The sequence below is a fragment of the Luteimonas rhizosphaerae genome (assembly GCF_002849595.1).
In the GTDB taxonomy this organism is placed as follows: domain Bacteria; phylum Pseudomonadota; class Gammaproteobacteria; order Xanthomonadales; family Xanthomonadaceae; genus Luteimonas; species Luteimonas cellulosilyticus.
Window position 1 is genome coordinate 1 of the sequence record NZ_NRQR01000025.1, and the last position, 54175, is coordinate 54175.

60 protein-coding genes, 2 tRNA genes and 1 pseudogene (1 of these 63 cut by a window edge) are annotated in these 54175 nt (G+C 69.8%); 41 read left to right on the forward strand and 22 right to left on the reverse strand.

Annotation, left to right across the window (positions count from 1 at the left end; translation table 11 throughout):
- The first annotated feature begins 133 nt into the window (after nt 1–133).
- Nucleotides 134–5230, forward strand: coding sequence for an NAD-glutamate dehydrogenase (locus CJ022_RS12300; protein WP_101926943.1), 5097 nt, complete (start codon nt 134–136; stop codon nt 5228–5230).
- Between the two features lie 411 nt (nt 5231–5641).
- Nucleotides 5642–6360 (forward strand): annotated as a pseudogene (locus CJ022_RS12305) (NAD kinase).
- A 6-nt stretch (nt 6361–6366) separates the two neighbouring features.
- Here CJ022_RS12305 and CJ022_RS12310 read toward each other — a convergent pair.
- On the reverse strand, nt 6367–7482 hold the full coding sequence (locus tag CJ022_RS12310) for an alpha/beta fold hydrolase (protein ID WP_101926944.1): 1116 nt from the start codon (nt 7480–7482) through the stop codon (nt 6367–6369).
- Nucleotides 7483–7670: 188 nt separating this feature from the next.
- On the opposite strand from CJ022_RS12310, the gene CJ022_RS12315 reads away from it, so the two are divergent.
- The 12 genes from CJ022_RS12315 (at nt 7671) to CJ022_RS17095 (ending at nt 18790) form a co-directional block, all read left to right on the forward strand.
- Nucleotides 7671–8576, forward strand: coding sequence for a 5'-nucleotidase (locus CJ022_RS12315; RefSeq protein ID WP_101926945.1), 906 nt, complete (start codon nt 7671–7673; stop codon nt 8574–8576).
- 10 nt (nt 8577–8586) lie between these two features.
- Entirely contained in the window at nt 8587–9399 is an 813-nt protein-coding gene (locus CJ022_RS12320) for a spermine/spermidine synthase domain-containing protein (RefSeq protein ID WP_158238411.1), read from the forward strand.
- A 97-nt stretch (nt 9400–9496) separates the two neighbouring features.
- On the forward strand, nt 9497–11545 hold the full coding sequence (locus CJ022_RS12325; RefSeq protein ID WP_158238412.1) for a S9 family peptidase: 2049 nt from the start codon (nt 9497–9499) through the stop codon (nt 11543–11545).
- 328 nt (nt 11546–11873) lie between these two features.
- The gene (locus CJ022_RS12330) at nt 11874–12326 is read left to right on the forward strand and encodes a PA2169 family four-helix-bundle protein (RefSeq protein ID WP_101926948.1); all 453 of its coding nucleotides are present in this window, start codon (nt 11874–11876) and stop codon (nt 12324–12326) included.
- Nucleotides 12327–12622: 296 nt separating this feature from the next.
- Complete coding sequence (locus CJ022_RS12335) at nt 12623–13903, forward strand: MFS transporter (RefSeq protein ID WP_101926949.1); 1281 nt, start codon at nt 12623–12625, stop codon at nt 13901–13903.
- A gap of 55 nt (nt 13904–13958) precedes the next feature.
- On the forward strand, nt 13959–14420 hold the full coding sequence (locus CJ022_RS12340) for a DMT family transporter (RefSeq protein ID WP_101926950.1): 462 nt from the start codon (nt 13959–13961) through the stop codon (nt 14418–14420).
- A 3-nt stretch (nt 14421–14423) separates the two neighbouring features.
- Nucleotides 14424–15050 carry an HD domain-containing protein gene (locus CJ022_RS12345; RefSeq protein WP_101926951.1) on the forward strand — a complete coding sequence of 209 codons (627 nt, stop codon included), beginning with the start codon at nt 14424–14426 and terminating at the stop codon, nt 15048–15050.
- A gap of 33 nt (nt 15051–15083) precedes the next feature.
- The gene (locus tag CJ022_RS12350) at nt 15084–15449 is read left to right on the forward strand and encodes a DUF6164 family protein (protein ID WP_101926952.1); all 366 of its coding nucleotides are present in this window, start codon (nt 15084–15086) and stop codon (nt 15447–15449) included.
- A gap of 183 nt (nt 15450–15632) precedes the next feature.
- Nucleotides 15633–15866, forward strand: a complete 234-nt coding sequence (locus CJ022_RS12355; RefSeq protein ID WP_101926953.1) for a hypothetical protein — start codon at nt 15633–15635, stop codon at nt 15864–15866.
- 216 nt (nt 15867–16082) lie between these two features.
- Nucleotides 16083–17639: a leucyl aminopeptidase gene (locus tag CJ022_RS12360; protein WP_101926954.1), complete on the forward strand. Its 1557-nt coding sequence runs from the start codon at nt 16083–16085 to the stop codon at nt 17637–17639.
- A gap of 168 nt (nt 17640–17807) precedes the next feature.
- A complete protein-coding gene (locus CJ022_RS12365) occupies nt 17808–18566 on the forward strand; it encodes a sulfurtransferase (RefSeq protein WP_101926955.1) in 759 nt (252 codons plus the stop codon).
- A complete protein-coding gene (locus CJ022_RS17095) occupies nt 18563–18790 on the forward strand; it encodes a hypothetical protein (protein ID WP_158238413.1) in 228 nt (75 codons plus the stop codon). The genes CJ022_RS12365 and CJ022_RS17095 overlap by 4 nt, the downstream gene beginning before the upstream one ends.
- A 13-nt stretch (nt 18791–18803) precedes the next feature.
- On the opposite strand, the gene CJ022_RS12375 is transcribed toward CJ022_RS17095, so the two are convergent.
- The gene (locus CJ022_RS12375; protein ID WP_101926956.1) at nt 18804–19559 is read right to left on the reverse strand and encodes a glutamine amidotransferase-related protein; all 756 of its coding nucleotides are present in this window, start codon (nt 19557–19559) and stop codon (nt 18804–18806) included.
- 258 nt (nt 19560–19817) lie between these two features.
- Between CJ022_RS12375 and CJ022_RS12380 the strand changes: the two genes are divergently transcribed.
- Nucleotides 19818–20669 (forward strand): pirin family protein, encoded by an 852-nt coding sequence (locus CJ022_RS12380; protein WP_101927134.1) that lies wholly within the window; start codon nt 19818–19820, stop codon nt 20667–20669.
- Between the two features lie 46 nt (nt 20670–20715).
- On the opposite strand, the gene CJ022_RS12385 is transcribed toward CJ022_RS12380, so the two are convergent.
- From CJ022_RS12385 to CJ022_RS12395, 3 genes are all read right to left on the reverse strand, one after another.
- A complete protein-coding gene (locus CJ022_RS12385; protein WP_101926957.1) occupies nt 20716–21174 on the reverse strand; it encodes a hypothetical protein in 459 nt (152 codons plus the stop codon).
- A gap of 77 nt (nt 21175–21251) precedes the next feature.
- Complete coding sequence (locus tag CJ022_RS12390) at nt 21252–22112, reverse strand: pirin family protein (RefSeq protein WP_101926958.1); 861 nt, start codon at nt 22110–22112, stop codon at nt 21252–21254.
- A gap of 135 nt (nt 22113–22247) precedes the next feature.
- Nucleotides 22248–22757 (reverse strand): DNA-deoxyinosine glycosylase, encoded by a 510-nt coding sequence (locus tag CJ022_RS12395; protein WP_101926959.1) that lies wholly within the window; start codon nt 22755–22757, stop codon nt 22248–22250.
- A 271-nt stretch (nt 22758–23028) separates the two neighbouring features.
- On the opposite strand from CJ022_RS12395, the gene CJ022_RS12400 reads away from it, so the two are divergent.
- The 14 genes from CJ022_RS12400 to CJ022_RS12465 all read left to right on the forward strand — a co-directional run bounded on the left by CJ022_RS12400 (nt 23029) and on the right by CJ022_RS12465 (nt 36799).
- Nucleotides 23029–25428 (forward strand): DNA internalization-related competence protein ComEC/Rec2, encoded by a 2400-nt coding sequence (locus CJ022_RS12400; protein ID WP_233198751.1) that lies wholly within the window; start codon nt 23029–23031, stop codon nt 25426–25428.
- Nucleotides 25429–25454: 26 nt separating this feature from the next.
- Nucleotides 25455–26090 carry a MotA/TolQ/ExbB proton channel family protein gene (locus tag CJ022_RS12405; protein ID WP_101926961.1) on the forward strand — a complete coding sequence of 212 codons (636 nt, stop codon included), beginning with the start codon at nt 25455–25457 and terminating at the stop codon, nt 26088–26090.
- Nucleotides 26091–26092: 2 nt separating this feature from the next.
- On the forward strand, nt 26093–26545 hold the full coding sequence (locus CJ022_RS12410) for an ExbD/TolR family protein (protein WP_101926962.1): 453 nt from the start codon (nt 26093–26095) through the stop codon (nt 26543–26545).
- A complete protein-coding gene (gene msbA, locus CJ022_RS12415) occupies nt 26542–28335 on the forward strand; it encodes a lipid A export permease/ATP-binding protein MsbA (protein ID WP_233198752.1) in 1794 nt (597 codons plus the stop codon). Before CJ022_RS12410 ends, msbA begins: the two co-directional genes overlap by 4 nt.
- Complete coding sequence (gene lpxK / locus CJ022_RS12420; RefSeq protein ID WP_101926963.1) at nt 28332–29294, forward strand: tetraacyldisaccharide 4'-kinase; 963 nt, start codon at nt 28332–28334, stop codon at nt 29292–29294. The genes msbA and lpxK overlap by 4 nt, the downstream gene beginning before the upstream one ends.
- Nucleotides 29295–29360: 66 nt before the next feature.
- Entirely contained in the window at nt 29361–30137 is a 777-nt protein-coding gene (kdsB, locus tag CJ022_RS12425) for a 3-deoxy-manno-octulosonate cytidylyltransferase (protein ID WP_101926964.1), read from the forward strand.
- Nucleotides 30137–30616: a low molecular weight protein-tyrosine-phosphatase gene (locus CJ022_RS12430; RefSeq protein WP_101926965.1), complete on the forward strand. Its 480-nt coding sequence runs from the start codon at nt 30137–30139 to the stop codon at nt 30614–30616. The genes kdsB and CJ022_RS12430 overlap by 1 nt, the downstream gene beginning before the upstream one ends.
- A gap of 7 nt (nt 30617–30623) precedes the next feature.
- Entirely contained in the window at nt 30624–32051 is a 1428-nt protein-coding gene (locus CJ022_RS12435) for a thioredoxin-like domain-containing protein (protein ID WP_101926966.1), read from the forward strand.
- Nucleotides 32048–33916, forward strand: a complete 1869-nt coding sequence (gene uvrC, locus CJ022_RS12440) for an excinuclease ABC subunit UvrC (protein WP_101926967.1) — start codon at nt 32048–32050, stop codon at nt 33914–33916. The genes CJ022_RS12435 and uvrC overlap by 4 nt, the downstream gene beginning before the upstream one ends.
- 7 nt (nt 33917–33923) lie before the next feature.
- Nucleotides 33924–34568 carry a CDP-diacylglycerol--glycerol-3-phosphate 3-phosphatidyltransferase gene (gene pgsA, locus CJ022_RS12445; protein ID WP_101926968.1) on the forward strand — a complete coding sequence of 215 codons (645 nt, stop codon included), beginning with the start codon at nt 33924–33926 and terminating at the stop codon, nt 34566–34568.
- Nucleotides 34559–34634: transfer RNA gene (locus CJ022_RS12450), tRNA-Gly, on the forward strand. The genes pgsA and CJ022_RS12450 overlap by 10 nt, the downstream gene beginning before the upstream one ends.
- 83 nt (nt 34635–34717) lie before the next feature.
- A tRNA-Cys gene (locus tag CJ022_RS12455) sits at nt 34718–34791 on the forward strand.
- Nucleotides 34792–34935: 144 nt separating this feature from the next.
- A complete protein-coding gene (locus CJ022_RS12460) occupies nt 34936–36060 on the forward strand; it encodes a site-specific integrase (RefSeq protein WP_101926969.1) in 1125 nt (374 codons plus the stop codon).
- A gap of 49 nt (nt 36061–36109) precedes the next feature.
- The gene (locus CJ022_RS12465) at nt 36110–36799 is read left to right on the forward strand and encodes a hypothetical protein (protein ID WP_143703960.1); all 690 of its coding nucleotides are present in this window, start codon (nt 36110–36112) and stop codon (nt 36797–36799) included.
- Here CJ022_RS12465 and CJ022_RS12470 read toward each other — a convergent pair.
- From CJ022_RS12470 to CJ022_RS12480, 3 genes are read right to left on the reverse strand one after another with little or no spacing between them, the layout of a single operon-like run.
- Entirely contained in the window at nt 36796–37143 is a 348-nt protein-coding gene (locus CJ022_RS12470; RefSeq protein ID WP_101926971.1) for a helix-turn-helix domain-containing protein, read from the reverse strand. The genes CJ022_RS12465 and CJ022_RS12470 overlap by 4 nt on opposite strands.
- Nucleotides 37140–39455, reverse strand: a complete 2316-nt coding sequence (locus tag CJ022_RS12475; RefSeq protein ID WP_101926972.1) for a DNA cytosine methyltransferase — start codon at nt 39453–39455, stop codon at nt 37140–37142. The genes CJ022_RS12470 and CJ022_RS12475 overlap by 4 nt, the downstream gene beginning before the upstream one ends.
- Nucleotides 39448–40146, reverse strand: a complete 699-nt coding sequence (locus tag CJ022_RS12480) for a hypothetical protein (protein WP_101926973.1) — start codon at nt 40144–40146, stop codon at nt 39448–39450. Before CJ022_RS12480 ends, CJ022_RS12475 begins: the two co-directional genes overlap by 8 nt.
- Here CJ022_RS12480 and CJ022_RS12485 point away from each other — a divergent pair.
- Nucleotides 40145–40774: a hypothetical protein gene (locus CJ022_RS12485; protein ID WP_101926974.1), complete on the forward strand. Its 630-nt coding sequence runs from the start codon at nt 40145–40147 to the stop codon at nt 40772–40774. The two genes, CJ022_RS12480 and CJ022_RS12485, sit on opposite strands and share 2 nt — an antisense overlap.
- A 71-nt stretch (nt 40775–40845) precedes the next feature.
- Here CJ022_RS12485 and CJ022_RS12490 read toward each other — a convergent pair whose 3' ends face one another.
- Genes CJ022_RS12490 through CJ022_RS12530 form a run of 11 tightly spaced genes read right to left on the reverse strand, consistent with a single transcriptional unit; the run spans nt 40846 to nt 44970 of the window.
- A complete protein-coding gene (locus CJ022_RS12490; RefSeq protein ID WP_101926975.1) occupies nt 40846–41187 on the reverse strand; it encodes a hypothetical protein in 342 nt (113 codons plus the stop codon).
- Nucleotides 41180–41803, reverse strand: a complete 624-nt coding sequence (locus CJ022_RS12495) for a hypothetical protein (RefSeq protein ID WP_101926976.1) — start codon at nt 41801–41803, stop codon at nt 41180–41182. Before CJ022_RS12495 ends, CJ022_RS12490 begins: the two co-directional genes overlap by 8 nt.
- Nucleotides 41796–42857: a hypothetical protein gene (locus tag CJ022_RS12500; RefSeq protein WP_101926977.1), complete on the reverse strand. Its 1062-nt coding sequence runs from the start codon at nt 42855–42857 to the stop codon at nt 41796–41798. Before CJ022_RS12500 ends, CJ022_RS12495 begins: the two co-directional genes overlap by 8 nt.
- Nucleotides 42854–43051, reverse strand: a complete 198-nt coding sequence (locus CJ022_RS16830) for a hypothetical protein (protein WP_143703961.1) — start codon at nt 43049–43051, stop codon at nt 42854–42856. Before CJ022_RS16830 ends, CJ022_RS12500 begins: the two co-directional genes overlap by 4 nt.
- Nucleotides 43052–43077: 26 nt before the next feature.
- On the reverse strand, nt 43078–43296 hold the full coding sequence (locus CJ022_RS12505; protein WP_101926978.1) for a hypothetical protein: 219 nt from the start codon (nt 43294–43296) through the stop codon (nt 43078–43080).
- Complete coding sequence (locus CJ022_RS12510; RefSeq protein WP_101926979.1) at nt 43289–43783, reverse strand: hypothetical protein; 495 nt, start codon at nt 43781–43783, stop codon at nt 43289–43291. Before CJ022_RS12510 ends, CJ022_RS12505 begins: the two co-directional genes overlap by 8 nt.
- Entirely contained in the window at nt 43780–44073 is a 294-nt protein-coding gene (locus CJ022_RS12515) for a hypothetical protein (protein ID WP_101926980.1), read from the reverse strand. Before CJ022_RS12515 ends, CJ022_RS12510 begins: the two co-directional genes overlap by 4 nt.
- Before the next feature lie 43 nt (nt 44074–44116).
- A complete protein-coding gene (locus CJ022_RS17100) occupies nt 44117–44275 on the reverse strand; it encodes a hypothetical protein (protein ID WP_158238414.1) in 159 nt (52 codons plus the stop codon).
- Nucleotides 44272–44460, reverse strand: coding sequence for a hypothetical protein (locus CJ022_RS12520; protein ID WP_101926981.1), 189 nt, complete (start codon nt 44458–44460; stop codon nt 44272–44274). The genes CJ022_RS17100 and CJ022_RS12520 overlap by 4 nt, the downstream gene beginning before the upstream one ends.
- A complete protein-coding gene (locus CJ022_RS12525; protein ID WP_101926982.1) occupies nt 44453–44740 on the reverse strand; it encodes a hypothetical protein in 288 nt (95 codons plus the stop codon). Before CJ022_RS12525 ends, CJ022_RS12520 begins: the two co-directional genes overlap by 8 nt.
- Nucleotides 44737–44970, reverse strand: a complete 234-nt coding sequence (locus CJ022_RS12530) for a hypothetical protein (RefSeq protein ID WP_143703962.1) — start codon at nt 44968–44970, stop codon at nt 44737–44739. The genes CJ022_RS12525 and CJ022_RS12530 overlap by 4 nt, the downstream gene beginning before the upstream one ends.
- A gap of 211 nt (nt 44971–45181) precedes the next feature.
- On the opposite strand from CJ022_RS12530, the gene CJ022_RS12535 reads away from it, so the two are divergent.
- A complete protein-coding gene (locus CJ022_RS12535) occupies nt 45182–45733 on the forward strand; it encodes a DUF4124 domain-containing protein (protein ID WP_101926984.1) in 552 nt (183 codons plus the stop codon).
- Nucleotide 45734: 1 nt separating this feature from the next.
- On the opposite strand, the gene CJ022_RS12540 is transcribed toward CJ022_RS12535, so the two are convergent.
- From CJ022_RS12540 to CJ022_RS17105, 3 genes are all read right to left on the reverse strand, one after another.
- Nucleotides 45735–46115, reverse strand: coding sequence for a hypothetical protein (locus CJ022_RS12540; protein ID WP_101926985.1), 381 nt, complete (start codon nt 46113–46115; stop codon nt 45735–45737).
- Nucleotides 46116–46134: 19 nt separating this feature from the next.
- On the reverse strand, nt 46135–46572 hold the full coding sequence (locus CJ022_RS12545) for a helix-turn-helix domain-containing protein (RefSeq protein ID WP_143703963.1): 438 nt from the start codon (nt 46570–46572) through the stop codon (nt 46135–46137).
- Between the two features lie 103 nt (nt 46573–46675).
- Entirely contained in the window at nt 46676–46957 is a 282-nt protein-coding gene (locus CJ022_RS17105) for a hypothetical protein (RefSeq protein WP_158238415.1), read from the reverse strand.
- 71 nt (nt 46958–47028) lie between these two features.
- On the opposite strand from CJ022_RS17105, the gene CJ022_RS12555 reads away from it, so the two are divergent.
- From CJ022_RS12555 to CJ022_RS12585, 10 genes are all read left to right on the forward strand, one after another.
- Complete coding sequence (locus tag CJ022_RS12555) at nt 47029–47559, forward strand: hypothetical protein (protein WP_101926987.1); 531 nt, start codon at nt 47029–47031, stop codon at nt 47557–47559.
- On the forward strand, nt 47552–47695 hold the full coding sequence (locus tag CJ022_RS17110) for a hypothetical protein (protein ID WP_158238416.1): 144 nt from the start codon (nt 47552–47554) through the stop codon (nt 47693–47695). Before CJ022_RS12555 ends, CJ022_RS17110 begins: the two co-directional genes overlap by 8 nt.
- Nucleotides 47685–47921, forward strand: a complete 237-nt coding sequence (locus CJ022_RS12560) for a TraR/DksA C4-type zinc finger protein (protein WP_101926988.1) — start codon at nt 47685–47687, stop codon at nt 47919–47921. The genes CJ022_RS17110 and CJ022_RS12560 overlap by 11 nt, the downstream gene beginning before the upstream one ends.
- A gap of 84 nt (nt 47922–48005) precedes the next feature.
- A complete protein-coding gene (locus CJ022_RS17655) occupies nt 48006–48134 on the forward strand; it encodes a hypothetical protein (protein WP_255407571.1) in 129 nt (42 codons plus the stop codon).
- A 2-nt stretch (nt 48135–48136) separates the two neighbouring features.
- Complete coding sequence (locus tag CJ022_RS17115) at nt 48137–48292, forward strand: hypothetical protein (protein ID WP_158238417.1); 156 nt, start codon at nt 48137–48139, stop codon at nt 48290–48292.
- Nucleotides 48293–48472: 180 nt separating this feature from the next.
- Nucleotides 48473–50878 carry a DUF5906 domain-containing protein gene (locus CJ022_RS12565; protein WP_101926989.1) on the forward strand — a complete coding sequence of 802 codons (2406 nt, stop codon included), beginning with the start codon at nt 48473–48475 and terminating at the stop codon, nt 50876–50878.
- A gap of 332 nt (nt 50879–51210) precedes the next feature.
- Nucleotides 51211–51396: a hypothetical protein gene (locus CJ022_RS12570; RefSeq protein ID WP_101926990.1), complete on the forward strand. Its 186-nt coding sequence runs from the start codon at nt 51211–51213 to the stop codon at nt 51394–51396.
- Entirely contained in the window at nt 51393–51995 is a 603-nt protein-coding gene (locus CJ022_RS12575) for a hypothetical protein (protein ID WP_101926991.1), read from the forward strand. Before CJ022_RS12570 ends, CJ022_RS12575 begins: the two co-directional genes overlap by 4 nt.
- Nucleotides 51992–53932 carry a phage terminase large subunit family protein gene (locus CJ022_RS12580; protein ID WP_101926992.1) on the forward strand — a complete coding sequence of 647 codons (1941 nt, stop codon included), beginning with the start codon at nt 51992–51994 and terminating at the stop codon, nt 53930–53932. Before CJ022_RS12575 ends, CJ022_RS12580 begins: the two co-directional genes overlap by 4 nt.
- On the forward strand, nt 53913–54175 hold the 5' portion of the coding sequence (locus tag CJ022_RS12585) for a hypothetical protein (RefSeq protein WP_143703964.1). 70 nt of this gene lie beyond the right edge of the window; only the first 263 of its 333 coding nucleotides appear in the window; the start codon lies at nt 53913–53915; the stop codon falls past the right edge of the window. Before CJ022_RS12580 ends, CJ022_RS12585 begins: the two co-directional genes overlap by 20 nt.

Consider the following 54175-nt stretch of genomic DNA (forward strand, 5'->3'; position numbering starts at 1 on the left):
ACCGCGCGGCGGCCGCCGTCGTCCCCGATCCCGTCGCCCGTCGCGCCGCGCGCGCGGCGGCGATCGTCGCCCTCTCTCTTCCTGTCGGCCCGCGTGAGAACGCGGGCCTCATTGCATCGGACTTTCTGTCGCCATGAGCACATCCCGCAAATCCGGATCGACTTCCTCCAACGCCAAGGCCGCTTCGAAACCCAAGGCGTCCAAGGCGCCGGCGAAGGCCGCCAAGCGCACCTTGCCGGCCGCCGCCGCCGCGGGCCGCACGACCAGCACGCCGGTCGTCGCGTCGCCGGTCACGGTGTCGCACGGCAGCGCCGCCGCGCTGCGCAAGGCCGCATCGAGCCTGCTGGATCCGATCTTCGCCGCGGTGCGCAAGCGCGCCGGCAAGGACGCGCACCAGGACGCCAACGCCTTCGCGCAGGCGTTCTACCGGCGCATGACCGAGGAAGAGCTGCCTCTGCACAGCGCCGACGGCTGGGCCGCGCTCGCCGCCGACCTGTTCGCGTTCGCCGCGAAGCGCAAGCCCGGCACCGCCAACATCCGTCTCTTCAACCCGGTTCTCGCGACCCACGGCTGGGAGTCCCCGCACACGGTGCTGCAGATCGTCAATGACGACATGCCGTTCCTGGTCGACTCGGTGACGATGGCGCTGGCCGAGCAGGGCATCGGCGTTCACGTGCTGGGCCATCCGGTGGTGCAGATCGCGCGCGACCGCAGCGGGCGCCTGACCCGCGTCGGCGAGGGCGAGACCGAGTCGGTGATGCACCTGGAGATCGACCGGCAGACGCCCGCCGACAACAGCCGCATCGAGGCGATCGTGCGCAAGGTGCTCGACGACGTGCGCGGCATCGTCGCCGACTGGCCGGCGATGCGCGAGAAGATGCGCGAGGCCGCCGCCGACCTGCTGTCGCGGCCGATGCCGATCCCCGATGCCAGCCGCCAGGAAGCGCAGGCGTTCCTGCAGTGGGCGGCGGACGACCATTTCACGTTCTTCGGCTATCGCGAATACCGGGTGCGCGGCAAGCGCGGCGCCGGCGTGCTGGAACCGGTCGCCGACAGCGGCCTCGGCCTGCTGCGCGCGCCGGGCCCGGTCAAGTCGCGACCGCTCGAATCGCTGGCCGCGCACACGCTGCGCGCCGCGGGCGAGATCGATCCGCTGATCCTGACCAAGACCAGTGCACGCGCGACCGTGCACCGCCCCGGCTACATGGACTACATCGGCGTCATGCGCTACGACACCGACGGCAATGCGCTCAGCGAGCAGCGTTTCCTCGGCCTCTACACCTCGAGCGCCTACACACGCCGGCCGTGGGAGATCCCGCTGGTGCGCGACCGCTTCGAGCACGTGATGCGCGAATCCGGCCTGAAGCCGACCGGCCACAGCGGCAAGGCGCTCAAGCACATCCTGGAGACACTGCCGCGCGACGAGCTGTTCCAGTCGACGGCCGACGAGCTCTACCGGCTCGGCACCGGCGTGCTGGGCCTGCAGGAGCGCGTGCGCAGCCGCATGTTCCTGCGCCGCGACCGGTACGGCCGCTTCTATTCGGTGCTGGTCTACATCCCGCGCGACCGTTTCAACACCGACGTGCGTCACCGCATCGAGCAGCTGCTGCGCGACGTCATGCATGCCGACCACGTCGATGCCAGCGTGGTGCTCGGCGAGTCGCCGCTGGCCCAGCTGCACCTGCTGGTGCGCCCGCGCGCGGGCGAGCAGTTCGAAGTCGACGAGGCGATGCTGGAATCGGAGCTGTCGTCGATCGTGCGCAACTGGCTCGACGACCTGCGCGACGAACTCGTGCGCCGCCACGGCGAGAGCGAGGGCCTGGCGCTGTCGAGCCGGTTCGGCCGCCTGCTGCCGGCGCCGTACATCGAGCAGGCGTCGCCGGCCGTGGCCGCGACCGACGTCGAGAAGCTGGCGGCGGCCGAGACCTCGGACGCGCCGCAGCTGCATCTCTACACGCGCACCTTCGCCCGCAACAACGAGCCGACGCTGTGCTTCAAGCTCTACCAGCGCGGCACCCACATTCCGCTGTCCGACGTGCTGCCGGTCATGGAGAACATGGGCCTGCGTGTGATCGCCGAGCAGCCGCTGCGCATCGAGATCGACGGCACGCCGCTGTACATCCAGGACTTCGTCGTCGAAGCGGTCGCCGGCGACATCGACGTCGAGCGCCAGGCCGCGCCGTTCACCGATGCCTTCGACCGCATCTGGCGCGGCGACGCGGAGAACGACGGCTTCAACCGCCTGATCCTCGGCGCCGATCTCGACTGGCGCCAGGTCTCGATCCTGCGCGGCTACTGCAAGTACCTGCAGCAGGTCGGCGTGCCGTTCTCGCAGGCCTATGTCGAGGACACGCTCAACCGCTATCCGCTGCTCGCCCGCCTGCTGGTGGAGGTGTTCGAAGCGCGCTTCGACCCGGCGACCGGCCACGAGAGCAAGGCGCAGATCAGCGAAGGCGTCGCGACGTTCCAGCAGCAGCTGCAGACGCTGGCCGGCGACGAGGCGACGATGGCCGTGCTGGCGCCGGTGCTCGACGCGCGTCGCCAGGGCCGCAATGCCCAGTACGACCAGTCGCGCAAGGCGCTCAAGGCGCTGCTCGACCGCGTGTCGAGCCTCGACGAGGACCGCATCGTGCGCAGCTACCTCGGCGTCATCGACGCCACGCTGCGCACCAGCTACTACCAGCGCAGCGGCGACGGCGGCTATCGCGAGACGATCGCCTTCAAGTTCGATTCCGCGCGCGTGCCCGACCTGCCCAAGCCGCGTCCCTACCGCGAGATCTTCGTCTACGGGCCGCGAGTGGAAGGCATCCACCTGCGCTTCGGCCCGGTCGCGCGCGGCGGCCTGCGCTGGTCGGACCGCCGCGAGGACTTCCGCACCGAGGTGCTGGGCCTGGTCAAGGCGCAGATGGTCAAGAACACCGTCATCGTGCCGGTCGGCTCGAAGGGCGGCTTCATCGTCAAGCGGCCGCCGGCCGGCGGCGACCGCGATGCGCAGTTCGCCGAGGGCGTGGCCTGCTACAAGCTGTTCATCAACGGCCTGCTCGACATCACCGACAACATCGTCGACGGCGCGATCGTGCCGCCGCAGGACGTGGTGCGGCACGACGACAACGACCCCTATCTGGTCGTCGCCGCCGACAAGGGCACGGCGACGTTCTCCGACATCGCCAACGGCATCGCGCGCGAGCACGGGTTCTGGCTCGACGACGCCTTCGCCTCCGGCGGCTCGGTCGGTTACGACCACAAGGGCATGGGCATCACCGCGCGCGGCGCATGGGAGTCGGTCAAGCGTCATTTCCGCGCCATGGGCCGCAATTCGCAGACCGAGGACTTCACCTGCGTCGGCGTCGGCGACATGTCCGGCGACGTGTTCGGCAACGGCATGCTGCTGAGCGAGCACATCCGCCTGGTCGCGGCGTTCGACCACCGCCACATCTTCATCGATCCGGATCCCGATGCCGCGCGTTCGTTCGTCGAGCGCCAGCGCATGTTCGCGCTGCCGCGTTCGAGCTGGGAGGACTACGACACCGCGCTGATCGCCAGGGGCGGCGGCGTGTGGCCGCGCACGGCGAAGTCGATCCCGCTGTCGGCCGAGGCGCGCGCCGCCCTGGGCATCGAGGGCAACGTGACGGCGATGAGCCCGAACGAACTGATGTCGGCGATCCTGCGCGCCCCGGTGGACCTGCTGTGGAACGGCGGCATCGGCACCTACGTCAAGTCCTCCAGCGAGCAGCACAGCGATGTCGGCGACCGCGCCAACAACGCGCTGCGCGTCGATGGCCGCGACCTGCGCTGCAAGGTGGTGGGCGAGGGCGGCAATCTCGGCTTGACCCAGCTCGGCCGCATCGAGGCCGCGCTGCACGGCGTACTGCTCAACACCGACTTCATCGACAACTCGGCGGGCGTGGACACGTCCGACCACGAGGTCAACATCAAGATCCTGCTCAATGCGCTTGTGCAGGACGGCCGCATGAAGCTGCCCGCGCGCAACAAGCTGCTGGCGTCGATGACCGACGAGGTCGCCGGCCTGGTGCTGTGGGACAACTACCGCCAGAACCAGGCGCTGAGCCTGATGGAGCGGATGAGCGTGTCGCGCCTCGGCTCCAAGCAGCATTTCATCCGCACCCTGGAATCGAAGGGCCTGCTCGACCGCCAGATCGAATACCTGCCCTCCGACGACGAGATCGCCGAGCGCAAGGCCAAGGGCATCGGCCTGACGCGTCCGGAACTGTCGGTGCTGCTGTCGTATTCCAAGCTGGTCGCGTTCGACCAGATGCTCGATTCCGACATTCCGGAAGACCCGTATCTGTCGCGCGAGCTGCAGCGCTACTTCCCGGCGCCGCTGCAGAAGAAGTACGCCGAGCTGATGGAAGGCCACCGCCTGAAGCGCGAGATCATCGCGACCGCGGTCACCAATACGATGATCAACCGCATGGGCGCGACCTTCCTGCTGCGCATGCAGGAAGACAGCGGCCGGACGCCGGGCGAGGTCGCCAAGGCGTTCACGATCAGCCGCGAGACGATCGAGGCGCGGGCGCTGTGGGGCGAGATCGACGCACTCGACGGCCTGGTGCCGGAGTCGGTGCAGGTCGATGCGCTGCAGGTGATCTGGAACCTCCAGCGTGCGTTCACGCGCTGGCTGCTGGCACGTCCGGGCGCAATCCCGGACATCACCACCGCGGTCGACCGCTATCACGACGGCTTCCACGCGATCCGCAACGGCCGCCAGATCATCGCCGACAGCCAGCGTGCCGGCCACGACGCCAGCCTGCAGGCGTGGCGCGACAAGGGCGTGCCCGAAGCACTGGCCGAGCAGCTGGCGGCGCTGCCGTACCTCGAGCCGTGCTGCGACATCATCGAGGTCGCCAGCGAGCGCAAGCAGAAGCCGGTGGACGTGGCGCGCCTGCATTTCCGTCTCGGCGAGGCCTTGAACCTGCCGTGGCTGACCGAGCAGATCGACGCGTTGCAGGTCGACGGCCGCTGGCACGCCGTCGCACGCGGCGTGCTGCGCGAGGAACTCGGCGAGCAGCATCGGGCCCTGGTCGGTCAGGTGCTGGCGATGCCCGGCGCCACGCCCGGCGACAAGGTCCAGGCCTGGCTGCAGCGCGACGATTCCACGTTGCGCTTCACCCTGGCGATGCTGGGTGAACTGGCCGCGCAGAAGTCGCTGGATTACCCGACCGCGTCGGTCGCCGTGCAGCGCGTCTCGCAGCTGGTGCAGCGCAGCTGACGGCAGCGCAGGTCCACCGCGTTCGCGCGGTGGGCCTGGTGGCGGGGTTGTCCGGTCCGTCTGGACCATGCCGGCGGACACGGTCCCTGGCCTGCGTGCGAACCGGCGTTCCACGGACTGGTGACCCGGTCGGAGCGTCGGGTGCGACGCGTTCGTCGGCATCGCGCGGGCCAGCGCGGGAATGTCCGTGTCATGTCGCATCGCGCGCGCGCGGCTGGACGGGCATCCGTTTCCGCGACGGGGCCGGTACACGCATGCGTCTGCAGGAGCGCGCTCGCGCGCGATGCGGTTGGCGTGGTTGCCGGCATCGGACAGGGTGCGCGTCCTCCCATGCGGGCTGGAACCGTCGACACCCGTGCCATCGCATGCCTGCGCTAAGCTGCGCCCACGTTTTCCCGCAGTGGCCCGACGATGACCGCACCGCACCGCATCGCGTTTCTCGCCAGCCAGACCGACGAGGCCCAGGCCGCGTTGCACCGGCTGGAAGGCGCGCACGGCCATTACGAGCCCGACGCTGCGGACGCGGCCACCTCGGCAAACCCGTCTACGGCATGAAGCTCGGCAGCGTCGGCTTCCTGATGAACCAGCATCGTGGCGACGATCTGCACGCCCGCATCGCCGCGGCGGAACCCGCGATCCTGCGGCCGCTGGAGATGGTGGCGCAGACCGAATCCGGCGCGACGATCGGGTCGCTGGCCTACAACGAGGTGTCGCTGCTGCGGCAGACGCGCCAGGCCGGCCACCTGCGGATCGATCTCAACGGGGTCACCCGGCTCGAGGAACTCGTCGGCGACGGCGTGATCCTGTCGACGCCCGCCGGCAGCACCGCCTACAACTTCTCCGCGCACGGCCCGATCCTGCCGCTGGGGTCGGGCGTGCTCGCGCTGACGCCGATCGCACCCTTCCGCCCCCGGCGCTGGCGTGGGGCGATCCTCAAGGCCGGGACCGAGGTGCGGTTCCGGGTGCTCGATCCCTACAAGCGCCCGGTCAGCGTCACCGCCGATTCGCACGAGGTGCGCGATGTCGTCGAGGTGACGATCCGCGAATCCGAAGACCGCACGGTGACGCTGCTGTTCGACCCCGAGCACAACCTCGAGGAACGCATCCTCAGCGAGCAGTTCGTCGTCTGACGACGCTCAGTCGTCGAAGGCGACGCCGTCGCCCGCGGCCACCGCCAGCGGGCGCACCTGGTCGACCAGCACCGAGAGCGTGCGTCCCGGCTGCTCGAGCGGCGCGAAGTGCGCGGAATGCTCGAACCACACGGCGCGCTTGGCCGGCGCCTCGACGGTGGCGATCCAGTCGGCCACCGGCTGCGACGGCGTCGTGTAGTCGTGGCGGCCGAGCAGCATCCACACCGGCGCATCGACCCGGCGCACGCTGCGGAAATCGACCTGCGGCCATTCGCCGAGGATGCGGTCCAGCGTGAGCGCGCTGCCGGCGGCGATCGCCCGGCGGTCGTCCGGCCCGTAGTCCGGCGACAGGCGCTGTGCGCGGAAGTAGTAATCCGAGTTGTCGCGATAGGCGCTGTGGCCACCGTAATGGATGACCCACTTGCGCTGCGCGTCGATGCGGCCGCCCCGCAGGTCGGTGCCGGGATACGGTGCCAGGGCCTCGAGTTCGGCGACGGCCTCGCGGTTGTCCTCGGCGCGTGCGCGCTCGAGCGCATAGCGGTAGCCGATGGCCTCGTCGCTGGCCGGGTGGATGATCTGGCCGATGCCGACGTAGGCGTGCAGCGCGTCCGGCCGGGCCATCAGCACGCGCATGCCGATCACGCTGCCCCAGCTGTGGCCGACCAGCACGATCTTGCGCTTGCCGTAGGTCGCCCGCAGCCAGTCGACGAGTTCGATGGCGTCGGCCACGTAGCGATCGATCGTGATCGTCGGCGCGACGGCGTTGGGCGCATTCGCGCGATAGGTGCGGCCCGCGGCGCGCTGGTCCCACTGGACGACGGTGAAATAGTCCTCCCAGGGTTTCTGGAACGTCCACGCCGCCGGCATCATCGGCGCGGCCGGGCCGCCGTGCAGGTAGAGCAGGATCGGATTGTCGCGGTCCATGCCGCGCACGGTGATCCACTGGTCGATCCCGCCGATGCGGACGCGGTGTTCCTCCTGCAGGCCCGTGGGCGCGACGATGCGCTGGGCCTCGCCGACGATGGTGCGGCCCTCGGCATAAAGATCATCCCCCGGGGGCGCCGCGCCCGCGCACAGCGGCCACAGGAGCAGGGCGAGCAGGGACAGGCGGATCGGCAACATGGCGTGTACCTCGCGTCGCGGAGTGGAGTCCACGCTGCGCCCGCGGGCCACGACGGCCCAGTGCCGATGGTCAGGGGGCCCGCCTGCCCGGATCGCGCATAATCCGCGCAGGCCTGCTGCGGCCGCATCCGGTCTCCGCACCGTCGACGCGTCGCCGGCATCCTCATTCCCTCGTCCCGCGATCCGCCATGCCCGATCTGTCCGTGCCCACGCTCACCGTCGCGATCTCCTCGCGCGCCCTGTTCGACCTCGAGGACAGCCACGCGCTGTTCGAACAGCAGGGCATCGACGCCTACGCCGAGCACCAGCGTGCGCACGAGGACGACATCCTCGAACCCGGCATCGCGTTTCCGCTGGTGCGCAAGCTGCTGGCACTGAACATCGACGCGCCGCCGGATGCGCCGCATGTCGAGGTCATCCTGCTGTCGCGCAATTCCGCCGACACGGGGCTGCGGATCTTCAATTCGATCCAGCACCACAATCTCGGCATCAGCCGCGCGACGTTCACCTCCGGCGAGCCGACCTGGCCCTACATCAAGCCCTTCGGCACCCAGCTGTTCCTGTCGGCGAATCCCGAATCCGTGCGGCGTGCGCTGGAGAACGAGATCGCCGCGGCGACGATCATCCCCGCGCGCGCGGCCGCGCACCGCTCCGACCAGCTGCGCATCGCCTTCGATGGCGACGCGGTGATCTTCGGCGACGAGGGCGAGCGGGTGTCGCAGGAAGGCGGGATCGAAGCCTTCCACAAGCACGAGCGCGAGCGGGCGCGCGAGGAGATGGTCGGTGGTCCGTTCCGCGGGTTCCTGTCCGCGCTGCACGATCTGCAGGCGGCGTATCCGCCGGGCAAGGACGCGCCGATCCGCACCGCGCTGGTCACCGCCCGTTCCGCGCCGGCGCACGAGCGGGTGATCCGCACGCTGCGCGCCTGGGGCGTGCGCCTCGACGAAGCGCTGTTCCTCGGCGGCCGGCCGAAGGGCCCGTTCCTCGATGCGTTCGGCGCCGATATCTTCTTCGACGATTCCCAGCACAACATCGACTCGGCCAGTCCGCACGTGGCGGCCGGCCATGTGCCGCACGGCTGGTCGAACCGCTGAGCCGCCCCGGATGACGGACGCGTCCCAGGCGCCGGTGCGCACCGGCTGGCTGCGCCGGTGGCTCGCAAGGCTGCGCGGCGAAGCGGCCCCGCGTCTGCGCAAGCCCTATGTGCGCCACCACGACGGATTCACCTCGCTGCAGTTCGTGCGCCGGCAGACCCAGAGCCGCATGGTGACGGGCGATCCGGACCGGCTGCTGATCGACTACACCCGCACGATGCTGGCGACGCTGCTGTTTCAGCCGGCGCCGCGCGTGCTGGGCATGGTCGGGCTCGGCGGCGGCTCGCAGACCAAGTTCTGCCATCGGCATCTGCCGACGACGCGGATCGAGGTCGTCGAGAACAATCCGCACGTCGTGGCCCTGCGCGACGCGTTCGGCATTCCCGCCGATGATGCGCGCCTGCGGGTCGTCGTCGACGATGGCGCGGCGTTCGTCGCGCGGCAGCCGGCGCACTTCGACGTGCTGCTGGTCGACGGGTACGACGAGACCGGAATTCCGCCCGTGCTGTCGACGCAGGCGTTCTACGACGCCTGTCGCGATGCGCTGACTGCGCAGGGCGTGCTGGCCTGCAATCTGTACGTGCGCAATCCCGGCGTGCACATCGAACGGCTGCAGCAGGCCTTCGGCGCACGGCAGGTGCTCGTCGTCGACGAGCCGAAGATGAGCAACCGTGTCGCGTTCGCCTGGCGGGGGCCGTTGCCCGAACGGAGCGCGGACGCGTGGATCGCGCGGGTGCCGTCCGCGGTACGCGAACCGCTCGCGGGCGAGCTGGCGCGACTGGCCGCGCGACTGGTGCGACACCGGACGCTGTCGGCGCGCTGAGCGGCCGCGCGCAGACCCGCGGGCCAGGCCCGCACATTGCGCGACCGCCGATTCCCCTGCAGAGTCCCGGGCTGTTTCCGTGGACGAGGGGATGTCGATGCAACGATGGATCTGGGGACTCGTGTGTGCGCTGGGCCTGACGACGGGCGCGCACGCGGCGGGGATGACGCTGGAGGACATCGCCAGGACCCGCGCGGTCACGCAATCGGCGGTGAGCCCGCGCGGCAGCGAGGTCGCCTACGTGCTGTCGGTGCCGCGGACACTGGGCGTCGATCCCGACGGACCGGCGCGCGCCGAGCTGCACGTCGTCGACGGCGCGGGCAACAGCCGCGGTTTCGTCACCGGCAAGGTCGACGTCGCGGCCCCGCAGTGGCTGCCCGACGGCAGCCGCATCGCCTATCTCGCCAAGCGCGAGGGCGACGAGACCCGCGGCCTCTACACCATCCCGCTCGCCGGCGGCGAATCGAGCCGGGTGGCGTCGCTGCGCAGCGATATCGGCAGCTTCAGTCTGGCGCCCGACGGGCGCCAGGTCGCGCTGACCGCGGTCCAGCGCGAGAGCGACGCGCGCAAGGCGCTGCGCGACAAGGGCTTCAGCCAGAAGGTCCACGAGGAGGACTGGCGTCCGGTCGAACTGTGGATCGCCGATCTCGGCGCCGCGTCGGGCAGCGAACCGCGCCGCGTCGACCTCGACGGCAGCGTGCAGGCGGTCAGGTGGAGCCCGGCCGGCGACCGCCTCGCCGTCGTCGTCGCACCGCGCCAGCTGACCGACGACACGATGGTCGATGCCCGCGTGCGGATCTATTCGGTCGACGGTCGCGAACTGGGCCGCGTGGACAATCCCGGCAAGCTCGGTGACCTGGCCTGGAGTCCGGACGGTGCGCATCTGGCGATCATCTCCGCAGCCGACGTCAACGACCCGCGCGAAGGCCGGCTCACCGTCGTCGGCAACACCGGTGGTGTGCAGCGCGATCTGTTGCCGGATCTCGAGGGGCACGTGTGGAACGTCGCCTGGCGCGATGCCGAGCATCTCGTTTTCATCAGCCAGGAAGGCGTGCAGAGCCGGGTCGCCGAGATCCGGGTCGACGGCAGCGGCCAGCGCACACTCGTGCCGGCGAGCGGTCCGGTCTTCACCGGATTGAGCGTCGCCGCGCAGGGCGGCGACATCGCGCTGGTCGGCAATGCGCCGACGCATCCGTCCGACGTGTTCCACCTCGCCGCCGGCACGGCCGACCCGCGACGCCTGACCGACAGCAATCCGTGGCTGGCCGATGTCGAGCTGGCGCGGCAGGAGGTCGTGCGCTACACCGCGCGCGACGGGCTCGAACTCGAGGGTGTGCTGGTGCATCCGCTGACGCGTCGCGGCGATGCGCGCGTGCCGCTGCTGCTGGTCGTCCACGGCGGCCCGGAAGCGCACAACGCGAACGGCTGGCTGACGTCGTACGCGCAGCCTGCCCAGGTCGCTGCCGCCCGCGGTTTCGCGTCGTTCTTCCCGAACTACCGCGCCAGCACCGGACGCGGCGTCGCGTTCTCCAAGCTCGACCATGGCCGCCCGGCGAAAGAGGAGTTCGACGATCTCGTCGATGGCGTCGACCATCTGATCGCCACCGGTCTGGTCGATCGCGACAAGGTCGGCATCACCGGGGGATCCTACGGCGGCTATGCCAGCGCCTGGGGTGCGACCTACTACAGCGAGCGCTTCGCCGCGTCGGTGATGTTCGTCGGCATCGCCGACCAGGCCAGCCTGGTCACCACCGGCGACATCCCGCGCGAGCAGTATCTGGTGCACATGCAGAGCTGGCCGTGGGAGAGCCCCGCGATGTATAGCGAGGCGAGCCCGATCACGCACGCGCAGAAGTCGAAGACGCCGACGCTGATCCTGCACGGCGAGGCCGACCCGCGCGTGCCGGTCATGCAGTCCTACATGATGTACCGCTATCTGCAGCTCGCCGGCGAGGCGCCGGTGCGCCTCGTGCTGTACCCGGGCGAGGGCCACGGCAACAGCCGCGGCGCATCGCGCTACGACTATTCGCTGCGCGCGATGCAGTGGATGGAGCACTACCTCACCGGCCCCGGTGGCGAGCCGCCGCCCTACGAGATCGCATACGACCTGCCCGCGTCGCAGGCCGCCGAAGCGACGACGAAGTAACCCGCTCGAGACGTGTCGATCGAACGCCGCGACCCCATGGGTCGCGGCGCTTTTCGTTGCGCGTGACCATCGCGAGAAGACCGCGCAGTCAGCTACCCGCCGCGAGGCTGAACCGGATGCCGCGCGGCGCACTGCCGGGTCGCTGCACGTCGTTCCGCTCACGCGATCTTGCCCGGCGCGTCGCTAGTCTGGCCCCCGTCGATCCGAACGTTCCACCGCGTCATGCGCAGCCGCTTCACGTGCGCGACGGACGATGCCGCGATCCAAGACCGGCTCTTTCAAGAGCGTCGTCATCCGACGGCGCCATCCCATTCCACGGAGATATCGAATGTCCGACAACAAGACCACCCACACCCTCAACGACCTCATCTCGATCGCCCGCGACGGCAAGGACTTCTACGAAGAAGCCGCGCAGAAAGTCGAAGACACCGAGCTGCGCACGCTGTTCGCCCGCATCGCGACCGTCAAGACCCGCATCGTCAGCGACCTGAGCGCCGCCGTGCAGGCCGCCGGTGGCACGCCGGAGACCTCGGGCACGATGGTCGGCAGCATGCAGCAGATGTACGGCAAGATCCGCGCGACTTTCGGCGACAAGGAATACGGTTATGTCGCCGAGCTCGAAGAGTCCGAGGACCGCCTGCTCGAGGCGTTCGACGAAGCCGCGCGCGACAGCGACACCCCGCCGGCGGCCCGCGACGTCGTCGTCCGTCTGATGCCGGAAGTGCGCGAGTGTCACGACGTGATGCGCGCCCGCAAGCTCGCCATGAAGAACGCGTCCTGACGTCGTCGCGGGCCCGGTCTCCCGGGTTCGCGCTCGACAGATGACGTGACACGCCGGTCGGGGTTTCCCCGGCCGGCTTTCTTTTTTGCGTCCCATGCAAGCGGGCCGACGGCGCGGTGCTGCGGCGGGACGGGCGATTCGCATCATGCAATGCGCGCGTCCACCGCATCGCAACGGTCAGCCTGGACATCCGATGGGGTTACGACACGCGGCCCGGCACATGCCCGGTCATCGGCGGGGACCGGGCACGCAGTGACTCTGGCAGAATCGGCGCGAGTCCCGCGGCGCACCACACCATGACCGGATCCGCGACACCGAGCCGCTCCAAGGCCCGCGTACTGTTTGCCAGCCTGATCGGCACGACGATCGAGTTCTTCGATTTCTACATCTACGCCACGGCGGCGGTGCTGGTCTTCCCGACGCTGTTCTTCCCGTCGGACGATCCGGCATCGGCGATGCTGCAGTCGCTGGCGACGTTCGCGCTGGCGTTTTTCGCGCGGCCGATCGGCTCTGCGGTCTTCGGGCACTACGGCGACCGCATCGGCCGCAAGGCGACGCTGGTCGCGGCATTGCTGACGATGGGCATCTCGACGGTCGTGATCGGTCTGCTGCCCACGCATGCACAGATCGGCGTGTGGGCGCCGGTCCTGCTCGCCTTGTGCCGGTTCGGCCAGGGGCTGGGCCTCGGCGGCGAGTGGGGCGGGGCGGTGCTGCTGGCGACGGAGAACGCGCCACCTGGCAAGCGCGCCTGGTACGGCATGTTTCCGCAGCTCGGCGCGCCGATCGGGTTCTTTCTCGCGACCGGCGTGTTCCTGCTGCTGACGACACTGATGGACGACGCGGCGTTCTTCGCCTGGGGCTGGCGCGTGCCGTTCCTCGCGAGCGCGGTGCTGGTGCTGGTGGGCTTGTGGGTGCGGCTGCGCATCACCGAGACGCCGTCCTTCCAGCGGGTGCTCGACAGCCACGCGCGCGTGCGCCTGCCGATGCGCGAGGTGCTGCTCGGCCATCCGCGCGCGCTGCTGATCGGCACGCTGCTGGCGCTGGCGACCTTCGTGCTCTTCTACCTGATGACGGTGTTCGCGCTGAGCTGGGGCACGTCGCAGCTGGGTTACACGCGCGAGCGTTTCCTCGTGCTGCAGCTGGTCGGCGTGCTGTGCTTCGCCGCGACGATTCCGCTGGCCGCGCATTACGCCGACCGGTTCGGCCGGCGCCGCGCGATGCTGGTCGCCAATGCCGGCATCCTGGTGTTCGGCCTGTGCTTCGCGCCGCTGTTCGTGGCCGGCCACGACCTCGGCGTGCTCGCCTTCCTGATGCTCGGGCTGGCGCTGATGGGCCTGACCTACGGACCGGTCGGCACCATCCTGGCCGAACAGTTCCCGACCGCGGTGCGCTACACCGGGGCGTCGCTGGCGTTCAATCTGGCCGGCATCTTCGGCGCGTCGCTCGCGCCGTACGTCGCGACGGCGCTGGCGACGCGATTCGGCCTGCACTACGTCGGGTTCTACCTGGCCGCCGCGGCCGCGCTGAGCCTGCTCGCGCTGCTGGCGTTGCGGCCGGACGACACGCACGCCGCATGACGTCCACGGGCGGCGACGCCTTAGACTGCGGGCGGATGCAACGCAGGGAGTGGACATGAATGCCTGGCTCGGTCTGAGCGTCGTCACCGCCGCGCTGGTCGGCATGCTGCTGCCGCTGCAGGCGCTGCTCAATGCGCGGCTCGGGGCGATGACCCAGGGCGCCCTGTTCGCGTCGTTCGTTTCGTTCCTGGTCGGCACCCTCGTGCTCGGCGCCGCGCTGCTGGCGTCGCGTCCGGTGTGGCCCGGTGGCCGCAGCCTGCTCGCATTGCCGCCGTGGCTGTGGCTCGGCGGGATCATTGGCGCGGTATTCGTGTTCTGCGGCACGCTGCTGGTGCCGCGGCTGGGCGCGGCGGGCCTGATCTGCCTGATCGTGTTCGGCCAGCTGACGGGCTCGCTGCTGCTCGACCATTTCGGCGTGCTGGCGCAGGCGCGGCCCGTGGATGCCACGCGCCTCGCCGGCGCGGTGCTGGTGTGCATCGGCGCGCTGCTCGTCGTGCGTCCCTGGCAGGGCGGCTGAGCGATGGTCTTGCCCGATGCACCGCCGGCGCTGCCCGCGCCGATGCGCGCCGCGCTGGAGGCCGCCTACGCCACGCCGCCGCGCGTCTACCACAACCTCGCGCACGTCGATGCGCTGCTGCAGGAATTCGCGGTCGTCGCGGCCGACACCGGCTGGACGCAACCGGTCGAGGTGACACTGGCGATCCTCTATCACGACGCGATCTACGACGCGCGCCGCCAGGACAACGAGGCGCGCTCGGCGCAGCTGGCGGCGGACGCGATCGCGCAGTGGATGCCGCAGGCCGGCGTCGACGTGGCGCGGGTCGTCGAACTGATCGCACTGACCGCGCGGCACGGCGCGCTGGCACCTGGCGATTTCGGTCGTACGCCACGCGACGACGACACCCGGCGCTTCCTCGACTGCGACATGGCGATCCTCGGTGCGCCGGCTGCGGTCTTCGACGCCTACGATCGCGGTATCGCCGCGGAGTACCGGCACGTGCCGCGTTGGCTGTTCACGCTCAACCGGCGGAAGTTCCTCAAGCAGTTGCTCGCGCGTGAGCGCATCTATCTCGACGACGGCTTCCATGCGCGCCTCGATGCGCCGGCGCGGCACAACCTGCGGCGCGCGATCACCACCAAGCGCTGAAGCGGGCCACGGCGGCGCGGTATCATCCGCGCCATGGCGAAACTGCTGCTCAACCTGCGCTACGTGCCCGAGGACGAGGCCGCCGACGTGCGCGCGTTTCTCGATGCGGCCGGCCTCGACTGGTACCAGACCAATCCCAGTCCGTTCGGGATCTCGCACGGTGGCATCTGGCTGCGCAACAACGACGACCTGCCCGAGGCCAAGCGGCTGATGGCCGACTACCAGCGCGATCGCGAGGCGACCGCGCGCGCGGAACACGCGCAGGCGCAACGCGATGGCACCGCCGAGACCTTCGGCGACATCGTGCGTGCGAATCCGATGCGCGTGGTGCTGATCGTCGTCGCGATCGGCTTCCTGTTGGGCCTCATGGCATTGCCGGGTTGGCTGCTGTCGCGCTGAGCGGCCGTCCGCGCCGGTGAATGCGCCCGCGCGCAACGCTGTGTCGCCACCCGTGGTGCGCTCCGCTCACTTCCGCGCAACGCATCGGCCACTAGCGTTGCCGTCCTGTCCGTTACCGCCGTACGCGCACTCCGGCGACGGCGGGGGCGGACAACCAGACCGGATTCCTGTCGAGCATTGCCGATGTCCGAACGACCGAGCCCGCCGCATGCCACGCGCGACACGCCACCGTGGAAGCGGAAGAATCCCAAGTCGAAATCCGCGCGCACGCCGTTGAGCGACGCGCAGAAGGCGGCCGCCAGGCAGCGCGCCGACGACGCGGGGCGTCGCTATCCCAACCTCGTCGACAACATGTGGGCCGCAAAGCACGTCGCAGCGGGCACGCCGTCGAAGACGGCGGCCGGATCCGACGACTGACCGTCGACACCGATCGCGGGGCGGCGTGCCCGGCGTCGCCCATCGGGCGACCCGAGGCGTGGCTGGCGTCGTCCATCGGCGATCCGATACGCGCGCCCGGACCATGTGCCGCCACGCCGTGTGGTCGTCTCCGGCCGTGGCGCAACCCGGCCGCGAATTGTTAAGGTCCAACACCCGGCGCGACCTGCCGGGTCCGTTCGTCTGTCTGGAGACCGCATGATCGCCACCCGTCCGCTGCAGCGCCTGCTGCTGGCTTCCGTCCTCGTCTGCGCCGTGTTGCCGGCCGCGGCCCAGCGTGAGATCCGCTTCGATGCCCTGCAGCCGCCGACCGGCGGCACGCTCGCCATCGCGGTGCGCGAAGGCGTCGAACGCGGGCCCGCGTTCGCGCAGGTCGACGCCGCCAGCAACGGAGCGCTGACCCGCGCCGCGACCGCCGCCGAATTCACCGGCAAGGCCGACAGCCAGCTCGATCTGCCGGGTGTCGGCACGTTCGACCGGGTGCTGCTGGTCGGCGTGGGCAGCGAAGCCCCGACGCCGCGCGTGCTCGAGGATGTCGGTGGCCGCATCGGCCAGTTCGCCGCCGGTAGCAAGGCGCCGCGCATCGACGTGCTGTGGGACGGCGCCGATACCGCGGCGGCCTCGCATCTGGCCTTCGGCGCGGCCATCGGCCAGTACCGGTTCCGCAAGTACCGAACGACCGGCGGCGACGCCGCGGCGACCGGCGAAGGCGAACTGGTGATCCGTACGCAGGCGGGCGCGTCCGCGGGCGATGCCTGGGACGCGGACTGGAAGCCGGTGGCCGACGCGGTGTGGTTCGCACGCGATCTCGTCACCGAGCCCGCGAACGCGGTCTGGCCGGAAGAATTCGTCGCGCGCACGCGCGCGGCGTTCGAGGGGATGCCCAACGTCAGCATCGAAGTGCTGGACGTGCCGGCGATGGAGCGCCTCGGCATGGGCAGCCTGCTCGCGGTGGGCCAGGGCAGCGCGCGTCCGCCGCGGCTCATGCTCGTGCGCTACAACGGCGGCACGCGCGGGGACGCGCCGGTCGCGTTCGTCGGCAAGGGCATCACCTTCGATACCGGTGGCATCTCGATCAAGCCCAGCGACGGCCTGTGGCGGATGAAGTACGACATGACCGGCGCCGCGTCCGCCACCGGCGCGGTGCTCGCACTCGCCGGGCGCCGCGCGCCGGTCAACGCCGTCGCCGTCGCGGCGCTGGCGGAGAACATGCCCTCGGGCACGGCCGCGCGGCCGGGCGACGTCATCCGAACGGCATCGGGCAAGACCTACGAGATCCTGAGCACCGACGCCGAAGGCCGCATGGTCCTGGTCGACGCGCTCTGGTACGTGCAGCGCCAGGACAAGCCGAAGGTCATCGTCGATATCGCCACACTGACCGGCGCCATCGTCACCGCGCTGGGCAACGATTTCGGCGGCCTGTTCACACGCGACGACGCCCTCGCCACGCAGTTGATCGCGGCCGGCACCGCCGCCGGCGAACCGGTCTGGCGCATGCCGATGCTGCCGGCCTACGGCAAGATGCTGGAGTCGCCGATCGCCGACATGCGCAACGGTGGCGGCCGGCCCGGGTCGGGCACTGCGGCACATTTCATCGGCGAATGGATCGAGCCCGGCCAGGCCTGGGCGCATCTCGACATCGCCGGCATGGCGTGGAACGAGTCGACCGGCACGGCGACCACGCCGTCGGGTGCGACCGGCTTCGGCGTGCGCCTGTTCGACCGCTTCGTCCGCGATTACCACGAGGCCGAATGACGGCGTCGGACCGGCGGTCTCGCGCCGGTCCGCGTTGCGGCGGTGTCGCGATCGCGCGGACAGGCCCGGGCCGGAGCGGTTGATCGCGGGGTTCGCCGTCGTCGCCTGGCGCTGGCCAGCGCGGCCGTTCAGCCGCGACCGCGCCGTGCACCGCGTAACATGCGTCGCATGATCGTCAACATCGCCGCCTACCACTTCGTCGCCATCGACGCGCCCGACGCGCTCGCCGACCGGCTGCGCGCGCGCGCCGGGGCCGACGGCCTGCGCGGCACGGTGCTGGTGGCGCCGGAAGGCCTCAACGTCTTCCTGGCCGGCGATGCGGACGCGATCGACGGGTTCGTCGCGATGCTGCGCGCCGATGCGCGTTTCGCGACCTTGCAGGTCAAGCGCAGCCGTAGCGCGGTGCAGCCGTTCGCACGCCTCAAGGTGAAGGTGAAGCCGGAGATCATCAGCTTCCGCCGTCACGAGGCGATGCCGCTGCAGGCGCCGGCGCGTGCGCCCGCGGTCGCGCCGGCGGACCTCGCGCGCTGGCTGCGACAGGGCCACGACGATGCCGGTCGGCGGCTGGTGCTGCTGGATACGCGCAACCGCGAGGAAGTCGGTTACGGCACCTTCGAAGGCGCGCTGACGCTGCCGATCGACAATTTCACCGAACTGCCCGACGCGCTCGCGCCGCACCGCGAGGGCCTGCGCGACGCGACCGTCGTCAGCTTCTGCACCGGCGGCATCCGCTGCGAAAAGGCGGCGCTGTGGATGCGGGCCGACGGCATGGACAACGTGCTGCAACTCGACGGCGGCATCCTCGGCTACTTCGAGGCGGTCGGCGGCGCAGGCTACGACGGGCGCTGTTTCGTGTTCGACGGACGCATCGCGCTGGACCCGGCCTTGCGCCCGCTGCACGACGCCGACACGGCGGATGCCGCATGAGCTGGCTCGGCTTCGTCCTGGTGATCCTCGGCATCTGGCTGGCGTTCAAGGTCGCCGGCGTCGTGCTGCGGCTGATCGTGACGGTGCTGATCGTCGTCGCCGCGTACTGGTGGCTGGCGCCGCATTTCGGCTGGCCGACACTCGGCGAGCTGTTCTACGTGCTGGGGCCGGACGTGCGCGTGCCCGAGGTGTCGCTCCCGGACATCGACCTACCGTCGCCGTGACCGCGCGGTCCGCTCAGACGAATTCCCGCGACGGCAGCACGTAGCGTTTTTCCGGACGCCCGACGAGATCGAGGAAGTTGTTGAAGACCCGGTCGGCCTGCGTCTGCATCGTCGCGATGTGGTCCCCGGTCTGGGCGCGGATCGCCGCCGCATCGTGCGGCAATCCGGCGCCGGCCAGTTCGTCGCGATAGGCGGGGTTGGCCAGCCAGCGCTCGATCAGCGGCGCGTCCATTTCCAGATGGAACTGGAAGCCGTAGGCGTTGTCGCCCCAGCGGAAGGCCTGCTGCTCGCACGCCTCGGTGCGGGCGAGATGGACCGCGCTGTCGGGCACCTGGAAATGCCGGCCGTGCCACTGGAACACCCGCGCATCGTCGCCCAGCGGTGCGAGTACGGGATCCTCGCGCCCGGCCGGCGTCGTCTGCAGCCGGTACCAGCCGATCTCCGGCCGCTCGATGCGCCGCACCGGTGCACCGAGCACATGCGCGAGCAGCTGCGCGCCGAGACAGATGCCGAGCACCGGCTTGCCCTGCTGCAGCATCCGTTCGATCGCGCGCAGCTCGGTGCGCAGATGCGGCCGCGCATGCTGGTCCTCGACGTTCATCGGCCCGCCCAGCACGACCAGGCCGCGATAGCGGTCCACGCTGGGCTGCGCCTCGGGCTCGCGCTCGAAGTTGACGAAGCGGATGCGGTGGCCGCGCTGGCGGATCAACGGATCGAGCGTGCCGAGCGGTTCGGCGGCGACATGCTGGAAGACGAGAAGGCGGGACATGCGCCCGATTCTAGGACGCGGTGCGCGCCGTGGAACAGCGGATACCGGCCATGGCGTCGCGTCGCCCGCGGTCTGCCGACGTGCAACCACAGGTCGCGCGCACGCGGGCACGGCAAGCGCGGGGCGGCGGCAACCAGCGCATGGACGCCACCCCGATGCCGCACTGTCGCGCCGGCACAACCTTCCGTTCCGCCGGTCGGCTTGGCGAACCGGCGCGTGGGCCGCATGTTGCTGGGCATCCTGCAGCCGGAGTCCGAGATGACCGCCCCGACCGAAGCCCGCGTCACCCGCACGATCCGCGGCATGCCCGCCAGCGACGGCGCGGGCGTCAAGCTGACCCGCGTCATCGGCACGCCGCAGCTGCCGGACCTGGATCCGTTCCTGATGCTCGACGAATTCGGCACCGACCGCGCCGAGGACTATCTCGCCGGCTTTCCCGATCACCCGCATCGCGGCTTCGAGACCGTGACCTACATGCTCGACGGGCGCATGCGCCACCGCGACAACCACGGCAACGAAGGCCTGCTGGTGCCGGGCAGCGTGCAGTGGATGACCGCGGGCCGCGGGCTGGTGCATTCGGAAATGCCCGAACAGGAAGCGGGCCGCATGCGCGGCTTCCAGCTGTGGGTCAACCTGCCGGCGCGCGACAAGATGGGTGCGCCGAAGTACCAGGAGTTCGCGCCCGAGGCACTGCCGGTCGTGACGCCGGCGGCGGGCGTCTCGGTGAAGCTCATCGCCGGGCACGTGGACGGCGTGGCCGGGCCGATCGTGCAGCCCGCGACCGAGCCGCTGTATCTCGACATCGCGCTCGATGCCGACGCGCAGTGGACGCTGCCCCTGCCCGAGGGTCACAACGCGTTCGCCTACGTCTACGAGGGGGGCGTCACGGTCGGCGCCGGCGATGCCGCGCGGCCCGTGGCCACGCAGGAACTCGCGGTGCTCGGGGGCGGGCAGCGGCTGCAGCTGACCGCGGGCGAGGGCGGTGCGCGCCTGATCGTCGTCGCGGGGCGTCCGCTGCGCGAGCCGGTCGCGCGACACGGACCGTTCGTCATGAACACGCGCGAGGAACTGCTGCAGGCCTTCGTGGATTTCCAGGAAGGCCGCTTCTGAGTCCGGACGGCGCCGGACGCGCGGACCGCGTCCGGCGTTCGCGGTCTTACTTGGCGCCGAGCTGGGTGCCCGAGAACCGCAGGCCCTGCACGTCCTGCAACGTGTCGCCGAGCTGGGTCTCGTCGCTGGCGCGCACGATGATGTGCGCATGCGCGCCGGAATCGAGTTCCAGCAGCGTCTCGCGGATCAGCATGTCGGGCGAGAACGCCACGTCGCCTTCGTACCAGTAGACCGCGTTGCCGTCGATCGAGACCTCGTTGCCGATCCGGTTGTTGCGACGCGGCTTGAACTGCGCATCGCGACCGATCGACACCGCGAAACGCTGCTGGCCGGTCGAAGAATCGACCGCGCGGCAGAACACGAAATCAGGCCCGTCGACGACGTGCCATTGCAGCCGGGTCCCCGCCGGCAGCGTCGGACATTGCGCGCTGGACTGGGCGGCCGCGGTGGCGCACAGGCACAGCAGCAGGACGCCGGAAGCCGGCAGCCATCGAGACAGTCGCATTGCAGTTCCCCCTGTCGAACACGCTTCCGACCATACCGCAGAAACTTGCTGCAGTGCGCCAGCGACTGTGATCGACGTCACCGATCCGGGAGCGGAATGACGCTGTCTTCGCCCGGCACGCGGCCGAAGGCGCCGGCGCGCCAGTCCTGCTTGGCCTGTTCGATGCGCTCCTTCGACGAGGAGACGAAGTTCCACCACAGGTGCCGTGGCCCGTCGAGCGGCTCGCCGCCGAACAGCATCGCCTTCAGCGGCGTCCTGGCGCGCAGCACGGCGGGCGATCCCGGATCGAGCACCGCGAGGTGGCGCTCCGGAATGTCGGCGCCATCGAGCTGGGCCGCGCCCTCCAGCACGTAGAGCGCGCGCTCGGCGTGCGAAGGCGGCAGCGTGAGCGCGGCGTCGGGCACCAGATCCAGCGCGACGTTCAAGGTGTCGGCGAAGACACGCACCGGCGATTCCTCCCCGAACCCGCGCCCGGCGATCACGCGGATGCGCGCGCCAGCGCGTTCGAACTGCGGCAGCGTGCGCGCCGCATGGTGGTGGAATTCCGGCGCCGTTTCCTCGTGCGCCTTCGGCAACGCGACCCAGGTCTGCATGCCGTGCAGCGGATGCTCGCCTTCGCGCAACGCGAGTGGCGTGCGTTCCGAATGGGCGATGCCGCGCCCGGCGGTCATCCAGTTGACGTCGCCGGCGGTGATGTCCTGCTGCGAACCGAGCGAGTCGCGGTGGTGGATCGTGCCGGACCACAGGAACGTCACCGTCGCCAGCCCGATATGCGGATGCGGACGCACGTCGATGCCGTGGCCGCGTTCGAACACCGCCGGCCCCATGTGGTCGACGAAGACGAAGGGTCCCACGCTGCGTGCCTGCAGGGTCGGCACCGCGCGGCGGACCTGGAAGCCGCCGAGATCGTGGACCCGGGGCGGGATGAGCGTCGTCATGGCGGTGCGCCTCGCGAAGTCGGGCGGTCAGCATGCCACCGGTCCGCGCGTCGACGCGCCGTGCCGGCGGGACGAATCGTTGCGCGCGAGCGTGTCGGTCGCCGAGCGCGGCGGGGCGCGACGTCCGGGCGTGGATCAGTCGAGATGGGGCGTGATCGCGGCCTGCCAGGCGTCGCGTTTCGCCGCCAGTCCGAGCGCCGCGTGCGCAGGGCTCGTCGACGGCAGGCGCACGCAGGTCGGCGGCGTCGCGAGCTGCGGCAACACGTGCCGGCGGAACAGCGTGTCCGCCGTCGCGCCGTTGCAGCAGACCAGGGTGATCGACGGATGCCGGGCGAGGAACGCCGGCAGCGGATTGAGCACGACGCTGCCTGCGCGGATGCGCGCATCCAGGCTGCCGGGACGCACGCATTCGGCGATCACGTCCCACAGCGCGATGCCCGCCTGCTGCAGGCGGGCGACGCGCATCCCGTAGGCATCCTCCGGCCCGGCGCCGGTCAGCGCGCCCAGAATCGGCCAGAACAGATTGCGCGGATGCGCGTAGTAACGACCGGCGGCCAGCGACGCCTCGCCCGGCATGCTGCCGAGGATCAGCACGCGCGCACCGTCGGCGACGATCGGCGGAAAACTGCGGACGGCTGCGGGCATGTGTCGGTCGACCGGGATAGGCGCGTGGGAAGCGCACGGGCGTGATGTGCGGGCTCCAGCGCAGGTATGGGCGTTCGCGCTGCAAGCCGGCCGGCAGTGTAGTGCCTGCGCGGCGTCGTCCTGTGCGCAGCCGCCGCTGCATCGGGCGACGCGCTGCCCGCGTCCCACCGCGGGGCAAGTTCCTACCCGCGCGGGTGGCGTGCGGCGATGCGTGCGGCGGCGGGTCGTCCCCATGCTGCAGGGGCCTGGGACGCAGCGGACGATGCGTGCGATGACGCGAACGAAAGAAGCAACAGCGGCGCCCGTACCCGCAGCGGGCCTGGCGACCGCGGCTGCGCTGGTCGCGGGCGCGGCGGCGTGCCTGCGTCTGCCCGGGCTGTTGCCGCCGTTGGGGTCGGGTCTGCTCCTGCTGCTGGGCCTCGCGCTCTGGTGGCGACCGCGGTCGGCGGCGCGCGTCGTCGGCGCGGCGCTCGTGGGCCTGGCGCTGTGCGGTCTGCACGCCGCGCACGCCTTGTCCCTGCAGTTGCCGCCGTCCCTGCAGCGCGCCGATGTCGCGCTGCGCGGGCAGGTGGTCCAGCTGCCGCGACACGAGGCCCAGCAGACGCGTTTTATGTTCCGGGTCGACGGGGATGCGGCGAATCCCGCGCCCTTGCGCGGGCGCCTGTTGCGGCTGGCCTGGTACGACGGGCGCGAAGGCGTCGATCCGCGCCGCTTCGACCTGACCGCGGGCAGCCACTGGACGTTCACCGCGCGGGTGCGCGCGCCACGCGGCCTGCGCAACCCGGGGTGGTTCGACAGCGAAAAGCACGCGATGGCCCAGCGCATCGCCGCGGTCGGGTATCTGCGCAGCCACGAGGCGCTGGCGCGGACGGCGGCCGGCACCGGCATCGACGCCTGGCGCGACGTCATGGCGACGCGGATCGAGGCCAGCGTCGATCACGAGGCGGCGCGTTATGTGCGTGCGCTGGCGATCGGCGACACGCGGCAGCTGACCGACGAAGACTGGGAGGCGCTGCGTGCGACCGGCCTGACCCATCTGATCGCGATCTCGGGTTTCCACGTCGGCATCGTCGGCGCGTTCTTCGCTCTGGTGGCCTCGGCGCTGTGGTGGCTGCTGCCGGGGTTCGGGCGCCGCGTGCCCCGGCCGCAGGCCGCGGCGATCGTCGCGCTGCTCGGCGCCACCGGCTATGCCGCGGTCGCCGGCTGGGAACTGCCGACCGTACGCACGGTGCTGATGATCGCGGTCGTGGTGGTCATGCGCCTGGCGCGGCGACAGCTGCGGATCGCGGATTCGCTGGCGTACGCGGCGGTCGCGGTCGTGCTGGTCGATCCGATGTCGGTGCTGTCCGCCGGCTTCTGGCTGAGCTTCGCCGGCGTCGCCTGGCTGGTGTGGTGCCTGCCGGACGCGCACGGGCAGGCGTGGTGGCGCGGGCTGCTGGCCTCGCAGTGGGTCGCGACACTGGGGCTGCTGCCGCTGACGGTGGTGCTGTTCGGGCAGGCGTCGCTGGCGGGACCGGTCGCGAACCTGGTCGCGATCCCGTGGTGGAGCCTCGTGGTGGTGCCGCTGTCGCTGGTCGGCACCGGACTCGAGGCCGTCCACCGCGGCGCGGGCGCGTGGGCGTGGCAACTCGCGGCGCGGGCCTTCGACGCCAGCTGGCCGCTGTTCGAGTGGCTGGCCGCAAGCCCGTTCGCGCTGTGGTGGTTGCCAGAGCCGAGCTGGTTCGCGCTGCCGCTGGCCCTGCTGGCCGCGTTCTGGCTGCTGCTGCCGCGCGGCGTGCCCGGTCGCTGGCTGGCGGCCCTGCTGTGGTTGCCCCTGCTGTGGCCGGACCGGCAACTGCCGCGTGCGGGCGAGGTCGAACTGGTGGTGCTCGATGTCGGTCAGGGTCTGTCAGTGCTGGTGCGGACGGCACGACACGCGGTGCTCTACGACGCCGGGCCCGCGGTCCCGGATGGTTACGATGCCGGCGAACGCGTCGTCGTGCCCGCGCTGCATGCGCTGGGCGTGCGCCGGCTGGACGCCATCGTCATCAGCCATGCGGACGCCGATCACGTCGGCGGCTACGCGGCGGTGCAGCGGCGCTTCGCCGCCCCGGTGGTGTTCGCGCCGCGCCATGACGACGTGGCGGGCAGCGTGCCCTGTCTGCTCGGCGGGCACTGGCACGCGGACGGCGTGACCTTCCGCTTCCTGCACCCGGATCTGCATTTTCCGGCGTTCCGCAATCCGTCGAGCTGCGTGCTGCGGGTCGAGAGCGCGTCGGGCGTCGCCCTGCTGCCCGGCGACGTCGACGCCGTGGTCGAGCGGCTGCTGGTGCACCGCAACGCGCGGCGGCTGCGCGCCGATGTCGTCGTCGCCGCGCATCACGGCAGCGAAGGCTCGTCCGATCCGGCCTTCGTCGCGGCGGTGGACGCCGACCACGCGGTGATGTCGGCCGGCCACCAGAACCGGTTCGGCCATCCCCAGGCCGGTGCCGTCACGCGCTGGCGCCGGGGCGGCGCCGAGGTGCCCGAGACCGCAGGGCAGGGCGCCTTGCGGATCCGGATCACGCGCGATGGCGTCGTGGTCGAAGGCCGGCGCGACACCCATCGCCGGCTCTGGGATGCGGCCCGACGCACGCCGGCGCCGGCAGCTGAGATCGACGGGAACGCTACGCTATCCTATCGGCCGGATTGAGACGGCCGCTGGCCCAAGGGGATTGCGTGTTCGAACTGGTGAAGGCCGGCGGCTGGCCGATGCTCCCGCTCCTGCTGCTGTCGGCGCTCGCGCTGGCGATCATCGTCGAACGCTTCTGGGCGCTGCGCCGCACCTCGGTGCTGCCGCCGGGCCTCGGCCCCGAGGTCCGCGCCTGGGCCGCGCGCGGCACGCTCGATCCGGCGCACATCGAATCGCTGCGCGGCACTTCGCCGCTGGGCGCCCTGCTGGCCGCCGCGCTCGACGTGCGGGGCCGGCCGCGCGAGGAAATCCGCGAGCGCGTCGAGGACGTCGGTCGCCACGTCGCCCATCGCATGGAACGCTACCTCAACGCGCTCGGCACGATCGCCGCGGCCGGTCCGCTGCTGGGCCTGTTCGGCACCGTGGTCGGCATGATCCAGATGTTCCTCGGCGTCATGGACCACGGCGTCGGCGACGTCAACCAGCTGGCCGGCGGCATCGGCAAGGCGCTGGTCTGCGCCGCGGCCGGCATGATCGTCGCGATCCCGGCACTGATGTTCCACCGCCATTTCAAGGCGCGCGTGGACGGCTACATCGTCGCGATGGAGCACGAGGCGATCGCGCTGATGGACGTGATCGATCCGCGCAACCGCCGCCCGGTCGCCGCGCCGGCGCAGGGCTGAGCATGCGCATCCGCGACCGCCGGGCCGAGGACAACCCGGAGCTCAACCTGGTGCCGCTGATCGACGTGATCCTGGTGCTGATCATCTTCTTCGTCATCACCACGACCTTCGATGCGCGCTCGGTGCTGAAGCTGGAACTGCCGCAGGCCAACGGCGAGCCGCACGAGGCGCCCAACGGCACCCTGAGCCTGCTGATCAACGCCGACGGCCGCTATTTCGTCGACGACCGCGAAGCGCTGCGCACCGATGTGGAATCGCTGAAGCGCACGCTGGCCGAGGTCGCGGGCGACGACCGCGACCGCACCGTGCTGCTGCGCGCGGATGCGCGCACGCCGTGGCAGGCGGTCGTCACCGCCTACGATGCGCTGGGCCAGCTGGGCTTCACCCGCATCGCCAACGCCACCGCGCCGCAGACCGCCGCCACGCCCGCGACCGTGCCGGTGCCGGCGCCGTGAGCGCAGCGCAGGACGCAGTCGCCGAACCCGGCAGCGGCGGTGCCTGGCCGATCTACCGGCGCCTGCTGCAGTTCGCGCGCGGGTACCGGGGCCTGCTCGGCGTCGCCCTGGTCGGCATGCTGCTGGAGGCGGCCGCCGGCGGCCTGTTCACGGCGATGATGCAGCCGATCATCGACCAGACCTTCGTCGTCGACGATGCCGGCGTCAGCCTGTGGATGCCGGCGGCGATCGTCGGCCTGTTCGTGCTGCGCGGCATCGCCGGCTACCTCGCCGACTACAGCATGGCGAAATCCGGGCGCGGCATCGCGCGTGACCTGCGCGTGCGGGTACTGGGCAAGTACCTGCGCCTGCCGGGCATGCGTTTCGATGCCGAGCCGGTGCCGTCGATGCTTGTGCGGCTGGGGTCGGACAGCGACCAGGTGTCGCAGGCCGCGATCGACGCGGCGAAGGTGATGCTGCAGCAGTCTCTGCAGATCATCGCGTCGCTGATCGTGATGCTCTACCACAGCTGGCAGGTCACGCTGACGATCCTCGTCATCGCGCCGCCGCTGTCGTGGATCATGGGCAAGGTCGCGCGCCGCTACCGCCGCGTCAGCCATCACATCCAGGACAGCGCGGCGGCGCTGATGCAGACCGCCGACCAGTCGCTGAGCAACCAGCAGGAAGTGAAGATCTACGGCGCCCAGGGCGCGGAACACGACCGTTACGCCGCGGTCGCCGACCGGCACATGCGCCTGAACCTCAAGGTCGAGGCGACGCGCGCGATCTCCTCGGGCGTGGTCCAGCTGATGGGCGCGATCGGCCTGGCGCTGCTGCTGGTGATCGCCGGTTACGAATCCTCGCAGGGGCGCCTGACCGTCGGCGGTTTCTTCTCGCTGATGCTGGCGATGATGGCGATCATTCCCGCGCTCAAGCAGCTGACCAACGTGCAGAACATGCTGCAGCGGGGCGTCGCCTCGGCCGAGCGTCTGTTCACGATCCTCGATGCGCCGGACGAGCGCGACACCGGCACGCGCGCCTTGACGCGCGCCCGCGGCGAGATCGAATTCCGTGGTGTCACCGCGCGCTACCCCGACCAGCCCACGCCGGCGCTGCAGGACATCAGCTTCGTCGCCCGGCCCGGCACGGTGACCGCGATCATCGGCCGCTCCGGCAGCGGCAAGTCGACGCTGATCAAGCTGATCCCGCGCTTCTACGACTACCAGAGCGGCGAGATCCTGCTCGACGGCCATTCGCTGCATGACTACCGCATCGCCGACGTGCGCCGGCAGATCGCGCTGGTGGGCCAGCAGGTGATGCTGTTCGACGACACCATCGCCGCCAACGTGGCCTACGGCGAGATGGCCGGCGCGTCGCCGGAGGCGCTGGACCACGCGATCCGCGGCGCCAATGCGATGGAGTTCGTCGAGAAGCTTCCCGACGGGCTCGACAGCGGCATCGGCAGCCGCGGCGGACGCCTGTCGGGCGGCCAGCGCCAGCGCCTGGCGATCGCCCGCGCGATGCTCAAGGACGCGCCGATCCTGATCCTCGACGAGGCGACGGCCGCGCTGGATACCGAATCGGAGCGTCTGGTGCAGGACGCACTCGAACATCTGATGCCGGACCGCACGACGCTGGTCATCGCCCATCGCCTGTCGACGATCGAACACGCCGACCAGGTGCTGGTGCTCGACCAGGGCCGGCTCGTCGAACACGGCACCCATCAGGAACTGCTGGACCAGGACGGCCTGTACGCGCACCTGCACCGCATGCAGTTCCGCGACGGCGATGGCGGGGACCGCCCGGCGTGAAGCCGCCGGCCTACTGGTTCGACGGCCGCACGCCGCCGGCGCATGCGCGCGTGCTGGCTCGGGTCTACGGCGCCGCGACCCGGCTGCGCCTGAAATTCCTGCGACCGCGCAAGGTCGCCAGGCCGGTCGTCGTCGTCGGCAACCTGATCGCCGGTGGCAGCGGCAAGACGCCGTTGACGATCGCCATCGTCGAGCGCCTGCGCAGCGCCGGCTGGACACCGGGCGTCGCCAGCCGCGGCTATGGGCGCGACCAGGCCGGCACGCCGCGCTGGGTCGAGGCCGACACCGATCCGCAGCTCGGCGGCGACGAACCGGTGCTGATCGCCGTGCGCACCGGCGCGAAGGTGCGCGTGGACGCGGACCGGGTCGCGGCGGCCAATGCGCTGATCGCGGCCGGCTGCGACATCGTGGTCTGCGACGACGGCCTGCAGCACTACCGTCTGCGGCGCGATCTCGAGATCGAGGTCATCGACGGCAAGCGACGCTACGGCAATGGGCACCTGATCCCGGCCGGGCCGCTGCGCGAGCCGGCATCGCGCAGCGCGGCCTGCGATTTCCGCGTGCTCAACACCGGCACCGATGGCGGCCTGGAGGCCGGTTTCGGCGAATGGCCGATGCGCCTCGAGACCGGGCAGGTGCTGCCGCTGCTCGGCGGACGCCCGCTGCCGCTCGCCGCGTTCGCAGGCCAGCGGGTGCATGCCGTGGCGGGCATCGGCGATCCCGAGCGGTTCTTCTCGATGCTGCGCGCCGCCGGCATCGCCGTCGTGCCGCATGCGTTCGCCGATCACCACCGCTACACGGCCGACGACCTGCGCTTCGGCAGCGACCTGCCGGTGTTGATGACCGAGAAGGACGCGGTCAAGTGCATGGCGTTCGCCGACCGGCGCCACTACAGCGTGCCGATCACGGCGCAGCTGCCCGAAGCCTTCTGGATCGCGCTGATCGACCGCCTGCGTTGACCGGTCGGCGGCGGCGGGCGTGCCGCGCGAACGGCGCGCAACGCCCGGCATGCCAGAATCCACGGCATGACCCACGCTTCCGATTTCGTCGTCGCCATCCCCGCGCGTTACGCGTCCACCCGCCTGCCCGGCAAGCCCTTGCAGCTGCTCGGCGGCGAACCGCTGGTGCTGCATGTCGCCCGGCGTGCGCTTGCGGCGGGCGCGCGCGAGGTCTGGGTCGCGACCGATGACGCCCGGGTCGAGGCGGCGCTCGCGCGCACCGACGTCCGGGTCGCGATGACGTCGCCGGCGCATCCCTCGGGCACCGACCGTTTGGCGGAATGCGCAGCGATCGCCGGCTGGGATGACGACACCGTCGTCGTCAATCTGCAGGGCGACGAACCCTTCGCGCCGATCGACGGCATCCAGGCGGTCGCCGCGCTGGTGCGGCAGCCGGGCGTCGCACTGGCGACGCTGGCGACCGCGATCGAGGAGGTCGAGACGCTGCTCGATCCCAATGCGGTGAAAGTGGTGCGCAACGCGACCGGCCATGCGCTGTATTTCAGCCGCGCGCCGGTGCCGTGGCCGCGCGACGCTTTCGCCATGGACCGCAGCAGGCTGCCGGCCGGGCAGTGGTGGCGGCACATCGGCATCTACGGCTACCGCACCGCGTTCCTCAAGGCCTTCGCCGCGATGCCGCCCGGCGCGCTGGAGCAGCTGGAACTGCTGGAACAGCTGCGCGTGCTCGAAGCCGGCCACGCCGTCGCGGTCGGCATCGCGCCGTCGCCGTTCCCGCCGGGCGTCGACACGCCCGAGGATCTGGCGCGGGCCGAAGCGCGGCTCGGCGCGGGGCCGGCGCGCTGATGCGGCTGCTGGTGGTGTGCCTGGGCAACATCTGCCGCTCGCCGATGGCCGAAGGCGCATTGCGCGCGCGGATCGACGCGGCCGGCCTGCAACGCCGGATCGAGGTCGATTCCTGCGGCACCGGCGACTGGCACGTCGGCGATTCGGCGGACCCGCGTGCCATCGCGACCGCGGCCGCGCATGGCGTCGACATCGGCGACCTGCGTGCCCGCACGCTGTGCGATGGCGATTTCGACGCGTTCGACGTCCTGTTGTGCGCCGACGCGAGCACGCGCCGCATCGTCGAGTCGCGACGTCCGCCGTACGCGCCGGCGCAGGTGGCGTTGCTGCTGGACTGGGCCGGGCAGGGCGGCGGGGACGTGCCGGACCCCTATACCGGCGACCTTGCGGGCTTCGAACCGGTCTGGCAGCAGGTGGACCGGGCGGCCGCCGCGATCGTCGCCCGGGTGGGCGGCGCGGCGCCCCGCGATCCCGCATAATCCGGCGATGACCGACGCCGCGATCGCACCGGAGTTCCCGGCCAGCCTCGAATGGCTGAACCTGAGCGACCCGCTCCGCATGGCCCAGCTGCGCGGCAAAGTCTGCGCGCTCGCGTTCGTGAATCTCGGGTCGGCCTGGTCGCAGCAACGGCTCGCCGACCTGGGCTATCTGCGGGTCCGGCACCGCGAGCGGCTCAACGTCGTCGCCATCCACGTGCCGCGGTTCGACGCCGATCGCGATGCCCGCCGCAGCGCCAAGCGCGCGCATCGCCAGCAGTACGAATTCCCGGTCGCGCACGATGCCGACTGGACCTTGTGGCAGCAGTACGGCATCGAGGCCTGGCCGACGGTCGTGCTGCTCGACGGCCACGGCCACATCCGCGAGCGCATCGTCGGCGAGGGCGGCATCCGCGACCTGGACGCGCGCGTCGCCGCGCTCGCGGGCGAGCTGACGCCGCAGCTGATCAACACCGATCCGGTGCGCCTGCGCCGCAGCGGCGAGCCGCCGCTGCCGTTACGCTTCCCGGCCGGCCTGGCGCTGGCGGGCAACTTCCTCTACATCGCCGACAGCGGCCACCACCGGGTGCTGGAATGCGATGCCGGCGGGCGCGTATTGCGCCAGTTCGGCAGCGGCAGCCCCGGCTTCATCGACGGCCCGATGGAACTGGCGGCGCTGACGCGCCCGCACGGCCTGTACGTCGATCGCGATGTGCTCTATGTCGCCGATACCGGCAACCATGCGGTGCGACGCATCGAACTGCGCAGCGGCGACATCTCCACCGTCTGCGGCGCCGGTCGCCCGGGCGTCACCCAGGAAGGCCCGATCGCGGATCCGCGCAACATCGCGCTCGACCAGCCGCGATCGGTCGTGCTCGACGGCGACAAGCTCTTCATCGCGACCGCCGGCGACAACCGCATCTGGAAACTCGACCTCGGCAATTCGACGGTCTCGCTGCTGGCCGGCAACGGCACGCTCGGCGTCAACGACGGGCCGGCGAACAGCGCCAGTTTCGCCGAGCCGGTCGCGCTCGCCTGCGTGCAGCAGACGGTCTACGTCTGCGACGCCGCGGGCTCGGCGATCCGCAGCGTGCACGCGCGCACGGGCCAGGTCTCGACCCTGCTGGGCGTCGACACCTGGCAGTTCGGCATGGTCGACGGCCCGCGCACCGAGGCGCGGTTGCAGCAGCCGCAGGCGATCGCGCTGGATCCGGCGTCGCCGGTGCTGTGGATCGCCGACAGCGGCAATGACGCCCTGCGGCGGTTGCGGCTCGGCGGCGGCGAAGTCACGACCTTCGAACTGTCGCAGCGGCTGCATGCGCCGGGTGGCCTGGCGGTGTCGGCCGATGCGGTGTGGATCGCCGATACCGACGCGCATGCGGTGCTGCGCCTCGACCCGGTCAGCGGTGTCGTGCGCCACGTCCCGATAGGCGAATGACCGGGACCCGACAGGTGGGCGGTCGCGGCACGGGATTCGATGGCAAGGCGTTCGTCAGCGGACTGAGCACCGCGCCGGGGGTCTACCGGATGCTGGCCGCCGACGACGCCGTGCTCTATGTCGGCAAGGCCGGCGATCTGCGCAAGCGCGTCGCCAGCTATTTCAACGCGACGCCCAAGGCGACGCGCACGATGGCGATGATCGCGCAGATCGCGCGGATGGAAGTCACCGTCACCCGCACCGAGGCCGAAGCGCTGCTGCTGGAAAACCAGCTCATCAAGTCGCTGAAGCCGCGCTACAACGTCTCGCTGCGCGACGACAAGAGTTATCCCTACGTGCTGGTGACCAGCGACACCTGGCCGCGGATCGCCGTGCATCGCGGGCCGCGCAACGTGCCGGGCCGCTACTTCGGGCCGTATCCCGGCGTGACCGCGGTGCGCGAGACGCTGAACCTGATGCAGAAGCTGTTCAAGCTGCGCAACTGCGAGGACAGCGTGTTCCGCAACCGCTCGCGGCCCTGCCTGCAGCACCAGATCGGCCGCTGCACGGCGCCGTGCGTCGGTCTGGTGTCGGCGCGCGACTACGGCGATGCGGTGCGTCGCGCTTCGATGTTCCTCGACGGCCGCAGCGACGCGCTGACCGACGAGGTCACGCGCGACATGGAAGCGGCGGCCGAACGCCTGGATTTCGAGGACGCCGCGCGCCTGCGCGACCTGCTCGGCAACATGCGCAGCATGCAGGCGCGGCAGTACGTCGACGGCAACGTCGCCGAACTCGACGTGCTGGCGTGCGCGATGCAGGGAACCCACGCCTGCGTGCTGCTGCTGGCGTTCCGCGACGGCCGCAACCTCGGCACGCGCGCCTTCCATCCGCGCACCAACGGCAGCGACGATCCGGCCGAAGTGCTGGCCGCGTTCGTGTCCCAGCATTACGCCGAGCAGACGCCGCCGCGCGAGATCGTGCTCGACCGCGCGATCGAGGACCTGGAACTGCTGGAACAGGCGTTCAGCGAATCCGCCGGCCGCCGCGTGCAGATCAAGACCAGCGTGCGCGGCGACCGGGCGCGCTACGTGGACCTGGCGCGGCGCAACGCCGAGATCTCGCTCGCGACCGAACTCGGCAGCCAGGCGGCGCAGACCGCGCGCGCTGAATCGCTGCGCGACCTGCTGAGCCTGGCCGCGGTCGCGCAGCGCATCGAGTGTTTCGACATCAGCCACACGATGGGCGAGGCGACGGTCGCCTCGTGCGTCGTGTTCGACGCGCAGGGCGCGGTGCGCGGCCAGTACCGCCGCTACAACATCGCCGGCATCGAGCCGGGCGACGACTACGCGGCGATGCACCAGGCGCTGACCCGGCGTTTCCGCAAGGCCGTCGACGAGGATGGCGTGCTGCCGGACGTGCTGCTGATCGACGGCGGCGCGGGGCAGGTGAGCCAGGCGCGATCGGTGCTCGACACGCTGGGCATCACCGGCATCTGCCTGGTCGGCGTGGCCAAGGGCGAGGCCCGCAAGCCGGGCGACGAGACGCTGCTGCTGCCGGACGGGCGCGAACTCAAGCCCGGGGCGGCGTCGCCGGGCCTGCAGCTGGTGCAGCAGGTGCGCGACGAGGCCCACCGCTTCGCGATCACCGGCCACCGCGGGCGCCGGCAGAAGGCCCGCAACACCAGCCGGCTCGAGGACATCCCCGGGATCGGGCCGCGGCGACGCGCCAGTCTGCTCAAGCATTTCGGCGGACTCGGCGGGCTGAAGGCTGCCGGCAGCGAACAGATCGCCCAGGTCGAGGGCATCAACGCGGCGCTGGCGCAACGCATCTATGCGACCCTACACGGGTTGGATGCGGGCGGTTCCGACCGCCGACAGGATTGATTCCCCCATGAAGTTGACGATTCCCACCTGGCTGACGTTGCTGCGGATCCTGATGATCCCGGTGATGGTGCTGGTGTTCTACCTGCCGTTCCAATGGACCAATTTCGCGACCGCGTTCGTGTTCGGCTTCGCGTCGATCACCGACTGGCTGGATGGCTGGATCGCGCGCCGCTACAACCAGTATTCCGCGTTCGGTGCCTTCCTCGATCCGGTCGCCGACAAGCTGATCGTCGCGGTCGCGCTGTTCCTGATCGTGCAGGGCCACCCGACGCCGTGGATGGCGTTCTGGGCATCGGTGATCGTGGGCCGCGAGATCGCGGTCTCGGCGCTGCGTGAGTGGATGGCCGAACTGGGCCAGCGGGCGACGGTGAAGGTCGCGGCGATCGGCAAGTTCAAGACCATCGCGCAGATGGTCGCGCTGCTGTGCCTGCTGTACTCGGTGACCCCGGACCAGCCGCCGCGGCCGTTGCCGTGGCTGGGCCGGGAGATCTTCATCATCGGCGACTGGCTGCTCGCGATCGCCGCGCTGCTGACGCTGTGGTCGGGTCTCGCGTATCTGCACGCGGCGTGGCCGATCATGCGCGCAGCCGAGAAAACAAGTGTTGACACGCAGTCGGTGAAAGGTAAAATTCCGCCTCCCAAGCGGGAATAGCTCAGTTGGTAGAGCGCAACCTTGCCAAGGTTGAGGTCGAGGGTTCGAGCCCCTTTTCCCGCTCCAGATTCAGCCGCGAACCCATCCAGCGGGTTCTGCTTTGTCGGCAGGTCGATTCGACACGTCGATCGAACGGCCGGAGCGTCACCGGCCTGGTGGCAGAGTGGTCATGCAGCGGATTGCAAATCCGCGTACGCCGGTTCGATTCCGACCCAGGCCTCCATTGGTTTCAAGCACATAGCCCGCGCAAGCGGGCTTTTGTTTGCCCGTCATCCACTGATTGCGGCACGATAAGCCCCGCCTGCCACCGGTTTTCGGGTGGCACACCACAAGGACACGCCACGGTTGGCCGTGTACGGGAGCGCGGATGGCGACGAAACGGCAGCGAGGCAATGGCAACTGGGAGTTCCGGATCCGCAAGGCCGGCGTGCTGCCGCGGCCGCTGTATCTCACGTTCGACAGCGAGGCCGAGGGCGACGCGTACGTGCGGCGCGTCGAGCAGCTGCTCGAGCGGGGGATCGTGCCGGAGGAACTGGCGCCGAAGGAAGCGAGGCGCGACGAGCGCGTGCGCACGCATCTGCAGGCCTATCTGTCGGATGCGCCAATCTCGCCGGCCGATGCGGGGTACATCCGCGTCGTGCGCGATCGCCTGCCGGCCGCGCTCGCGCTCAAGGAACTGGACTACGAGTGGGTGCGCGCCTGGGTGACGCGCCTCAAGCGCGAGGACAACTTGGCGCCGTCGACCATCCGCCATCACGTGGGCGCGTTCGCGCGCTTCCTCGATGACCTGGTGCGCCAGCAGCGGGTGCCGTTCAATCCGGTGCGGCAGCTGCCCCGCGGCTACGCGGAATACACCGCCGACGATGGCCGGTCGGTGGCCGCCACGGGCGGCGAGACCAAGGCGACCGAAGAGCGCGACCGGCGGCTGCAGGACGGCGAGGAGCTGCGCATCCGGGCGCTGCTGGCCGGCGAGAAGCCCGAGGGCCGCCAGCGGCCGTTCGAGCTGCGGGAGGCCGGCGCGCTGCAGGTTCTGTTCGACCTGGCGCTGGAGAGCGCGATGCGCCTCAGCGAGATGTACACGCTCGAGGTCGGGCAGGTGGACTTCGGCAAGCGCACGGTGTTCCTCGATCGCACGAAGAACGGCAGCAAGCGACAGGTGCCGTTGACCAGCGTGGCCGAGCGCGTGCTGCGCGCGCAGATCGGCAAGCGCAAGTCGGGGCTGGTGTTCCCGTGGTGGTCGGGCGAGCAGTCGGAGAAGGAGCGCCGGCGCACGACGTCGCTGCTGTCGCGGCAGTTCGGGCGGCTATTCGAGGCTGCGCAGTGCGAGGGCCTGCATTTCCACGACCTGCGCCACGAGGCCACCGCCCGGCTCTACGAGCGTACGACGCTGACGGACCTGCAGATCGCCAAGATCACGGGGCACAAGGATCTGCGGCAGCTGCAGCGCTACGCGAACCTGCGCGGCTCGGATCTGGCAGCGCGGCTGTGGTGAGGCACCAGAATTGTGGCCTCATAGAGGTTGAGGACCGCTTGGAGTGAACATGGACGACGAATTTTACCCAGAGCGCGACATTCAGTACGCGGCACAGGCCGAGATCGACTTCAGCGTTATCACTATGAGGCTCCGGTCACTCCCCATCTTTCGCGACGACCTGTGGTTGGGCATGCAGGCGATGAACGTTGGCATTGCCGATGCGATCATCACGCCGATGGAGTACGCGCTGGCGAAGGAGTTGTTCGATACTGAACGGACCCCGGGCGGGTCTGCCATGGCTGTGTCGGCTTTGTCTCAGATGTGGATATTCGGGCTCTACGAGGCGCTGCGTCTTTGGCGGGAGCGTCGGAAGGGTTTGAAGGTGCCATTCGAAAACGGTCGCATCGATCTAGAGCTCGCAGATCTGCCGAACGACGACGATCTGAATTTATCGCTCGACTTCCAGCGGCGCATGCTAGAGCGCTATCGAGACGACGCGGTCTTCCGTGATGAAATTGAAGACGCGTGGGCCACATTGGAGCCGATCTTTATGATGGTGGTGCTGTTTCGCATGAACCTTGCAAAGCACAGCGCGCCAGGGAGGAAGCGATCGTTTCCGAGTGCTCCTGGTTATGGCCGCATCAACCGCTGGTGCGGCGCACTGGACTATGAATTGTTGGACCAAGACGGTCACTACTCCACCATGAACCGGCGCGACATCGCAGACGCCCTGCGCTCAACGCTTGCCGACACCTAATCCCGTCTTGTCTGTGCCGCCTCTCGCTTCGAGCCGGTTTCGTAGGCCGTAAGGTCGGGAAGACTGCGGCCGTGTCGCTTGGTGGGCGGAGCGGGGTCGTTGGCCGCTTCCATCCGTGCTCGGTGCGCGATCGCGCGTGCCTTGGTCTGCTCGGCCTCCATGCGCGCGAGGAACGTATCCAGCGCGGCGCGGCGGAACACCAGGTGCTTCTGGTTTAGCGACACGCCGGGCAGCGAGCCGGTGTCGAACAGCTGGCGTGTCGCGTCGCGGCCCAGGTGCAAGTACTCCGCGGCTTGCTCCAGGCTGAAGGTGTCGTCGTGGGGGAGGGCGTCGAGCGGCTTCATGCGGCGAGTGCCTCTTCGATCTGTTGCGGCGCGGTGTTCGCGAGTGCGATCGCGCGCAGCGGGGGCGGGCTGACGGAGTTGCCGACCATGCGCACGGCGGCCGTGGTGGTGATGGGCGTGCCGTCTGCGGTGCGGTCGATGATGTAGTCGGCGGGGAAGCCCTGCGCACGGTAGAGCTCGTGCGGGCGGAGCATGCGCAGGCCGATGTCGACGATGACGTAGGGCGTGCCGCGCACCATGACGGTCACCAGCGCCAAGCGATCGCGGGTCGTCACGGTGTCGAGCGGGTCGCGCAGGTCGACGCCCAGCGCGGTGCCGTAGTACTTCACGAGGAACGCGGCGACGCGCAGGGCGCTGGCTTCGTGCTCGGGCGAGAGCGTGCATTCGACGACGGCATGGTGCTCGCCGCCGGCGGACATCGTGCGCACTGGGTCGTTCGCCTCGGCGCCGATGTTGTCGCCGCGCATCGTCACCATGTTGGCCGTGACCAGGCGTTGCTGGCTGCCGGACTGCGTGATCGTGGACACCGGGTCGCGGGCGCTACGAGGAGGCGAGGTGTTGCTGTTGGGTCCGCCTGCTGCCTGCTCAAGGAACGCGGTGACGACAGCATGCTTCACGCCGTCGACGAGCGTTCCCACCGGCTTGTCCAGGTGCGGGACGCGTGGCGCCTGGCCTTCGCGCTCGCCGTAGCCGGTTTGCACCAGCGTGGCGGCCGCAACGCCCATCGCATGCGCAGCGCCAGCGGGGCGCGCGGCACCGGCGCCGCTGGTGATGGTCGGCATCGGGTCGTTCGCGGCCACGCCGCTGCTGTCGCCGCGGAACTTCACCAGGTGCGCGGCGGCAACCGCATGGCCGCCGCTCGCGGTCGCGGTGACCACGCCCAGCGGGTCGTCAGCGGCCTTGCAGCCGCTGCCCCAGCGCTGGACGCCGCCGGGCTTGCCTTCACCGTGTGCTGCTTGGATCAGCGTCGGCGCGATCAGCGCGAAATGCCCGCCCTTCACGTTCGCGCATTGGGTGCGCAGCGGCTCGTCAGCGCGCCACGTCGCCGAGCGCGAGGCGTTGGCGTGCTCGGTGATTAGGGCTCCAACTCCACGAAGACCGGGTGCGCTCGCAGCTGTAGGGCCTCTGCCAGTTCCTGGCGCGTCATCCCCTCGAGCACATAGGTCACATGCATCGTCGACGGGTGCGTCAGAAAGCCCTCGTAATCGCCCGTCGTCGAGAACTTGTGGTACCGATGCACCGTTTCGTTCGCGACCAACTTCTCGATGAGGTTGGGTGCGTCCGTGAGGATCTCGCTTCGCCCGTTCCAGATCCCGCCGATGTACGTGACGTGCTTCATTGGTCGCTCCGAGTGCCGAAGCCGGAACGATATACGGCTCTTCCGCATCCAGCACGAAGCGCTTGATGCCCCGCGCAATGCGGCGGTGGGTGTTGTCGGCGAGCGGCTTCTTGCGGGTGAAGATGGATGGGCAGGGCAGCGACCAGTCGATGCAGTCGGCAGCGGTCACCAAGGGCAGCAGGCCGGGCGCCTTGCCGTGCGAGGGCGCGGGCCACATGACCGGCACGCCGTCGCGCCTGGCGACGAGGAAGAGCCGCTTGCGGCTGGTGCCAGCGCCGTGGTCGCTGGCGATTAGCTTGCGCCATTCCACGGTGTAGCCCAGGCCGCGCAGCGCGGCGACGAACTGGCGCCAGGTGCGTCCGGCGTGGCGGGTGTCGGGCGTGAGGAATTGGTTGCGCAGCGGCACCTGCTCGCCAACGGCGGCCACGCGGTGCACCAGCTTGCCGGTAGCTGGGTCCGGAATTTTCTCCAGCGTGACCACGCGGCCGGTCGCCTTGTCGCGCTTGGCAACCAGAGGGCCCCACTTCAGGATCTGTTCCACGTTCTCCAGGCTGATGATGCGCGGCGCATTGCCGGCGCGCGCCAGCATGCCGGCCCACTTCAGGACCACCCACGACAGCGAGCGTGTGGCGCGATCGCGCGGCTGCCCGCCCTTGGCCTGGCTGAAGTGCGTGCAGTCCGGCGAGGCGTGGAACCAGCCGACCGGCCGGCCCCACGTCTCGATGCGCGGATCTGCCTGCCAGACGTCCTCGCGCAGGTGGCGCGTGAGCGGGTGGTTGGCGGCGTGCATGCCGATCGCCAGGCGGTCGTGGTTGATGGCGATGTCAGGGTCGCGGCCGAGAGCCTGCTTCAGTGCCTCGGACGCACCGCCGCCGCCGGCGAACAGGTCGACGATGATCTCGCCCGCCAGCAGCGCGGAGACCAGCGGGCGGCGCGGGATGTTGAACTCGATCTGGCGGGAGCCGTCAGCCATTGGTAGGACCCTCCGCGATACGGAAGCCGACGACCCAGACCCACGGATTCGCGGCCCAGTCGCAGCCGGTGCTGGTCCAGATGTGCTCGAAGTGCTCGCGCGGTGTGGCGTTGTAGGCGTAATTCGGGATGGCCCCGTGACCGCCGACCGCGCCTTCCGCGAGACAGTCGGCTGCGCTGATCGCCTGCAGTCGCTCGACGCGCACGTCGGTGACTTCCAGCACCAGACGGCTTGCCCAGCGCGGCATGTGGATGCTCGGACGCAAAGGGGGCGGAGCGTCACCGTCGTCAGAGAATTCGCGGTCCCACTTCTCGGCCAGCTCATACGAAGGCGCCTGTACATTGCGTTCCGATTTGTCGGCGTTGTAGATGACCGACACCCTCGGCCCGCCTTCGTGGTCCGGGTCGTGGCTGTATCCCGGCAGCCAGTTCTCCCGCACCCATAGGCGATCACCAGGCTGACCGAGCGGGCAGGGCAGCACCTGGTCGACGCCGTCGCCGGCAGCGAGTGCCCACCACATGCCGTCTTCGTCTTCGCCGCCCCAGTTGGCAGGGTTATCCGAGGATTCGCCGCGACCGGCTGTGAAGTCGAACCCCTCGGGCAGCTTCACGACGCGGCGCGTTTGCGTCTTGCAGCCGTCGAGGATGGCCCGCACCATCGGGGCTGAGAAAAGGATGGGGCGCTCACGCATGGATCTGTGTCCTCTTGCCGTTGACTGGGGAAACGTCGCGGAATGGGCTGGGGTGGTGGTGGCTGGTGTCGTCGGCTTCCTCGTCTGGCGGCTGACTCGTGCAGCCAACCGCACGCAGAACGAGGTCGCGGAATTGCACATCGGCGCCGACGAGCGCGCGGGGAGACAGCAGGAAGTCGAGCGCTCGATGCTGCTGATCGAGCTGGCGCAGCCCGTCTCCATGGCCTATGCGTTGGCGACGGGGGTGGCGGCAGAACTCGATGCGTTCATCGAGGACGGAACCATTGCCCTTCGACTCACCAACAGCATCGAATCGCGCCAAGAATGGATCGCCCGAGTGGCAGCGCTTCAGCTTCCGGTCCGCGATTACGTCATCGATCGAATTCACCTGATCGGTAATCCGCTCGCGGCGCGCATCGTTAGAGCACGATCGTGGCCCATGTCGCTGAGTTCGCTGCTGGCCGTTGGCCGCACCACTACAGGCGATCGCGCAGTCAAGGATGCCAAGTTGGTGCTCGCCGGCTTGCGCATGCTCTGTCGAGAGTTGGAGGTCATCAACGAGCAATGCCTGGCGGCAATGCGTGAGGCCGGGCTCAACATCCCGCCAGCGGAGTCCGTGACCGCGTAGCGCGTTGCTCCCCGATTCGGAACAAGGGCGCAGCAAGCGGTGCAGACCGGTGCTGCCAAGGGAGGCATGCATCAGTCGGCGTTCGGCAGGTGGGCGGCGCACGTGGCGCAGCGGCCATCTTCGTCGGTCGGCGCGGTCCAGCTGTGACAGTCGGTGCAGCCGGGGATGTCGTCGGTGCCGTGAGCGAGGCCGGCGGTCAACATCTTCGGGCGGGCGTGCGTCATCAGGTGGTCGACGTGGGTGCACAGGCGCCGCACGCGCACATCGGTGTAGTCGACATCCGACCAGCCCATCAGCAGGCCGAACGCCACCGGCTTGGCGGCGCGCGCCTCGCGAGCGAAGACCAGCACGGCGCCTTCGCTACGATCGCCAGCCCAGCCGATGTAGGGATGCATGGTCGGGGCGTCACGCATGGTTCAACGCCCGGCTTGGATCTGGATACGACAGCTCGCCTGCCAGCACCTCCAGCGCCTGCTTGGTGATCGCGCTGATCTCGTCGGCGGTGGCTGCTCGCGGTTCGGCGCTGACCCAGTCCTGGCCGTGCGGCCAGAAGACACGCGCCGACTCATCCTGTGTGGGCCGCTTCTGCATCAGAGTCACCGTGCCGGGCATCGGCACCGACTCGTGGATGACCGACGGCTCTTGGCTGTATCGCTCGCCGGCCGTGTACTCGCGGCGGGATGCGAGTTTCAGGCTGGTGTCGAAACGCTCGGACTTGAACGCGGTGCCCACGCCTGGCTTCAGCACGACGCCATGCATCCGACGCGAATCCATCGCGCCGTCGTGCCACTCGCGGAAGATGCGGTTCTCGACGTTGCCGCAGATCACCAGCGAAGTCAGGCCCCACTGGAGGTGGTCGTGGATCGTGCTGACGTTCGGCACCGCGTGGTCCGGCGACCGCGCGTGCAGGCGCATGTCGCATCCCATGTGGAGGCGCAGCATGCCGAAGCCCTGCAGCGTCCAGCGGTGGCCGTGTGGCGCGGCGAGGATCTCGGCGATCACAATGCGCAGGGTGTCGAAGTCAGTCACGGCGCACCTCCCGCTCCTCGGCCGGCATCGGCGCGGCGGCGTATCCGGTGGCTGCCGCTGTTGCTCGGTGGCGCTTGCAGAGCGTGTCGCCCGGCATCGCATTGAAAGAGCATTTCCGCGGACCCGTCCAGTCGGTGACGACGATCTGATCGCACTGCACAGCATCTGGCACACCCCTAGCCGCACCAGCCTGCGATGCGCCGTCTTGCGCGCGGGCGGCGTCCGCGTAAGCCCGCATCTGCTCCGCGCTGTAGACCTCTTGCGCGCTGGTATAGCGGGGATCGTGGACATCGAAACGCTCGGTCCCGTTGACGCGCAGTAGCCAGTAGCCATCGGAACAGACCCGCGCGAACGAATCAGGCAGCGGCAGCGCGGCCACAGCATCACCGGCCACCGGGGCGCGCGCGGCGACCTTCTGCCCGATTCGCTCGCACATGGCGAGGTAGTCGGAAATCTGCTGCGGGGTCGGAATGGGCGCGGCAGGGGCGGCGGACAGGGCGGCGCGATGCATCCATGCGGCGCGGGCGAAGGACCACATACCGTCGTACTCCTTGCCTTGCTCGCTCCGGAACCACGCATCGAACGCGGCCGACTCATCCCCGGCGACTGCAGCAGGCTTCGTCGCGGCGAGGTAATCGTCGTAGCGCACCAGCAGCTGGTCGGGCAGAAGGCGGGACGCGGGCTGGGCAACGATCACGTGCACGCCGTCGATCATGCGTGCGCGGACGATGCGGGCCGTCGACGAGGCCGGGCCGATGTAGCGCGTCCACCACACGATGGCTTCGCCGTCCTCGTTGTCGTGGATGCTGACCAGCCGCCAGTCGTCACCTTCTGGCGGCTCCGGCGTCACCCACGAGAGGTCGACGCCGTCGTGATCGTCTTCTGGCCATTCGTGCGCGACAGAGCGAAGCTCCAGCCCCGCGCCGTTGAAGAACGGGGCGACGTCGACCTCGTCTTCGACGAACACCACCAGGCGGATATCCGGGTGCGTCAGTCGGCCGTCTTCGTCGCGAGCGGGAAGGCGCGCTGGGTCGAACAGGTCGCATGCGTTCATCGTGCGGCTCCGGTGTTTTTGTCCTCGTTGACGCAGTTCGCGCAGTTGGCCGGCTGCTCGAGCTTCGTCAGCGGCACGTGCAAGCCCATGAACCTGCCGAGCGCAACGATTCCCTGTGCGTGTTCGTCGCATGCCGGTGTCGGACCATTGGCCCAGTGCGCGTTGCACGTGGCGGGGTGCGTGATCGTTTCCATGAGTTGCTCCTGTGCGGGGCGCGCGGTTACGCGGCCAGTGCTGCGGAGGCTTTCCGCAGCCGCTGATCGAGGGCGGTGTTCTCGGCTTCCAGCTCGGCGATCCGGCGCTGGTCGGCAGCCCACTGCAGGGCGCGCTCGCGGTAGTGCGCGGCGTTGATGTGGTGGCCGGTCGTCGATTCGGCGTCAGCGAGCTGGTCCAGCAGCTCGGGGCCGCTGATCGTGTTCAGTGCGGTGATGTCAGTCATTGGCGGCTCGGGATTGGCGGAACAGTTGGGTGACGCCCAGGCGCTGGATGCGGCCGCCGCGGGCTTCGAATGCAGCGATATCCGCTGCGATGCGGGCGCTGTTGGCGACGTTGGCCTCGGGGATGGACGTGGCGGCTGGCGCCAGCTGGAAGTTGGTGCGCAGCGGCTTGGGCGGCGTGGTATCCAGGCGTTGCGATGCCGGTACGGCGGGCGCGGTGACGTGCGTCGCCTCGTGCTTGGCGCCGGGCAACGCCACTGCGCCCAGGCGATAGCGGACGTTGCCCTTGCCGTGTCCGATCTTGTCGACGTAGCCGCATTTCGACATGCGGATGAGGGCGGTGTTGGTGGGATCGATCGCGCCTTCGGGATCGATGGCGTTGCAGATCTCGCGCACGGTGAGCGGCTCGGCGGACTGGCGCAGGTACGCGTGGATGCGCGCGGTGCGGCCGTTGCGGATGCCGGGCTTGCCGGTGGGTTTCGTCCTCATGCCGCACCCGCCTGCGCGGCCAGCTGCTCGGCGGCCTCGATGCCTTCGCGGGTGAGGATGACGCTGGTGGCGAACTCGGTGCCGTCGTCGAACTGCAGCAGGCCGTCGCGCTGCAGGCGGAGCACGGTGCGGCGTGTCACGACGGTGACCTGGGCGGTTCCGCCCGTGCGCACGTTGGCAGAGGGCGGCGCGACGAAGCCGCCCTTGCAGCGGCGCAGGCGATGGGTGGGCGACGCCGCGGCAGCGAGCAGTGCGGCGCGGATCTGCGGGGTGAACTCCGAGCGGGGCATCGGGATGTCTCCTGCCGGCACGCGCCGGCATGTGGGTGTGAGGTCAGAGGCGCGTGGCGGCGAGCAGGACGAGAAGCGCGATCGCGATCGCCATGCGGGCCATGCCCGCGGCACGCCGGCGCTGTCGATACGTGCGCGTGCCGGTCGTCTCTCGCACGTGCGCCTGCAACTGCTGCTGGGCGGTGCGGTTGGTCGCTGTCATGCGTGGGCGCCCGTTGCATGCCGCGGCGTGGGCGGCGGGTACTGGTGGAAGCCATCGCGCGTGTCGGCGATGACGCGTGCGATCACGCGCTCGCGGGGCTCGTCGCGGCCCTGGTGCTGGTTGGCCCACAGCGCCAGGCGCACGCTGTCGAGGCGGATGACCAGGCCGGTCTGCTGCTCAGCCACGGTGCGCCGCCTCCCGCGCTTCCATCGCGCGGACGTGGGTGTCGTGTTCGGGCTGAGGGAGGTCGGCGTTGGCCTTGAGGATCTCGGGCGTCGCGTCCTCGAAGGCCGCTGCGACGTCGGCGCGGCTCGCGGTGATGCACTCCACGCGCGCCATCGGCAGGCAGCGGTGCTGCGCGGCTTCGACCTCGGCCAGCAGCTTGTCCAGGCCGTCGCCGTCGAAGCGGCCGGTGGCGACGCTGGCGATGTAGTGCGAGCGCAGGGCGTCGGTGAGGGCGGTCATCGCGGCGCGCTCCGCAGGTCGGCGCGGGCGCTGCGGGTGTGGTCGTTGTGGCCCCACGGCTGCGGTGCGGGGGCGGGCATAGCCGGCGCGATGTAGCTGCCGGTGGTGCCGGTGTGGCGGCTGTTCTCGATGCGCTCGAGCGCGTAGGCCAGCACCAGCAGCAGGAACGCGGCCAGCAGGCCGGCGAACGCGCCGATCCAGAAGCTGCCGGAGTTGAGGATGTCGAACATGCACGCCTCCATCGGTGAGATGAAAGCGGCGGGCGGATCGCCGGGGAGGGGTGGCCCCGTGTTGCCGGTCAGGGGAGGGACCGGCAGGCGACCCGCCGGCCGCTGTCCCGTGATGGGACGATGCGGACTTTAGCAAGCTAAAGAACGAAGTCAAGCGTGATGAAGTTTATTTGTCGGACAATGGTGCGACGACCACACACAGGGGTGACGCATGGACGCAACGCGAGTGGCAATCGGGCTGGTGCTGGCAGGGCTAGCCGCTGGCTTCGCGCAGGACGCCGCGGCTCAGGTCTACAAGTGCAAGGCGGCGGATGGTTCGACCGTGTACGCGCAGCAGCCCTGCGGCGCCAACGCGACGGAAGTGCAGGTACGCGCGGGCCCGACCGCGGCTCCGGCCGGTTCGGAGAGCAGCAACTACGCCGCGATCGCGCGCTCGACCGCCCTATCCGGTGCAGCGATTCGCGAGCGCAACTGCGTCGCACGTCAGGAGGCAGACATCTACCGGCCATTCCAGGCGCGGAAGGCATCGCAGGAGCAGCAGATCGCCGGCTTGAACGCCAACCTGGCACGCGCGAACAACAACCTGGCCGGTGCGACGTGGAGCACCGGCTTGCGCAACCAGATCAGCGCGCTGCGCGAGTCGATCTCGCGTGACCAGCTTGCGGCCGATTCGCAGATGGCGTCGGCGCGTCAGCAGTGCGCTGCCGAACGACAGCGCGCTGAGGAAGAGATTCGCCGTCAGGCGGAACAGCCGGCCGAGTAGGTCAGCGTGCGGCGGGTGCGTCCGGTGAGTCGCACCCGTGCTGGGCGCAATCCTCGAGCGTGGTCATGCGCTCGTGCAGCTCTTGCAGCTGCGTCTCGTCGAGCGCGCTCAGGCTGCTGACGCGCTCGCGGTCCAGAAACCGCTGTATTTCCCGTGTCCAACCGTAGCTGATCGCAATGCGGTTGATCTCGCGCATGGCGATTGCGCCCTCGCTGATGTCGCTGCAGGGCAGGGGGTCGTTCTGCACGAAGGCGTTGAAGCGCTTCCAGGCGTCTGATTCGTCGACCGGCATCGCCGGCAATGTGTCCGCCGGCCTGTCGCTGGCGTCCTTGATCAGCTCTCGTAGCCTGCTGACTCGTTGCTGCAACGCGTTCTCGCGCATGGTGCCACCCCCTGAATGATCAGGCGACGGCGCGTGCCAGTCTCAGCACCGTTGCCCTGGGTAATCCCTCGACGAGGAGTTCGTGGCAGATCTGCACCATCTCGGCCCTCTTCTCGGGAGTCTGGGTGCGCCCTTGCAGCGCTTCCTCGACCAACTGGAAGGCGAGTGTCAGAACGTCGCGTTGCAAATCCTGCGACGGGGCGTAGCCGGCTTTGCTCTCGTGCAGGTGGGTGACCTTCGCCGGCTCGCCCAGCAGCAGCTCGAAGGGCTCGATCTGCGCGGCCTGGGCGATCTTCCACAGCATCTTCGCCTTGACGTGCTCGACGACGACCTTGTCGTTGATCCAGTTGTGGATGGTGGCTTCGGTCGTGCCCGCGGCTCGGGCGACGTCCACGGGCTTGCGCCCGGCGCGCTCGAGCGCCGCTTTCAGCCGAGTACCGAGGGATCCGGAAGTCATAAGGCAGCTTAAGCGCCGCCGACTTGAGGGGGGTTTACTTTGAGACTTTAGAGGACTTAAGATCGGCGCCACCATGATCAAGCTCACAAAGACAGTGCTCCGCTCAGGGCTCGCCGACGAGACGGGCCGGCCGGCAACCGATGCCGCGATTGCCCGGTTCTTCGGCATCAGCCAGTCGGCGGTCCACCAGTGGGGCAGCGACGATGCGCGCATCCCCGAATTCCGCGAGATGCAGGCGGCGTTGAAGCGGCCTGACCTGTTCGGTTCGATTGCCACGCCCGCCGCCAACGACGACGTCGGTCCGGGCAGTGAAGAACACGGCGACCGGCGCGCCGATGCCGGTGCGGATGTCGAAGTGGCGCAGGGCGCTGAATCGGATGTCCATAGCCGGCCATCGTCCGGCAGCGCGGGTACCGTCGCCACGCTGATCCGCGGCACCGATCAGGGTGGCGCGCGATGACGTGCCGCTACTCGGACATCGACTGGCGGGATGCGCTGTACAACGCCGTGCGCAACACGCCGGGTGGCCTGAAGGATGCGGCCGGGTATCTGACCGCGCGTCGCGGCAAGGCGATCGCCACCGAGTCGCTGCGCAAGAAGCTGCGCGGCCTGGAAGGCGAGTCGCTGTCGATGGAAATGGCGGAACTGCTGACCGAGTGGATGCAGGAGCGGGCAGGGACGGACGGGTTTGCGACCGACTGGATCCAGGCATTGGCGGTTCGGTTCGGTGGCGCAGTGGATTTCACGCCGCCCGCGCCGGAGAACGGCTGGGCCTGCGAGCTGACGGCCATGCGCGACAAGGTGCTGAGCATCAGCCAGCTGGCCGGCAATCTGTCGGGCACCACGCTGGGTGCATTGATGGACGGCAAGGTCTCGCCGGACGAGGCCAATGCATTGGCGAAGGAGCTGCGTGCGCTGCGCAAGACTGCCCATCGCATGGAGCGCAACGTGTTGCGCGTGGCGCGGCAGGTGCTGGCGCATGACTGACCCGCAGCCCTACGACACGGGCGAGGAAGGCTATCTGGCCTTCGTGATGACAGGCGTGCGGCGCAATGCCGATGCGCAGAACCAGCCCGACGCCAAGCGCGTGGGCGAGCAGGGGGACGATACCGATGGCCGATGACGCCGACCGCGTGCAGGACATGACCGAACGCCAGATGGCGAACGCGCTGGAGCATCGCGCGCGTGTGCAGGCGAACGGGCGACCGGGCCTCACGCATTGCGAACAGCTGGACTGCGGCATGCCGATCTCGGCCTTGCGCACGCAGATGGGCGCGCGGCTGTGCGTGCCGTGTGCGAACGACGAGGAAGCCCGTGGCGTGCACCAGGCCGCATGGAGGCGCAGGTGAGCCATGGGACTGCCACGCGGCCATCGGGAATCCGCGACACACCGGCCACCGAATGCGGCCTCGATGCGCTGCTTGCAGGAGGCGATGGAAGCACTGACGGCACCGCCGATCGGGCGCACGTCGGACGAGATGCTGGCGGAGCTGGAGCAGCGGCGTATCGAGGCGACGCGTGCACGGCAGATGCCACTGTTGCCCGGCACCTGCAGCGACTGACCGTGCCCAACTTGGTCGAGGCATACCGCGGCCTGCCTGATGCAGTGCTGCGGAAGGAAATCAAGCGGCTCGCCTACGAGGCGCGCATCGCCCAGCGCCGCCATGTCGCGGCGCTTCGTGCGCTCAAGCAACAGCGGCGGGCGGCCGCGCGCGCGTGATCCGCTCCCCGCACCCCTTGGTGGTGGAGATCGACCGCGTTTTCGCGACCCCCTTCGCGCGTTCTCACGACGCTGAACGAATTGTTAAGAGAGCCGGGCGCGGGTCCTCCTGGGCCGCCTTCGACGCGGGTAATCAGACGCGCGAAAGCCGCGTAGTCAGTGGGGTCGAGAGTTACTGAAATGGCCTCGAACCTCGATGTTGTCCTGAACCAACTGCGCTCGGCGGGTCTGCTGGTCGAGCGCCTCGAAATCGGTACCCCGCGCCCCATCCGGTGCCTCGTCGAGGGCGGCGGGCGCGAGCGCCGCGGCTGGTACCGGCTGTACGAAATGCCGACCAGCACCGGCGACATGCTCATCGTCGGCAGCTACGGCATCTGGCTGGGCAACGAGAACAACGCGCAGAAGGTCACGCTGTCGAAGGGCGCGGCGCTGAGCGACGAGCAGCGCGAGACACTGCGGAAGCGTCTGGCCGACGACCGCCGGAAGCTCGAGCAGGAGCGCAAGCGCCAGGCCGAACGCGCCGCCCATCGCGCCACCGCGGCCTGGGCCCGCCTGCTGCCCGATGCCGACTCGGACTACCTGGCAGGGAAGGGTGTCCGCGGCCACGGCCTGCGCTACACGCCCAACGGCACGGCCGTCGTGCCGCTGCTCGATACCGGTGGGCGCCTGCACGGACTGCAGTTCCTTCGGAGCGCGAAACAGGCCGAGGCCAGCGGCCGGCACGCGAAGGAGTTCTGGCCGGCCGGCCTGATCAAGAAAGGGCACTTCCACCTGGTCGGCACGCCCGACTGGATCGTTCTGGTGGCCGAGGGCTACGCCACTGCCGCGACGCTGCACGAGGCCACCGGCTATCCCGTCGCGATCGCGTTCGATGCCGGCAATCTGGAGCCTGTCGCCACCGCACTGCGCAAGCGCTACAAGCGCGCCAAGATCCTGATCTGCGCCGACGACGACGTCCTGGCGAAGTGCCAGAACCGCGAGTGCCGCGGCCGCATCGTGCTCACCGAAGACCCGGTCACGTGTCCGCACTGCCACGAGGCGCACAGCGCGACCAACGCCGGCATCACCAGCGGCACCAACGCGGCGATCGCGGTCGACGGCGCGTGGGTCGCGCCGATCTTCGCCGATGAAGCCGAGCGCGCGGACCGCTACCGCAAGACCGGCCGCAAGATCTCCGACTTCAACGACCTGCACGCCACCGAAGGGCTGCATGTCGTGCGCACGCAGGTCGAGGCCCGCATCCTGGCGCTGTCGTGGCGTGCCCCGAGCGCCGCGCCTTCTTCCTCCAACCCGGGGGGCGGGGACGGCCGAAAGCTGCGCCCCATCCAAGACCTCGGCGAGCTGCTGCCGCGGTTCTCGCTGGTCTACGCCGCCGGCGGCGCGGTGTTCGATCGCAAGGAACACTGCCTGCTGCCGATCACCGACATGCGGAACATCTGCATCCGCGCCGATCTGCACAAGGCGTGGATGGAGCATCCCGAGCGCGACATCGTCCGCCAGGAGGAAGTCGGCTTCGATCCGGCCGAGACCGACCCCGCGATCACCTGCAACCTGTGGAGCGGCTGGCCCACCGCGCCGCGCGCCGGCAACTGCGAGCGCCTGCTGGACCTGCTGCGGTTTCTCTGCAGCGACGAGCGCAACCGCTCCGACGAGCTGTTCAACTGGGTGCTGCGCTGGGTGGCCTATCCCATCCAGCACCCCGGCGCGAAGATGAAGACCACCATCGTCGTGCACGGCGGGCAGGGCGCCGGCAAGAATCTGTTCTTCGAATGCGTGATGGGCATCTACGGCAAGTACGGCCGCATCCTCGATCAGGACGCCCTCGTCGACAAACACAACGACTGGGCCAGCCGGAAGCTGTTCCTCATCGCCGACGAGGTCGTCGCCCAGGCCCACCGATTCGAGTTGAAGAACAAGCTCAAGACGCTGATCACCGGCACCCAGATCCGCATCAACCCGAAGCACATTGCGGCCTACGACGAGGCCAACCACTGCAATCTGGTCTTTCTCTCCAACGAGGACATGCCAGCCGTCCTCGAGGAAGACGACCGGCGCCACTGCGTGATCTGGACGCCCTCGGAGCAGAAGCCGGACTACTACGCCGCCATCCGCGCAGAGATCGCCGCCGGCGGCATCGAAGCACTGCACGAGCATCTACTGCACCTCGACCTAGGCGACTTCCACGCCGGCACCCGCCCGCCTGAAACGCTCGCCAAACGCACGCTGGTGGGCCTGGCGCGCGACACGCCGCTGGTGTTCGCCGATGCCCTGATCACCGGTGACATCGGCAAGCTGCAGCCCGTGCCGGGCCTCACGGTGGACTGGTACGCCATCTACCAACGCTGGTGCAGCACCATCGGTGAGAAACCCGCGCCGATGAAGCGCTTCCTCAACACGCTCGAGCGAAAACGGGGCTACGCGACCGAGCGCAAGCGTTACCTCGACGGCCAGACCGTCGTGCATCCGAAGTCGGTGCTGACCTTCGGCATCCGCCCGCCCGAAGGCATCGCCGAGACCGAATGGCTGGGCGATCAGATCCTCACGATGAAGAACGCCATGGCCGACTTCCGCGGGGGCCTGGCGTGATCGCGCCCGTCGCTGTGCGGCCTGTGCGGGCAGCCGTGCGGGCACCTGTGCGGGCAGAAACCGCGCAACCACGCGGGTTGTGCGGCCTGTGCGGGCAAATCCACCGCGCCCGTGTAGGCGTATGCGCACACCTGCGCCCATGCGTACACCCGCGCGTGCACGTGGGTGCATGCCCGCACAGGCCGCACACGCCGCACAGCCGCGACGTGGCGCGGGTTCGCGGGCCTCGCTCCCCGCACAGGTGGCCGCACGCCCCGCCGCACAGCCGTGTCGCCTCGCGCGCGTCCCTTCCCACCCTCGTTGCTCGAAAGAAAATGGATGGAGACCCCTCGATGCAGTCGGACGGTCGGCAGCTGGATCTGGTGCGGCACAGCGACGCAGCGGTTGCGGCGGCGCACCGCCTGGCGGCCCAGACCGCGCTGCTGAATCCCTACGAGTCCCGCGAGGCGTGCGAACGCCGCGCTGCCCATCACCTGGCCGAGGCCGCGCGCCTGTCCCGCTCGGAGCCCGCCGCGTGACCGCCGCCGAGACCGCCGCCGAGACCATGGGCTTCCGCGAGTTCGCGGACCACCTGCGCGTCAAGGCCGGCTACGTCACCGAGTTGCGCAAGGCTGGGCGGCTGGTGCTGACCGACGACGGCAAGCGCGTGCGTGTGGCCGAGAGCCTGCAGCTCATCGCCGACTCCCGCGATCCCAGCCGCGCCGGCGTCGTCGCGCGCCACGCGGAAGCGCGCGGCGCCGAGGTCACCGCCCCCGCGGCGGACAGTGGCGAAGACGAGGACGACGACACGCAGACCGGCGGCATCACTGGCAGCCACGGCTGGCGCCGCGCCAAGGCCCAGGCCGACAAGGAAGAGGCCCTCGCCCGCAAGGCCCTGCGCGACGAGCAGATCGAACTCGGCACGCTGCTCGTCATCGATGAGGTCGTCGCGTCGCTGGCCACCACCATCACCACGCTGCGCACCGGGCTACAGAACCTCCGCTCCACCCTGGCGCCTTCGCTCGCCGCCGCACAGACCGAGGAACAGGTCGGCGCGCTGCTGGGCGAAGCGATCGAAAGCGCCCTCGACGAATGCGCCCGCGAGCTTCACTCCATCGCGAAGGGGAAGGCGGCATGACCGCCGCTGCCCTCTACCAGGCCGCCGCCCGCGCCATCGCGCCGCGCAAGCCCATGCGCGTCAGCGAGTGGGCAGACCGCAATCGCGTGCTGTCGCAGAAGGGCAGCGCGATCGGCGGCCAGTGGCGCAGCAGCCGCAACCCGCTGCAGATCGAGATCATGGATTGCTTCAGCGCCCGCAGCCCGGTGCGCGATGTCGTCGCCATCCTGCCCATCCAGTTCGGCAAGAGCGAGATCGAGACCAACATCCTCGGCTACACGATGTGCGAAGACCCGGGCCCGGTGATGGTCGCCTTCCCGGGCGAAGTGTCGATGAACAAGTGGATCGACCAGAAGCTCAGCCCGCTGATCGAATCCACGCCCGCCGTTTCGCGCGTGCTCACCAGCATCGCCAGTCGCGAGTCCAGCAACCGCCGGCACTTCAAGGATTTTCAGGGCGGCCAGCTGTATATCGAGCACGCCGGCAACCCGGTGCGCCTCAAGTCGACATCGGTCAAAGTCACGCTGGGCGACGAGTTCTCCAGCTTCGCCAACCTGCTGCGCGGCGGCGACGATCCCGAAGCGCTGCTCGACGGCCGCAACTCGGCATTCCCGACGACTTACAAGCGTCTGAAGGTCGGCACGCCCGAGCTGATGGGCTTGTGCCGATTGACCATGCTGTGGGAGAAGTCCGACAAGCGACTGTTCCACGTGAACTGTCCGGACTGCGGGCACGCGCAGCCGCTGGAATGGCCGGGCCTGCACTGGACGCCCGACGCTTCGCGCTGCTGGTACGTCTGCCGCGAGTGCGGCGTGGTGATCGAGGAACACCAGAAGGCGCAGCTGCTCGCCGCCGGGCAGTGGATCCCGACCGGCGACGTGCACGCGCGCATCCGTGGCTACCAGGCGAACTGCCTGTACTACCCGCTCGGCCTCGGCCCGCGCTGGCTCGACCTTGTGCACATGTGGCGCGACGCACAGGTCGACCCGGGCAAGCTGAAGACCTTCATCAACGACCGGCTGGCGGAGGCGTGGGAAGACCCTGCGATGCGCGCGGTCAAGCACAACGTCATCGCCGATCGCGTCGAGCCCTACAAGCTGCGCGTCGCGCCGGCCGGCGCCCTGGTGCTGACCGCGGGCGTCGACACGCAGGACAACCGCCTGGCCGTGCAGATCATCGGGTGGGGCAGGGGCATGACCTGCTGGATCCTCGATTACGTCGAGCTCGACGGCGACCCCGCCAACCCGGAGGTCTGGGCGAAGCTGACCGATCTGCTCAACAAGCCCATCGAGCACGAGCGTGGCGGCGTGGTCCGCGTGCAGGCCACCGCGCTCGACGCCGGTGGCCACCGCACCGAGGCCGTCAAGCACTTCGTCCGCGAGCGCCGAATCGCGCGGCCGCTGTGCATCTTCGGCGCCGTGCCCAACAACGCACCGGTGCTATCGAAAGCGAAGCTGCAGGACGTGAACTGGCGGGGCCAGCTGGACAAGCGCGGCGTGCATATCCAGCACGTCGGCACAGTGGGCATCAAGCATCTGCTCTACAGCCGCCTGTCGGCCGATGCCGACAAGCCCGTCGACGCGCGCATGGTCCACCTGTCCGATGAGCTGGAACAGTCCTACCTCGGCGGCCTGGTGTCGGAAACCTACAACCCCGCGAAGAACCGGTTCGAGAAAAAGCGCGGCGCGCCGCGTAACGAACCGCTCGACACCTGGGTCTACGCCTACGCCGCCACGCATCACCAGGAGCTGCGCTTGCACCGGTTCACCAAGGCCGACTGGGACGCCGTCGAGCTGCGCATCTGCGCCACGCCCAACGCCCCGTCGGCGAATGATTCCCGTGAAACATCGTCTGTTCGGCATCAACAAGTGCCCGCGAGTGCGATCGAGGATTCCCGTGGAACACAACAAAAGCGGCGCGCAAAGGGAGGCGTAGTCGATGGCGACTGGAATTTCTGACGTTGATCGGGATAACGACCTCACCGAGCGAATGCGCCGTGACATCCTGCGCGCCATCATCGATGGCACCGGCGTGCAGGAGCAGGTCGCATTGCCGTTCGCCAACTCGGTGCTGGCATGGCTGCAGGCCGAGCACCCAGGGCAACGCTTCTATGTGCCCGCCCCTACGAGGCAGTACGACCTGCTACAGATCGATGCCGCATTGCGTGCAGGCGAGGCGCCGCGCGCCGTCTGCCGGCAGCA

Excerpts from the sequence above, each read along its gene's own strand:
- CJ022_RS12355 (WP_101926953.1), top strand. The coding sequence starts at position 15,633 with ATGTCCGAACGACCGAGCCCGCCGCATGCCACGCGCGACACGCCACCG.
- CJ022_RS17105 (WP_158238415.1), bottom strand. The coding sequence starts at position 46,957 with ATGGACATCCGATTCAGCGCCCTGCGCCACTTCGACATCCGCACCGGC.
- CJ022_RS12460 (WP_101926969.1), top strand. The coding sequence starts at position 34,936 with ATGGCGACGAAACGGCAGCGAGGCAATGGCAACTGGGAGTTCCGGATC.
- CJ022_RS12400 (WP_233198751.1), top strand. The coding sequence starts at position 23,029 with ATGACGCGAACGAAAGAAGCAACAGCGGCGCCCGTACCCGCAGCGGGC.
- CJ022_RS12360 (WP_101926954.1), top strand. The coding sequence starts at position 16,083 with ATGATCGCCACCCGTCCGCTGCAGCGCCTGCTGCTGGCTTCCGTCCTC.
- CJ022_RS12500 (WP_101926977.1), bottom strand. The coding sequence starts at position 42,857 with ATGAACGCATGCGACCTGTTCGACCCAGCGCGCCTTCCCGCTCGCGAC.
- CJ022_RS12380 (WP_101927134.1), top strand. The coding sequence starts at position 19,818 with ATGACCGCCCCGACCGAAGCCCGCGTCACCCGCACGATCCGCGGCATG.
- CJ022_RS17100 (WP_158238414.1), bottom strand. The coding sequence starts at position 44,275 with ATGACAGCGACCAACCGCACCGCCCAGCAGCAGTTGCAGGCGCACGTG.
- CJ022_RS12430 (WP_101926965.1), top strand. The coding sequence starts at position 30,137 with ATGCGGCTGCTGGTGGTGTGCCTGGGCAACATCTGCCGCTCGCCGATG.
- CJ022_RS12320 (WP_158238411.1), top strand. The coding sequence starts at position 8,587 with ATGACGGACGCGTCCCAGGCGCCGGTGCGCACCGGCTGGCTGCGCCGG.
- CJ022_RS12345 (WP_101926951.1), top strand. The coding sequence starts at position 14,424 with ATGGTCTTGCCCGATGCACCGCCGGCGCTGCCCGCGCCGATGCGCGCC.
- CJ022_RS12560 (WP_101926988.1), top strand. The coding sequence starts at position 47,685 with ATGGCCGATGACGCCGACCGCGTGCAGGACATGACCGAACGCCAGATG.
- CJ022_RS12385 (WP_101926957.1), bottom strand. The coding sequence starts at position 21,174 with ATGCGACTGTCTCGATGGCTGCCGGCTTCCGGCGTCCTGCTGCTGTGC.
- CJ022_RS12435 (WP_101926966.1), top strand. The coding sequence starts at position 30,624 with ATGACCGACGCCGCGATCGCACCGGAGTTCCCGGCCAGCCTCGAATGG.
- kdsB (WP_101926964.1), top strand. The coding sequence starts at position 29,361 with ATGACCCACGCTTCCGATTTCGTCGTCGCCATCCCCGCGCGTTACGCG.
- CJ022_RS12535 (WP_101926984.1), top strand. The coding sequence starts at position 45,182 with ATGGACGCAACGCGAGTGGCAATCGGGCTGGTGCTGGCAGGGCTAGCC.
- CJ022_RS12510 (WP_101926979.1), bottom strand. The coding sequence starts at position 43,783 with ATGAGGACGAAACCCACCGGCAAGCCCGGCATCCGCAACGGCCGCACC.
- CJ022_RS12565 (WP_101926989.1), top strand. The coding sequence starts at position 48,473 with ATGGCCTCGAACCTCGATGTTGTCCTGAACCAACTGCGCTCGGCGGGT.
- CJ022_RS12515 (WP_101926980.1), bottom strand. The coding sequence starts at position 44,073 with ATGCCCCGCTCGGAGTTCACCCCGCAGATCCGCGCCGCACTGCTCGCT.
- CJ022_RS12540 (WP_101926985.1), bottom strand. The coding sequence starts at position 46,115 with ATGCGCGAGAACGCGTTGCAGCAACGAGTCAGCAGGCTACGAGAGCTG.
- CJ022_RS12365 (WP_101926955.1), top strand. The coding sequence starts at position 17,808 with ATGATCGTCAACATCGCCGCCTACCACTTCGTCGCCATCGACGCGCCC.
- CJ022_RS12530 (WP_143703962.1), bottom strand. The coding sequence starts at position 44,970 with ATGTTCGACATCCTCAACTCCGGCAGCTTCTGGATCGGCGCGTTCGCC.
- CJ022_RS12340 (WP_101926950.1), top strand. The coding sequence starts at position 13,959 with ATGAATGCCTGGCTCGGTCTGAGCGTCGTCACCGCCGCGCTGGTCGGC.
- CJ022_RS12395 (WP_101926959.1), bottom strand. The coding sequence starts at position 22,757 with ATGCCCGCAGCCGTCCGCAGTTTTCCGCCGATCGTCGCCGACGGTGCG.
- CJ022_RS17110 (WP_158238416.1), top strand. The coding sequence starts at position 47,552 with ATGACTGACCCGCAGCCCTACGACACGGGCGAGGAAGGCTATCTGGCC.
- CJ022_RS17655 (WP_255407571.1), top strand. The coding sequence starts at position 48,006 with ATGGAAGCACTGACGGCACCGCCGATCGGGCGCACGTCGGACGAGATG.
- CJ022_RS12525 (WP_101926982.1), bottom strand. The coding sequence starts at position 44,740 with ATGACCGCCCTCACCGACGCCCTGCGCTCGCACTACATCGCCAGCGTC.
- CJ022_RS12580 (WP_101926992.1), top strand. The coding sequence starts at position 51,992 with ATGACCGCCGCTGCCCTCTACCAGGCCGCCGCCCGCGCCATCGCGCCG.
- CJ022_RS12485 (WP_101926974.1), top strand. The coding sequence starts at position 40,145 with ATGGATCTGTGTCCTCTTGCCGTTGACTGGGGAAACGTCGCGGAATGG.
- CJ022_RS12315 (WP_101926945.1), top strand. The coding sequence starts at position 7,671 with ATGCCCGATCTGTCCGTGCCCACGCTCACCGTCGCGATCTCCTCGCGC.
- CJ022_RS12375 (WP_101926956.1), bottom strand. The coding sequence starts at position 19,559 with ATGTCCCGCCTTCTCGTCTTCCAGCATGTCGCCGCCGAACCGCTCGGC.
- CJ022_RS12480 (WP_101926973.1), bottom strand. The coding sequence starts at position 40,146 with ATGCGTGAGCGCCCCATCCTTTTCTCAGCCCCGATGGTGCGGGCCATC.
- CJ022_RS12545 (WP_143703963.1), bottom strand. The coding sequence starts at position 46,572 with ATGACTTCCGGATCCCTCGGTACTCGGCTGAAAGCGGCGCTCGAGCGC.
- CJ022_RS16830 (WP_143703961.1), bottom strand. The coding sequence starts at position 43,051 with ATGGAAACGATCACGCACCCCGCCACGTGCAACGCGCACTGGGCCAAT.
- CJ022_RS12330 (WP_101926948.1), top strand. The coding sequence starts at position 11,874 with ATGTCCGACAACAAGACCACCCACACCCTCAACGACCTCATCTCGATC.
- CJ022_RS12310 (WP_101926944.1), bottom strand. The coding sequence starts at position 7,482 with ATGTTGCCGATCCGCCTGTCCCTGCTCGCCCTGCTCCTGTGGCCGCTG.
- CJ022_RS12490 (WP_101926975.1), bottom strand. The coding sequence starts at position 41,187 with ATGCGTGACGCCCCGACCATGCATCCCTACATCGGCTGGGCTGGCGAT.
- CJ022_RS12300 (WP_101926943.1), top strand. The coding sequence starts at position 134 with ATGAGCACATCCCGCAAATCCGGATCGACTTCCTCCAACGCCAAGGCC.
- uvrC (WP_101926967.1), top strand. The coding sequence starts at position 32,048 with ATGACCGGGACCCGACAGGTGGGCGGTCGCGGCACGGGATTCGATGGC.
- CJ022_RS12470 (WP_101926971.1), bottom strand. The coding sequence starts at position 37,143 with ATGAAGCCGCTCGACGCCCTCCCCCACGACGACACCTTCAGCCTGGAG.
- CJ022_RS12570 (WP_101926990.1), top strand. The coding sequence starts at position 51,211 with ATGCAGTCGGACGGTCGGCAGCTGGATCTGGTGCGGCACAGCGACGCA.
- CJ022_RS12505 (WP_101926978.1), bottom strand. The coding sequence starts at position 43,296 with ATGACTGACATCACCGCACTGAACACGATCAGCGGCCCCGAGCTGCTG.
- CJ022_RS12555 (WP_101926987.1), top strand. The coding sequence starts at position 47,029 with ATGACGTGCCGCTACTCGGACATCGACTGGCGGGATGCGCTGTACAAC.
- CJ022_RS12410 (WP_101926962.1), top strand. The coding sequence starts at position 26,093 with ATGCGCATCCGCGACCGCCGGGCCGAGGACAACCCGGAGCTCAACCTG.
- CJ022_RS17095 (WP_158238413.1), top strand. The coding sequence starts at position 18,563 with ATGAGCTGGCTCGGCTTCGTCCTGGTGATCCTCGGCATCTGGCTGGCG.
- CJ022_RS12335 (WP_101926949.1), top strand. The coding sequence starts at position 12,623 with ATGACCGGATCCGCGACACCGAGCCGCTCCAAGGCCCGCGTACTGTTT.
- CJ022_RS12325 (WP_158238412.1), top strand. The coding sequence starts at position 9,497 with ATGCAACGATGGATCTGGGGACTCGTGTGTGCGCTGGGCCTGACGACG.
- CJ022_RS12465 (WP_143703960.1), top strand. The coding sequence starts at position 36,110 with ATGGACGACGAATTTTACCCAGAGCGCGACATTCAGTACGCGGCACAG.
- CJ022_RS12475 (WP_101926972.1), bottom strand. The coding sequence starts at position 39,455 with ATGGCTGACGGCTCCCGCCAGATCGAGTTCAACATCCCGCGCCGCCCG.
- CJ022_RS12350 (WP_101926952.1), top strand. The coding sequence starts at position 15,084 with ATGGCGAAACTGCTGCTCAACCTGCGCTACGTGCCCGAGGACGAGGCC.
- pgsA (WP_101926968.1), top strand. The coding sequence starts at position 33,924 with ATGAAGTTGACGATTCCCACCTGGCTGACGTTGCTGCGGATCCTGATG.
- CJ022_RS12390 (WP_101926958.1), bottom strand. The coding sequence starts at position 22,112 with ATGACGACGCTCATCCCGCCCCGGGTCCACGATCTCGGCGGCTTCCAG.